Source organism: Kribbella sp. WER1 (assembly GCF_054189145.1).
In genome coordinates, this window is the sequence record NZ_CM135186.1 from 5,055,647 (window position 1) to 5,111,885 (window position 56,239).

Genomic DNA, 56,239 nt, shown 5'->3' on the forward strand with positions numbered 1-56,239 from the left:
GGTCGAAGATCGCGGCGACGTCGAGGTCTACCGGGTCCTTGTGTACCCACGCGTTGGTGGCCGGGAGCGCGACGTACTCCGCGAACGCGCCCGGTACGTGGACGCCGAGGCCGCGGGTCTTGATGCAGAGGTGCCGGCGGCCGGCCCGGCAGTTCCGGCAGCGGCCGCAGACCAGGTGGCCCTCGCCGCTGACCAGGTCGCCGACCGCGACGTCGCGGACGCCGACGCCGACCTCGACCACCTCGCCGCAGAACTCGTGCCCGGTGACCATCGGCACCGGCACGTTCTTCTGCGCCCACGGGTCCCAGTTCTGGATGTGCAGGTCGGTGCCGCACAACCCGGTCCGGAGGACCTTGATCAGGACCTCGTCGGCCTCGATCTTCGGCTCGGGAACGTCCTGCAACCACAGGCCGGGCTTCGCCTCGGCCTTCACGAGCGCCTTCATGACCACATCGTCGTCCGCGGCAACCATCGGCGTCCATCGACACGTCGTGCACAGGCTTTGCAGCCAAGCTGCATACTTACCCGTGTGCGGGGAGTAATCAGGGGACTCGGAATCGTGTTCCTGCTGGGCGGGCTCGGCCTGCTGGGCTGGATCGGCTGGCAGTACTTCGGGACCGGGATCGCGGCGAACCAGCAGATGGGGCAGGCCGAGGAGACGCTGCGTGAACAGTGGCAGAAGCCGGCCGTGAAGGCGACGCCCGCCGCCGGGCAGCCGTTGGCACTGCTGCGGATCCCGCGGTTCGGGGCGGACTGGGAGAAACCGATCGTCGAGGGGGTGGCCGCGGACGACCTGGCGCGCGGGATCGGGCACTACCCGCAGACCCAGCTGCCCGGTCAGCCGGGGAACTTCGCGATCGCCGGGCACCGGGTCACGCACGGTTCGCCGTTCCGCAAGCTGCTCGAACTGCAGCGCGGCGACCAGGTCGTGGTCGAGACCGCCGCCGCCGTCTACACCTACGAACTGGACGGCTCCCCGCGCGACCTGACCGTGAAGCCGAACGACAGCTGGGTACTGGATCCGGTCCCGGGCCGGCGGACCGCCCCGACCCGCTCGATCATCACCCTGACCACCTGCCAGGACCTCTTCCACTCCCCGAACCGCTCAGTCGCCTTCGGCCACCTGGTCAAGGTCAGCAAGAAGTAGTCGACGCCCGCCTCCCTGACACCGGACCGTCCGCACAACTCGCGGACCGCCATTTGAGTGGACCGCCATTTGAGTGGTTAACCCGTCGACGTGCCCCTTCGCCGCTCGCATGCCAGGGGTGAAGGGGACGTTCGTGGGGTTAACCACTCAAATGGCGGTCGGGGACGGGAGTGACCGGGCGGTCGCTTAAGCTCAAGGCTCATGAGCTACGACCGGGACGGACTGCTGGAGCAGGTCAAGAGCAAGGCGATCGTGCACGGGAAGGTGACGTTGGCCTCCGGCAAGGAAGCCGACTACTACGTCGACCTGCGGCGGATCACGCTCGACGCGGCGGCCGCGCCGCTGATCGGCCCGGCGATGCTCGAGCTCACCAAGGACCTGGAGTACGACGCGGTCGGTGGACTGACGCTCGGTGCGGACCCGGTCGCGATGTCGATGCTGCACGCAGCCGCCCAGCAGGGCCGGACGCTCGACGCGTTCGTGGTCCGGAAGGCCGAGAAGACGCACGGCCTGCAGCGCCGGATCGAGGGCCCGGACGTCAAGGGCCGCCGGGTGCTGGCGGTCGAGGACACGTCGACGACCGGCGGATCGGTGCTGACCGCGGTCGAGGCGCTCCGCGAGGCCGGTGCCGAGGTGGTCGCGGTCGCGGTGATCGTGGACCGCTCGACCGGCGCCCAGGAACGGGTCGAGTCGGAAGGGCTGGAATACCGGACCGTGTTCGGACTCGAGGACCTGGGGCTGAGCTGATGCAGTCGAGCACGATCCTGGTCTTCCTGGTAGCGCTCGTCGTCTGCGGTGGCGTCTTCTACTTCAACTACTACCGGGCGAAGAAGCGGCGCGAGGAGTTCAGCGGGTTCGCGGCTCAGCAGGGTTGGTCGTACCTGCCGTCCAACAACTCGCTGGCGGGCCAGTGGGGCGGTACGCCGTTCAACACCGGTGACCACTGGCAGGTCAAGAACGTGCTGTCCGGGCCGTTCAACGGGCACCAGATGGTTGCCTTCGACTACAGCTACCAGACGCACTCGACCGACTCGCACGGTCGCCGTACGACGACCACGCACAAGTACGGCGTGGTCGTGCTGCAGATGCCGGGGCCGCTGCCGCACCTGGAGGTCACGCACGAGGGCATCTTCGGCGGCGCGGTGGCGAACGCGTTCGGGTTCCGGGACCTGCAGTTCGAGAGCGACCAGTTCAACCGGGCGTTCCGGGTGAAGGCCGACGACGAGCGGTTCGGGCACGCGGTGGTGACGCCGCGGATGATGGAGCTGCTGCTGGCCCGGGGCGAGATCGGCTGGCGGATGGAGGGCAACTCGCTGGTCGGCTGGGACAAGGGCGCCCACGATCCGGCCGAGGTGATGAACCGCCTCTCGCTGCTGGAACAGGTACTCCAGCAGGTCCCGCCGTACGTCTGGCGCGACTACGCGGGCGTCGACCCACGCCAGCAGTATCCCCAGCAGTAGACACCAGTCAGGTGGTGTCTACCGGCCCCACGCCTACTGCGCGGCACTCGGCACCTGCTCGCTGCGGCGTGGGACCGGTAGACACCACCTACCCGTAGAGTCGCTCTCAGCACTGCCAACTCTCGGGAGCTCTTGTCATGCTTTGGGTCATCATCGCGATCGTCGCGGTCGTCGTCATCGTGGCGATCTTGCTGATCACGTCGTACAACCGGTTCGTCAAGCAGCGGAACCTGATCCAGGAGTCGTGGCGGCAGATCGACGTCGAGCTGCACCGCCGGTACGACCTGATCCCGAACCTGGTCGAGACCGTGCGGGCGTACGCCGCGCACGAGCGGCACGTGTTCGAGGAGGTCGCGCGGCTGCGCACCCAGGCGGTGAACACCCAGGGCGCGAACCCGGAGCAGCGGGCCGCCGCGGAGGGTGAGCTGTCCGGCGCGCTGCGTCAGATGATGATCTCGGTCGAGCAGTACCCGCAGCTGCAGTCCAACCAGAACTTCCTCGGTCTGCAGCGCGAGCTGACCGACACCGAGGACCGGATCGCGGCCGGCCGCCGGTTCTACAACGCGAACGTCGGCGACTACAACACCCGGATCGAGGCGTTCCCGTCGAACCTGATCGCGAACGGCTTCAAGTTCGAAAAGGCCGGGTACTTCGAGGTCAAGGACGAGCAGGTCCGCGCGGTGCCGCAGGTCTCGTTCGGCACCATCGGCTCGGTCGCCGGTGAGCAGGCGCCGCCGCAGATGCAGCCGGGCGCCCCGTCGTCGGGTCAGATCCACCCGCAGATGCCGGGTGACCAGGGCAACTACCAGCAGGGCTACCCGCAGCAGCAGATCCCGGGCGGGTACCAGCAGCAGCCGGCCCAGCAGCAGCCGCCGCAGCAGCCGTACCAGGGTCAGCAGGGCGGCGGGTACCCGGCGCCGCCGCAGCAGCAGGGGTACCAGGGAGAGCCACCGGTGGGCGGGCCGCCTGCGGGTTCCCCCGCGCCACAGGACGGTCAGCCGCCATTCACCGGTGGCCAGTAGGCACCGGTTCCCCGTGGTCCAGGTCCCCCGATCCCGGACTCGCTCCCAGTGCCAGGCCCGGTGTGACGGCGGTCAAGTCGCCACCTCCGGGCCTGCCCTCCCCCCGGTACCTGGGACAACCCTGTCGCAGTGAGATACATCCGGCGTACATCGGCCTTCCCGCCGGGCAGTACGGGATGCCACGATGAGGCGCTGGATCACCAGACAGGACCAAGGTCGGTTCCAGAGTGGAGAGGTCGAGCGAGTGGACAGTCTGAGGTACGGGATCCTCGGACCTCTGCGGCTCGTCCACGCGCAGGGGCAGCCGCTGAAGGCCGCGAAACCCCGCCAACTGCTGGCCACGCTGCTGCTGCACCCGAACCGGTTCGTCTCGACCGACCTGATCGCGGACGCGCTCTGGGAGAACACCCCGCCGCGGTCCGCGACCGCCAACATCCGGACGTACGTCCGCGCGCTCCGCGGGGTGCTGCAGGACGCCGGGCTGCCCGCGCCGATCGACACGTCGGCGGCGGGCTACAGCATCGAGGTGGGGGTCGACGAGCTCGACGCCAGCCTGTTCGAGTCGCTGCTGGCCGAGGGCGGGCACCTGCGGGACGCCGGTGACGGCCGTCAGGCGATGCAGGTGCTGTCCCGGGCGTACTCGCTGTGGCGCGGGCGTCCGTTGGAGGACCTGCCGATGCCGGCGGCCTGGGACGGCTCGATCGCCCGCCTGGAGGCGCAGCACCGCGGGTTGGTCGACAGCCTGCTGGACCTCCGGCTCGAGTACGGCGACGCCAGCGGTGCCGCCGTACTGCTGAGTGCACGGCTCACTGAGGACCCGTACGACGAGCAGCTGTGGCGGCGCCTGGTGGACGCCCTGGTGGCCGCGGGCCGGGTCGGCGAGGCGCGCGCGGCGTACGCGAAGGCTGTGCAGACGCTGGCGGACGAGCTGGACATCAAGCCGGGTCCTGAGCTGGAAGCGGCTGGTACCCGCGCCGAGAACGGCCGTTCGGCCAACTGGCCCAACCCTGGTATCCCGGCCGACCGTACGGCGGACCGTCCGAGCCCGGCGGCGCAGCCGGGACCTATGGCCGCTCCTGAGCTCAAAGACCCGGTCAGGCCGCCCAGCCAGCTGCCCCTGGACCTGGCTGACTTCAGCGGACGCGCCGGGCTGCTGGAGCAGCTGCGGGACCTCGTCTGCGGTCGTGATCCGGTGCGGCCGCCCGTTGCTGTCATTTCCGGTGCACCAGGTACCGGGAAGACCTCGCTGGCGGTACGGCTGGGCCATCTGGTCAGGGAATACTTCCCGGACGGCCAGATCTACCTGGACATGCACGGCGCGACCCACCCGCGCGACCCGGCCGGCGCCCTCACCGACCTGCTGCTCAGCCTGAACCTGCCGGACTTCGCGATCCCGACGGATCCGGAACGGCGTTCGGCGATGCTGCGGTCCGAGCTGGCCAGCCGCCGGGTGCTGATCATCCTGGACGACGTGGCGACCGCCGGCCAGGTCACGCCGCTGATGCCCGGTACCGGCGCGTCCGCCGTGGTGGTGACCAGCCGCAATCGGCTGATGGACCTGGCCGGCGCGGACAGTACGCCGCTCGACACGTTCGACGACCGCGAGGCGGCCCGGCTGCTGGCGTCGGTCGCGGGCCCCGGCCGGATCGACCCGTCGTCGCCGGAGGCCGAGGAGATCCTGGCCGCCTGCGCGAACCTGCCGCTGGCGATCCGGATCGTCGGCAGCCGCCTGGCACAGCGGCCCGACCTGAGCGCGCGGGAGCTCGCGCGCCGGCTGCGGGACGAGACGTCCCGGCTGGATGAGCTGAGTATCGGCGAGCTCGCCGTACGGACCAGCGCGGACCTGAGCTACGACGCGTTGAGCCCTGAGGAAGCCCGGTTGTACCGGCTGATCGGGCACTTCGCGGTCGGCGTCTTCTCCGCGCGGGCGCTCGAGGCCGTGGCGTCCCCGGCCGCGGTACGGCGCAGCCTGGACCGGCTGATCGAGGTCAACCTGGTCCGGATCAGCTCGGTCGACCACCGCGGTACGGCGCGGTACCGGGTGCACGACCTGCTCCGGCTGCACGCACTCGCGGTCGGCACGGACGAGCAGCGCGCGCAGGCGGTCCGGGACGTGGAGACGGTCGTCGACGCGATCCTGAACAAGATCCGCCGCGCCAACAACGCCTTGTCCTTCGAGTACTTCGGCGTCCTCGAGCACACCGGCCCGCTGACGGCGCCGGACCCGTCGCCGTTCACCGAGACCGACGCGATCGCGTGGTTCGACAGCGAGCGCAGTACGTTCGTGCCGGCGATCCGGGCCGCGGCGCAGAACGGGCTGCACGAGTACGCCTGGCGGATCGCCGCCGCCTGGGGCCCGTACCTCGACCTGCGGGCCGGCTTCGACGACTGGAACGGCTCGCACCAGCAGGGCCTGCAGAGCGCGATCGCGTGCGGCGACCGGCACGCCGAGGCGATCATGCATCGCAACCTCGGCCAGCTCGCGGTCTACCAGGACGACTGGGACACCGCCCGGCGGCACTTCGACGCGGCCGCGCAGGCGTTCGCGGAGGTCGGCGACCGGCTCGGCGAAGGCGTCGCGGCGGTCGGCCTCGGTACCTGGCTGCGGGAACGCGGCGAGCGGGACGCCGGGCTGGCGCAGTACGAGAAGGCGATCGAGGCGTTCGTCGAGGACGGCAACGCGAACGCCGAGGCGCTGGCGCGGACCGCGGCCGCGAACGTGTACCTGGTCCGCGGCGACCTGGCCACCGCCCGGACGTACCTGGCGCAGGCGTTCCTGATCGCGGTCCGGCGGGCCGACGCGCACCGGGAGGCCAAGGTACGACGGCGGATCGCGGCGCTCCGGGTGCACCAGGGGCGGCACGACGAGGCGGTACGGCAACTGCGCAAGGCGTTGGCGATCTTCGACGGGATGGGCGACGACCACTGCGCGGCGTACACCCGGGCGTTGCTCGGGCGGGCGTTGATGGAGCGCGGCGAGGTGGCGTCGTCCCGGAAGACGCTGCTGGACGCGATCGACGTCGGCCACCGGCTGGGGGATCGCAGCGTCGAAGGCCAGGCGGCGCAGTACCTCGGCGAGCTCTACCTGTCGACGGGCAACCTCGACAACGCCCGCCGTACGCTCGAACGCGCCGCGCGGGTCTGGCACCAGGCCGGCAACGACTCCGCGGCCGCCGACTGCCGCCGGTTGCTTTTGGGTTCCGAGGCGGGCGTCGCGGCGGGCTAGCAATGTACGACGGCTGTATGGCGACCGGGCAGGATTTCAGCATGCCACGGCACGACCGGCCGAGGACGGGGGATCGGGGAGGATACCTATGGCCTGGGGGGAGGTTGCCGTGGAGCGCCGGAACGTCCCGCGGGTCGCGAACCCGCGGGACACCGAGGCGGCGCTGAACTGGCAGCTCGAACGTGTCGGTTCGGCGGCGTGGCTGGACTGGACGCTGAAGTTCCAGCGGATGGCCTTCGGCTACGCGCACGACAGCGGCTGGCACGACGCGGCCGATGCGGTGAGTTGGCTCGACCACCACGCCCTGCTCCGTGAAGGGGCGGCGCCACGGGGGGCGCTGGTCTGGTACCAGGCGGCAGACCGGATCCGGGTGGCCTGTTCACTCGGCTCCGGTCAGGTGGTCGGCCCGCTGCCGACCGGGCCGGTGGACATCGTCGACCTACGGCAGCTCAGCACCGACTGGGTCTGGTCCGAGCCGCACTTCCCGTTCGGACACTAGGCCTCGGCGCGGTGCTTCGGCGCGTCGCCGGTGCTGTCGGAGTTCTTGCGGTTGCGGCGCCGGGCGAGGAAGTACTCGACGAACATCGGGATCAGCGAGATCAGCACCAGCAGGACCAGCGCGGCCTCGAGGTTCTTGTGGATGAACTCGACGTTGCCGAGCGCGTGCCCGAGCAGCGTGATGCCCGGCGCCCAGATGACCGCGCCGACCCCGGTCCACAGGAAGAACTTCTTCGGGTCCATCCGCCCGGCGCCGGCCACGATCGTGATGAACGTCCGGACGATCGGCACGAACCGGGCCAGCACCAGCGCCCGCGGGCCGTACCGGTCGAAGAACTCGTGCGTCTGCTCGATGTACTTCGGTTTCAGGAACTTGGCGTCCGGGTTCTTGAACAGTGACGTCCCGAGGAACCGGCCGATGTAGTAGCCGGACACGTTGCCCAGGAACGCGGCCACCGTGAGCAGCACGCAGGCCAGCCAGAGCGGCACGTGGATCGTGCCCTGCGCGATGAACAGGCCGACCGCGAACAGCAGCGAGTCACCGGGCAGGATCGGGAACAGCACCCCGCACTCGATGAACACCACGACCAGGGTGCCCCAGAGGGCCCAGTCACCCAGCCAGTTCAGCAGGTACTCCGGGTTCATCCAGGAGGGCATCAGCATCGCGACAAGAGGAAGCACGCGGACAGGGTAGCGTCCCCACCTGTGCACGAGCTGAGCAGTGACGTACGCGGAGCGGACATGGTGGGGCCGAACGAGGTCGGGGTCGGCCCCTGGACGGGCGACCTGCCGGACGACCCGCGGCTCGATCCCGAGCTGCTCGCACACGGTGACCGGCGGAACGTGGTGGACAAGTACCGCTACTGGACGCTGGAGGCGATCGTCGCGGACCTGGACCGGCAGCGGAACCCGTTCCACGTCGCGATCGAGAACTGGCAGCACGACCTGAACATCGGCTCGGTGGTCCGGACCGCGAACGCCTTCCTGGCCGCCGAGGTCCACATCGTCGGCAACCGGAAGTGGAACCGGCGTGGCGCCATGGTCACCGACCGCTACCAGCACGTCCGCCACCACCCAACGCTGCCGGACCTGGCCGCGTACGCCGCCGAACACGCCTTGCCGGTCATCGGCATCGACAACCTGCCAGGCTCGGTCCCCCTGGAGACCTACGACCTGCCGCGAGCCTGTGTGCTGCTCTTCGGGCAGGAGGGTCCCGGTCTGACCGAGGAGGCCCACCAGATCTGCACGGCCGTCCTGTCGATCGCCCAGTTCGGCTCAACCCGCTCGATCAACGCCAGCGCCGCGGCCGCGATCGCCATGCACGCGTGGATCCGACACCACACGTTCGGTCAGTAACAGCCGCGCCGATCGGCTGTCTGCTCGCGATCGTCCCTACGCTGATGCTGAGGAGGCGCAATGTGGCCTGACCACGCGATCTGGTGGCACCTGTATCCGCTCGGTTTCACCGGAGCTGAGCCCACCGCGGTGCCGGCTGTCGTGCACCGGCTGCCGCAGGTGGAGAACTGGCTGGAATACGCGGTCGACCTCGGCTGCTCGGGGCTGCTCCTCGGTCCGGTCTTCGCCGCGGAGACCCACGGGTACGACACCGTCGACCACTTCCGCATCGACCCGCGACTCGGCGACGACGCCGACTTCGACCGGCTGATCGCCGCCGCACACGCCCGCGGTCTCCGGGTCGCGCTCGACGGCGTGTTCAACCACGTCGCGCGCTCGTTCGTGCATCCGGAGTGGTTCCGCGGCGACGACACATTCGAGGGACACGAACACCTGGTCGCGCTGGACCACAGCAACCCGGCGGTCGCGCAGTACGTCGGCGACGTGCTCCGACACTGGAACGACCGCGGCGTCGACGCCTGGCGCCTGGACGCCGCGTACGCCGTACCGCCCGAGTTCTGGCGCTCCGTGCTGCCGCGGGAGCGGGACGTCTGGTACTTCGGCGAGGTCATCCACGGCGACTACGCCGCGTACGTCGACAAGAGCGGGCTTGACTCGGTCACGCAGTACGAGCTGTGGAAGGCGATCTGGAGTTCGCTCAACGACCGCAACTTCTTCGAGTTGTCGTATGCGCTCGGGCGGCACAACGCGCTGCTGGACACGTTCGTCCCGCAGACGTTCGTCGGCAACCACGACGTGACCCGGCTGGCCTCACGCCTCTCGGACGAGCGGCATCTCGGGCATGCGCTGGCGATCCTGTTCGCGGTCGCCGGCGTACCGAGCGTGTACGCCGGCGACGAGCAGGCGTTCCGTGGACTGAAGGAGGAGCGTGCCGGCGGGGACGACGCGATCCGGCCGGCGTTCCCGAGTGGTCCCGACGAGCTCGCGCCGTACGGGTGGCCGGCGTACCGCCTGCACCAGGAGCTGATCGGCGTACGGCGGCGGCATCCGTGGCTCGTGCGCGCCCGGGCGGCCGTGGAGCATCTGACGAACGAGACGATCGCGCTGCGCAGTACGCACGGTGACGAGTGGGTGCTGTTGCTGCTCAACGTCTCGGATCAGGATCAGGTGTTTCCGCTCGCTGACACGCCGGTCGTTCCGGCGAACGGATGGAAATTCTTGACGAGTTCGTAACCTTCGGCCGCGCGCCTCCGTTGTTCCTGATGACAGAAGTGAGGCCTTCCCGTCGTCCTGCGTTGGTGACGGGGAACATGGGGGTTTTGTCGATGAACGCACTGTGGGACGAACTGATACATGAACTGGGCACCGTCCGCGCGCTGAGCGCGGCGGCCCTGGAAGCACGCTCCGAGACGTCACGGGTCGCGCTGATCACGCTCCTGGACGCCGAGACCGCGGAGATCTCGGCCATCCTGGACAAGATCCTGCACTCGGACGCCTCGTCGGCGGCCTAGCGCCCTCCAGCGCCTACTAGCGCCTGCTAGCGCTCAGGCGCGAGGACCAGGTCGTAGTCGACGGTGTAGAACGTCTTGCCGTCTTCGTGATGCTCGACGAAATCGGCGACCAGTGACTGTTTGACGCCGAACACCGCGTCGGTCGCCAGGTAGGGGTCGCCGTTCGCGAACACATGCGTGATCAGCCGCCTGTACCCAGGCGCGGTCACCATGAAGTGGATGTGTGCCGGCCGCATCGGCCCACGCCCGGCCGCCCGTAACAGCTCACCGACCGGCCCGTCGTCAGGGATCGGATACGCCACCGGCTTCACCGCCCAGAACCGGTAGTTGCCGTCAGCATCGGTCCTCAGATGCGCCCTGTTCTGCGGCCGATCAAGGTCCTTCTGTACGTCGTAGAACCCGTCCTCGTCGGCCTGCCACGTCTCGATCAACGCCCCTGGGATCGGCTCGCCGTCGGTGTCCAGCACCCTGCCACGGACCAGACACGGCTGCCCCGGCGCACCGTTCGAGATGTCGTCGCCAAGCTGCACCTCCGGCGACCCCTCGACAAAGAACGGTCCGAAGACGGTCGACTCCGTGGCCGCCGGCGGTTTCCGGTTCCCGAGCCCGACCGTCAACATCGACAACCCCAGCACGTCCGCCAGCAGTACGAACTCCTGCCGTGTCTCCGTGGAAGCCTGCCCAGTCCTGGTCAGGAAGTCGATCGCCGCAAAGTACTCGTCCTCGGTCAGCTCCACCTCACACGCAAACGCATGCAGATGGCGAACGAGCGCGCTCATCACTTCCCGGTAGCGCGCGCTCCCGCTCCCGGTGAAACTCCCCACCACCGCTTCCGTCAGTTCATCGCCCCGCAGATCCGTCAAGGCCGCACACCCACCCAGTGAGTAGTTCCTCTTTCAATAAGCCAAGCTAATCGAGCCCAACCGGCCCGTCCACAGCCTCGAACCCAGGCACCGATCTGGTCTAGCGTCGGGCGCATGGACCACACGTTCGTCGGCGCCATCATTGAGTGGCGCGGTCCGGCGCCGTACTACTTCGTCGCCGTCCCGGACGAAATCGGTGCCGCGTTGCGAACCGCGGCTGCCGAGTTCGGCTCGTCGTGGGGAACTGTTCCGGTGCGGGCTTCGCTGAACAGCACCGAGTGGACTACCTCGCTCTGGTCGCGGGACGGCGCCTATCTCCTTCCGTTGAAGGACGCGGTACGGAAACCTGCCGGCCTGGATGCCGGTGAGGCTGTGGAGCTTCACGTCAGCTTCGAACCACGTAAACCGCGGCAGGGTACGCCGAAGACCGCACCGCGGCGGGCGGTCCGGGCCGTGGGCTCGCGCGAACCTGTGCGGTCCGAGGAGCTCACGATCGTCCCGGCCAATCAGGCGAAATGGTTCGACGTGCAGGCGATCTTCGGGGATGCGGGGGATGCCTCCCGGTGCTGGTGTCAGCGGTTTCGGATGCTTCCCAAGGAGTCGTGGGCTTCGGAAGGTCCCGAGGAACTGGCTGCTCGTCTCCGAGATCAGACCGCCTGCGACAAGCCGGACGCCACGACAACTACCGGCTTGATCGCCTACCTTGCTGAAGATGCCGTGGGGTGGTGTGCGGTGGCTCCTCGGGTGGGGCATGCGCGGTTGTTGCGGGACTACCGGGTTCCTTGGATGGAGCGGGACGAGGACAAGGCTGATGGGTCGGTGTGGACGGTGACGTGCTTCGTCACTCGGCTCGGGTATCGGCGGCGGGGGATCAGCCGGATGCTGGCGAAGGCCGCGGTGGGGTTCGCCCGGGAGCGCGGGGCTCGCGCCATCGAGGGGTATCCGGATCTGGTGGACGGTGGGTCGGTCGGAACCCTTGCGACGTTTGCTGATGCCGGGTTCGTCGAGGTGAGCCGGCCGGGGAATCGACGGCTGGTCATGCGGATCGACTTCTGAGGTTATCGATGACCTCGGCGTAGTGCGGGTTGGTCATGATGCCGAGGAGGTTGCCGAACGGGTCGACGACCGACGCGGTGCGGAAGCCCGTGTTGTTGCCTCGGTCAACGATGTTCTCGTGGACGGTCGCGCCCAGCTCGAGCAGCCGGGCGAGCGTGCCTTCGAGATCGTCGACGTGCCAGTACATGATCGCGCCGCCGGCCGCGCCGACCTGGTGGGTGGCGTACTTGGCGTCGATGATCCCCAGTTCCGCCTGCAGATCCCCGAGCCGGAACTCCACATACGCCGGATCCTCGGCGCTCGGCACCGCGTAGTACGCCTCGACGCCCAGCAGCTTCTCGTACCAGTCCCGGGCCGCCTTCACGTCGGTGGCGTAGAAGCTGACGGTCGCAAATCCTCGCAACATCGTGGTGGTCCTCTCGCAGGTCTTCCTGGTTGACGACCACCACGATTCCAGTCAAAGTGCTCACCGAGTGAGCACTTTGTTCAGTCGGTCTGGGTGACCTTGCGGAGGCCGCGGGGCGCGTCGGGATCGAGGCCGAGCTTGCGGGCCAGGAGCTCGATGGCGCGCTGGGCGGGGATGACCAGGGCGAGCGGCGCGAGCGTCTCGGGCAGCTCCGGTCCGGCCAGGTTCACGTCGCAGCGGGACGCGAACGTCGGGTCGCCGCCGATGCCGAGGATCTTGCTGCCCTTCTCGCGGACCAGGCCGGCCAGCTCGGTCATGCCGGGCAGCGCGGGGCCTTCGCCGGCCGAGACCAGGATCGTCACCAGGTCGGAGTCGACGACCGCGATCGGGCCGTGCTTGAGGTCGGCGTACGAGAGTCCGCGGACCGGCTGCAGGCAGGTCTCCTCGAGCTTCAGTGCCACCTCGAGCGTCGTGCCGAAGGTCAGCCCCCGGCCGCTCGCGAGGACGTCGTGCGCGCCGGCCAGCAGGTCCGCCGCCGCCTCGACCGAACCCGACAGCATCTTGGTGGCCGCGTCCGGAACCCGGGCGATGTCCGCGTCCAGCGTCCCCGGCCGCGGCGCGAGCGCGTCGACGGCGACGGTGATCGCGGCCAGCTGCGTCGTGTACGTCTTGGTGGCCGGTACGGCGAGCTCCTTGCCGGCCTGCGTGATCAGCGCGACGTCGGCCGTCGACGCCAGCGGGCTGTTGCCGTCGTTCGTGATGCCGACGATCGCGGCGCCGTTGCGCTTGGCCCACTCGGCCGTGTCGACGATTTCCTGGGTGGCCCCCGACTGACTGACCGCGACGACCAGCGAGTTCGAGAGGTCGAGGTTCGCGCCGTACAGCGTGGCTACCGACGGCGCCGCCAGCGACGCCTGCCGGCCGGCGTGGATCTCGGTCAGGTAGCGGCCGTACACGCCTGCGTTGTCCGAGGAGCCGCGGGCCACGAAGATCACGTTCCGGCGCCCGGCGGCCAGCCGGGTGATGTCGTGCCGCAGCGGCAGCACATGCTCGAACGTCGCCGCGAGCGCGGCCGGCTGCTCGGCAATCTCGGCCGCCATCTGAGTTTCCCGAGCGGGGACAGACACCACTGCGATCACTGGTCCTATCTGGTCTTAACAGGTATGCTGCGCACGATAGCAGTGAGCGGCGCCCCGGGGCACCCCCGAGGCCCGCCCAGGTCTGGAGGATCGAGATTCCATGGTGGCGACGAAGCGGGCCCAGGTCCGATCGGTGCTGGAACGGCTGATCGACGTCGAGCTGCACCCCGGGGACCCGATCCCCTCCGAGCGCGCCCTGGTGGACAAGCTGAACGTCTCCCGGGTGACCGTCCGGCAGGCGATCAGCGACCTCGTCGAGTCCGGCGCGCTGGAACGGGTGCACGGCAAGGGGACCTTCGTCACCGGCCCTCAGGTCGACTCCCAGCTGCACCTCACCTCGTTCTCCCGGGAGATGCGGGCCCGCGGGCTCGAGCCCGGGACCGTGGTGCTGTCGGCGAGCGAGATCGAGGCCTCCGACGAGACCGCGAAGGGCCTGCGGGTCGCCAAGGGCACGAAGGTGATCCGGGTCGAGCGGCTCCGCACCGCCGACGCGTCGCCGATGGCCTACGAGGTCGGCTACTACCCGTCCGCGCTCTTCCCCGGCCTGCTCGGCCGCGAGCTCGGCACCCTGTACGACGTCTTCGCGAGCGAGTACGACGTCGTCGTCACCTCCGGCGAGCAGACCGTCCGGGCGGACAACGCCGACGGTCATGTCGCCCGGGTGCTCGGCGTGGCCCGGCGGGCACCCCTGCTGGTCCTCGAGCGCACCACGTTCGCCGGCCGCAAGGTCGTCGAGCTGTCCTGGTCGGCGTACCGTGCCGACCGCTACCGGCTGCACATGGCCCTGACTCCGCGTGGCCCGCGAACCGGGTCCGCCTGACCGAGCCCGGACCGTCCTCCGCTCCCGGAGGACATCCGGACGCCACGAACTGGATCGATCCTGTTCACCAACTGGTCTGCATCCCTGACGATCGCTCCCCGGCCACCGGGCCGGTTCGCCAGGTGGGCCGCCGGATCCGACGAAGTGCCCGGCGGCAATACTGGAGCCGAACCCACAAGAACTGTGTTGTGAGGAGTACCGCGAGACATGCCTATTGCAACCCCTGAGGTCTATGCCGAGATGCTGGACAAGGCCAAGCAGAACCGCTTCGCCTACCCGGCCATCAATGTCAGCTCCTCGCAGACGCTGAACGCCGCGATCCGCGGTTTCGCCGAGGCGGGCTCGGACGGCATCATCCAGGTCTCCACCGGTGGTGCGGACTACCTGTCCGGCCCGACCGTGAAGAACATGGTGTCCGGCTCCGTGGCGCTGGCCGCCTACGCGCACGAGGTCGCCAAGAACTACCCGGTGAACATCGCGCTGCACACCGACCACTGCCCGAAGGACAAGCTGGACGGCTTCGTCCGGCCGCTGCTGGAGATCTCCGCCGAGCGCGTCGCCCGCGGTGAGAACCCGCTGTTCCAGTCGCACATGTGGGACGGCTCCGCGGTGCCGCTGACCGAGAACCTGGAGATCGCCAAGGAGCTGCTGGCCAAGGCCGCCGCGGCGAAGATCGTCCTGGAGATCGAGGTCGGCGTGGTCGGTGGCGAGGAGGACGGTGTCGCCAACGAGATCAACGAGAAGCTCTACACCACGGTCGAGGACGGTCTGGCCACGGTGGAGGCGCTCGGCACCGGCGAGAACGGCCGCTACCTGACCGCGCTCACCTTCGGCAACGTGCACGGCGTCTACAAGCCGGGCGCGGTCAAGCTGCGCCCGGAGATCCTGGCCGAGATCCAGGACCAGGTCGGCGCCAAGGTCGGCAAGGAGCGCCCGTTCGACCTGGTGTTCCACGGCGGCTCCGGCTCGACGCTCGAGGAGATCCGGGCCGCGGTCGACAACGGCGTCATCAAGATGAACGTCGACACCGACACGCAGTACGCGTTCACCCGGCCGGCCGCGGCGCACATGTTCCTGAACTACGACGGTGTGCTGAAGGTCGACGGCGAGGTCGGCAACAAGAAGGCCTACGACCCGCGGGCGTGGGGCAAGGCGGCCGAAGAGGGCATGGCGAACCGCGTCGGCGAGGCGTGCGAGAGCCTGCGCTCGACCGGTACGTCGCTGAACGCCTGACGTTCCGAGAGCTGTTCCGAGCGGGCCCGTCCAGGGGAGTTTCCCCGGGCGGGCCTGTTGCACGTTCCGGGCCTGTGCGTAGTAAAAGTTAGGGCAGCCTATCCTTAGGTGCATGCGCACATCCTTTGTCGTGGTCCTCGTCTGCCTGTTGCTCGCTGCTTGTGGCTCCCAGCCCGAGTCGCCGGAGTCGGAGGCATCCGCCAAGGTGGTCACGAAGTTCGGCGAGGTGACGGTGCCGGCGGAGCCGAAGCGGGTGGTCGCACTCGGCTGGGGCGATGCCGAAACCGCGCTCGCGCTCGGGGTGCAGCCGATCGGGGCCAGTGACTGGCTTGCCTTCGGCGGCGACGGTGTCGGGCCCTGGGCGAAGGGCCGGTACCAGCAAGCGCCGCAGTTGATCAACACGCTCGAACCGCAGTACGAGAAGATCGCCGCACTCCGGCCGGATCTGATCCTGGACGTGAAGTCGAGCGGCAAGCAGGACCGGTACGACACGCTGAAGGCGATCGCGCCGACGATCGGCGTACCGGCCGGGGGCGACGCGTACAAGACGAACTGGAAGCAGCAGACCGAGATGATCGCCGCGGCGCTCGGCCGGGTGGACCAGGGACGGAAGCTGATCGCGGACACCGAGGGCAAGTTCGCCCAGGCGAAGGCGGAGCATCCGGACTTCGCCGGGAAGACGATCACGCTCGGGGCCAGGACGAGCGAGGGATACGGCGCGTACGTCTCGGGGACCGGGCGGGTCGACTTCGTCGAACGGCTCGGCTTCCGGAACAACCCGGCAGTGCAGGCGAAGGCGACCGGCGACTTCTCGGTCCCGGTCTCCCGGGAGAACCTCGGCATGCTGGACGCGGATCTCACCGTGATGACGCCGATCGGGATCCCGGCGAGCCAGATCACCGGGGATCCGTTGTACCGCGCCGTGGCGTCGGTGAAGGCCGGGCGGGCGGTCGTCTTCGACGACAAGACCATCAGCTCTGCGTTTGCCACCGACACGGTCCTCTCGGTCGGGTATGCGTTGGACAAGGTCGTTCCACTGTTTGCCACTGCGTTGAAGAGCAAGGGGTGACTCCTCTCGTCATCGCACCCGGGCCAGGTCGAAATGCCGGATGCCGGTACGGCGGGCTGCTCGGGTGAACGTGGTTCGGATGCGGTCGGCCACGGTCGCGGGGTCGTCGAGATCGGTCCAGGAGATCCAGCAGTGTTCGACGGGTTGCGGCCCGTCGGTGCTCGAGGGGTCGGGGAGCGGGTCGTCGGTGGCGGCCTCGGAATCCTCGGTGGAGAAGGGAAAACGCGGCTCGAACTCGACCACCGTGCGTTCGTCGGGGAACCACAGACCTTCGACGGCCGGGTCGTCGGGGTCCGGCTCCTCGGCGTCGGGAGGCGGCTGCGGGCTCGGGTCCGGGAGGCCCGCGGCGGCGAGGAGATGACGGAGCCGGGACTCGGCGATCGAGGCCGCGCCGGTGAGCTGGCTCAGCACCTTGAGGGCGCGCTTGTTGCCGTGGTCAAGGAACGTGGTCGCCTGGTGCAGCTTGCGGCGGTCGACCATGCCGGTGTGCAGCGCGGCGTCCGCGAGCACCACCGCGGGGCCGGTGGGCGCGGTTGCCGCGACCTCGACGACGGCGCGAGCGGGCGACACCAGCCGCAGGGTGTTCCAGACCTGGAGGCCTGGGCCGACCGGATCGCGGATGTGGCGGTGGACGCCGCGGAACCGTCCGGAGCGGCCGTCGGGAGCTGTGATGTGCACGCGGGAGAGGTCGAGACCCCAGACAGGTAAGGCATGCAGGGCCGCGGCTGACTGGTGACTGGCGAAGGTGTCCGGGCCGCCGGCGCGTAGTACGCGATAGGTGCGGCGCAGGTGCAGGATCTCTTCGGTGACGAGCATGAGGGACCGTCTGGCGGCATAGGTGCCGCGGCGGATCCGCCGCCACTGACCGGATCTCAGCAGGGCGTCGATGTCATGGTCGGCATATCCGCAAGCGCGGGCGTCGGCCCGGGTGAAGACACCACCGCGAATCGACGCCATCACAGCGAGTTGAGGATTCATGCCCTAGAACTTGCCGCGATTCGGCCCCTCGCCGACCGCCGACTTTCAACCTGTGGAGAACTCGTGCCGGACCCAGACGTTCGGCTCGACGTAGACCGCGCGGTCGGCGGTCACGTCGCACTCCACCGGCACCAGAGCGCCGTCGACCACAACCGGTCCGGTGGTGTCGAACGGCAGGCCGGTCCAGTCGCGCCAGTCGGTCGGCGAGCCGGCGATCACCCACGATGCGGGCGCGATGGCGGTGATCCGCCCGCCGGCGCGGACGTGGGTGCGAAGCCAAGGGTCGGCGGGTAGGCCGTCGGCTCGGGTGCGGGCGGCGTACTCCTGCATGGGGAGCGTTGGTTCGAGGTGCTTGCGGGTCGGGCGGACGGGGGCGTCGAGGGCACGGAGGCCGAGCTCGGCGGCCGCGGAGCGGAGGGCGTCGAGGAGGAGCGCGGCGACGCCTTCGCCCTGGAAGTCGTGCGCGACGCTGATGTTCAGCGCGCAGGCGACATCCGGGCGGACGTTGTTGCGCGCATCGGCGAAGGCCCGGACGACGGCCTGTTCCCAACCGCCCGAGGGAAAGGGATCACGACCGGCGCTGGAGAGCTGGACGGCGTGGGCGTCGCCGACCGGACGGCCGTCGGACGTCGCGATCAGACAGGTGGAGGCGAACGTGGTGACGGTCTGCGGGAAGTACGCCTCGGAGACGTGGTTGTGGCGCATGAAGGCAGGCCACGGGCCGGCCGCGATCGGGGCGTGGGACAGGTGGGGGCGGGCGGCGAGGGTGGTGATCTCGAGCGGGCGGCCCGACGGGAGGGAAATGGGCATAAAAAAGGCCCGTCATGTGTCTATGACGAGCTCCGCGCGGGTTGGTACCCAGGGTTGCCAGAGGAGGGGCATGCCGGCCTCGGACGGTGTCCGGTTGCCCTTGCGCTCGTTACAGGAGGCATGGGCCGCGACGGCGTTCAGCCACTCGGTGCGGCCGCCGCGGGACCTGGGTTGGACATGGTCCATGGTGTCGGCGTTCTCCAGACCGCAGTACGCGCAACGGAACTTGTCCCGCCGCAGGACGCCGTGCTTGCTGTACTTCATCCGGCCGGCTGCGTAGCGCCAATGCGTCACCACGTAGCGGACCAGCCGGAGGACGCGAGGGACTGGAAAAGGGCCGATAGTTCGCTCTCCGTGCGCCTCTTCGACCACTGCGACCTCACGAACCAGCATCCGGATGGCGTGCTGGATCGATACGGTGTGCAGCGGTTCGTACGACGCGTTCAGGACTATGACGCTCATCCGGTGCCTCCTTCCGGCCGTAGCTGGGAACCACGGCGGTTTGAGCGAGGGTCTCAAGCATCCGTGGCCGCCGGGTGAACGGTCAACGGATTTCGTCAGACGGTCACGTGCCGGTACGGCTGCGTGATCGGCGAAGATGTGCTTATGGAATTGAACAATCTGCTCTCCGGTCCACCCGAGACACTACTACCGGTCGACCCGGCCGCGGCGGAACTCGCCGACGGGGCCGCTCCGGCGGACGTCGCCGCCAAGCACCCGACGTCCTCGCTGGCCTGGGCGGTGCTCGCCGAGGGCGCGCTCGCGGACGGCCGGACCATCGAGGGGTACGCGTACGCGCGGACCGGCTACCATCGGGCGCTCGACCTGCTCCGGCGGAACGGCTGGAAGGGGCACGGCCCGGTCCCGTGGGAGCACGAACCGAACCGCGGATTCCTCCGCGCGCTGGCCGCGCTGGGCAAGGCGGCGACGCTGATCGACGAGAAGGACGAGGCCGAGCGCTGCGTCACGTTCCTGCGCGACTCGTCGCCGACGGCGGCCGACGAACTGAGCTGAAACCTGCTTGTGGGGCTGGTTTCCCGGCGGGATGATCTGCCGGGTGACCAGCCCTTACGCACAGGACGGATTCGGTGCCGGGTTCGACTGGGGACCGGTCGGCGCGGAGGTCGTTGCCGGAGACATCGTCGCGGTCGTCGACGTGCTGTCGTTCACGACGGCGGTGACGGTCGCGGTCGACCGTGGCATCGACGTGTACCCGTACCGATGGCGCGACGAGAGCGTTGTGACGTACGCCGAGCAGTACGGCGCGATGCTGGCGGTCGGGCGCTCCGCGGCCGGGCCGGGGGACGTGAGCCTGTCGCCGGTGTCGATCAGGAGCGTGACCGGAATCACCAGGCTGGTGCTGCCGTCGCCGAACGGATCGACGATCGCGCAGCAGCTCGCCGACAGCGGCGCAACCGTCATCGCGGTGTCGTTGCGTAATCGGCGGGCCGCCGCGGAATGGGTGGCCGAGCGGGTCCGAGCCGCCGGCGACGGGCCGAGGCCCAAGGTGGTCGCGATTGCCGCGGGGGAGCGGTGGAAGGACGAGTCGCTGCGGCCGGCGGTCGAGGACCTGTGGGGCGCCGGTGGGTTCCTCAGCGCGCTCCGGCGTGAGGACCTCGGTGCGCTCCGGAGCGAGGACCTGTCGCCGGAGGCACGTGCGGCGGTGGCGGCGTACGAGGCGGTGAAGGATGAGTTGTCCGGGCAGTTGCGCGAGTGCGCGGGCGGTCGGGAGTTGGCGCAGTACGGCTTCGCGGAGGATGTCGAGGTGGCGGCCGAGGTCGACGAGAGCGGTGTCGTGCCGGTGCTCGTGGACGGTAGACTGTTCCGGTCAACCTGAACCACTCGAGGTTTCTGCCCGTTGACAGTGCCGGCAAGCGGCGAGCGTCCCCGCTTCTTGCCGAACATGGACGGTTCTAGGCGGACGGACAGACCGGCGAAGCTGGACGCCCACGGTCGGGTCCCCGCCCCATCGGGCAGCGGAAGGTCACACCGTGCCGGCTCTCACCGGACGGATCGGCGCGCCCACTTACGCGGAGGTACTGCGGACTCCGGGCGCCTGGAAGTTCTATTTCGCGGCGGCCCCGGCAAGGATCGGGATCGCGATGACGGGTCTCGGCATCGTCTGGCTGGTGCACGGATCGACCGGCTCGTACGCCGCGGCCGGCAGCGTCACCGGTGGCTTCGCCGTCGCCGAGGCGGTCGCCGGACCGCAGGTCGCGCGGCTGATCGACCGTTTCGGTCAGACCCGGATGTTGCCGTTCACCCTGCTCGCGCACGCGACGATGATGGCGTTGCTCATCAGCCTCACGATCACCGGCGCACCGCTGTGGCCGCTGATCCTGACAGGTGTCCTCGCCGGCGGATCGCTGCCGCAGGTGAGTGCGCAGACAGGCGCCCGCTGGGCGTATGCGCTGCGCGAGACACCGTTGCTGTCGTCGGCGTTCGCTCTGGAAGCGCTGAGCGTCGGTGTCGCGTTCATGGTCGGTCCTGGGCTGGTCGGCGTGATCAGCTCGTCGACAACGCCGGCAGCCGGGTCGATGCTCGCCACGGGCCTCCTGCTGGCCGGTGGCTTCCTGCTGGCGATGCAACGGGGTACTGCGCCGCCGCCGACCGCACCGGGCGAGCACGGGAGTGCGAAGCGCCTGCTGCACAAGCGGTTCGTTGGGCTGGTCGGTACGAACCTCGGCATCGGCCTCTTCTTCGGCAGCATGCAGGTTTCCGTTACAGCCTTCGCAGTGTCACGAGGTGTGCCGGGCCTGGCCGGGCCGCTCTACAGCGTCACGAGCCTGGTGAGCCTGTTCGCTGGATTCGCCTACGGTGCAAAGCGTTGGCGCACGGCGCCGGAGACACAGTTCGTCGCGGCGTTCGTGTGGCTTGCCGTGAGCTGCTTGCCGTTGCTGATGGTGCACACACCCCTGGCGGCCGCGTTGGCGTTGGCCCTGCCAGGATTGGCGATCGCGCCGTTCCAGACGCTGTCGGCAGTGCTGACCGAGTCTGCGGTCGAGCCCGCGATCCTGACGCAGGCCTTCACCTGGATCAACTCGGGTGGCGCGGCAGGGATCGCGCTCGGGTCCGCGTTCGCCGGCTGGGTCGTCGACGGGCACAGTGCGCAGTACGGCTTCGTGGTCGCGCTGGCCGCGGCAACGTGCGCGTTGGCGATGGCGGTAACGGTGAAGGTCAGCGGTAGGTGACCTGACGCTCGGCGGCGGCCCGGGCGGCGTACTCGGCCGGCGTGAGGCCGATCTGCTGCTTGAACTCCTTCGAGAAGTGCGCCTGGTCGAAGTAGCCGAGCGACGCGGACAGTTCCGCGAGCTCGGCGACCTCGCCGTTGGCCAGCAGCTCCGCGCCGTCGTGCAGCCGGTACCGGCGGAGCACCCACTTCGGGCCGACGCCGACGTACCGCCGGAACAACCGCTGCAGGGTCCGGATCGGCACGTCGAACCGTTCGGTGATCTCGTCCACGCGGGCCACCGAACGGTCCGCCGCCATCGTCGACACGATGTCCCGGACCAGTTCGTACGACGGATCCGGCGGAGCCAGGTGGTCCCGCAGGAACGCCTCGAACACCGCGCGCCGCCGTACGTCGGACTCTGCCTCGAACATCAGGTCCGCCAGCCGGTCGCCGTCCGCGAAGACCGCCGCCAACGGCAGCACCTCGTCCCGGAACGAACCCACGTCCAGCCCGGTGATCGCCCCGAACCCGCCGGCCCAGAACTTCACCCCGAACGCCCGCCCGCGCCCGGACAGCTGACGCTCGAACTTCCGCGTGCAGACGCCGTTCACGAACGCGCCGCCCGGCTGCTCGAACGTCACGTTGACGGACGGGAACGGCAGCACCTCCGCGGTGTACGGCTCGTCCAGATCCCACTCGACGATCCAGTACCACTCCACGAACCGCCCGGCGTCCGGACCCGGCGTGAGCCGGTTGAGCGAACGGTGCCGGGCCTGCTCGCGGGGATGCAGGATCCCCTTCTCGCTGTCGGATGGCTGGGTCAAAGCTCCCTGTCGCTTTCTTACAAGACCGGCACGGCGCCTGGCACGTTGACTGGCCGCATGACGAACACGGTAAACCCCATCCCCGACGGTTATCACTCGCTGACCCCGTACCTCGCCGTCGCGGACGGACCGAAGGCGATCGAGTTCTACCAGTCGGTGTTCGGGGCAGAGGTGATCAGCCGGCAGGACATGCCGGACGGGCGGCTCGGGCAGGCCGAGCTGAGGTTCGGCAACTCGATGCTGCAGCTCAGCGACCAGATGCCGCAGATCGGGCTGCGGGCTCCGAATGGCGAGTGGGTGCACTCGTCGCTGGTGCACTACGTGCCGGACGTGGACGCGACGTACGCGAAGGCGGTCGAGGCCGGAGCCAAGCCGGTCGAGCAGGTGCAGACGTTCATGACCGGGGACCGGTTCGGGACGGTGATCGACCCGTTCGGGCACCGCTGGGCGATCCTCACCAAGGTCGAGGACGTCAGCCCGGAAGAGGCCGACCGGCGGGTGAAGGAGTGGCTGGCCGGCAACCCCGAAGAGCTCAACTCATGAGGAAGCGGCCCGCCGGAACCGTCCCCTGCGGCAGTTTCGGCGGGCCGCTGACTAAGAGTGTGCACGTGATCACGCTAAATGGCAACCCGTCAGTTGAGTGAACAGTGACTTCGGAGGTTGTGGACAGGCCCGAAACGCAGGCCCGGTGGTCCGGTAGGCTTTGGTCGCAAGAGCCTGGATGCGTTGCCGGATGAATGTCCGGTGAACGTCTCCGGGCTTCACCGTTTCCAGCACCGGCCGCCACGGGGTGTGAGGTTGGTGCGTGAAGAGGAGGGCTGAGATGCCCGCAATCGTGCTCGTCGGCGCCCAGTGGGGCGATGAGGGCAAAGGCAAGGCGACCGATCTGCTCGGCAACACGGGCGAGGTCATCGACTACGTGGTGAAGTTCAACGGCGGCAACAACGCCGGCCACACGGTCGTGATCGGATCCGAGAAGTACGCGCTGCACCTGCTCCCGAGCGGCATCCTCACACCGGGTGTCACCCCGGTGATCGGCAACGGGGTCGTGGTCGACCTCAGCGTGCTGTTCGAGGAGCTCGACGCGCTGCAGGGGCGCGGACTGGACACGTCCCGGCTGGTGGTCAGTGCGAGCGCGCACGTGATCCCGCCGTACAACCGGACCCTCGACAAGGTCACCGAGCGGTTCCTCGGCAGCCGCCGGATCGGTACGACGGGGCGCGGGATCGGCCCGACGTACGCCGACAAGATGAACCGGATCGGGATTCGGATCCAGGACCTCTACGACGAGAAGATCCTCGAGCAGAAGGTCACCGGTGCGCTGGAGCAGAAGAACCAGCTGCTGGTGAAGGTGTACAACCGGCGCGCCGTCGAGATCCGCGAGGTCCTCGACGAGCTGCTCGGGTACGCGGACCGCCTGCGGCCGATGGTCGCCGACACCGGCCTGCTGCTGAACAAGGCCCTCGACGAGGGCAAGACCGTGCTGATGGAGGCCGGTCAGGCGACCCTGCTGGACGTCGACCACGGCACGTACCCGTTCGTCACCTCGTCGAACGCGATCTCCGCCGGCGCCTGCACCGGGACCGGCATCCCGCCGACCCGGATCGACCGCGTGATGGCGGTCGTGAAGGCGTACACCACGCGCGTCGGCGAGGGCCCGTTCCCGACCGAGCTGCTGGACGCGGACGGCGAGTGGCTGCGTACCCAGGGCGCCGAGTTCGGCGTCACCACGGGCCGCCCGCGGCGCTGCGGCTGGTACGACTCGGTGATCGCCCGGTACGCCGCCCGCGTGAACGGTGTCTCGGACTTCGTGCTGACCAAGCTCGACACACTCACCGGCCGCGAGCGGATCCCGGTCTGCGTCGCGTACGACGTGCACGGCGTCCGGCACGACGAGATGCCGATGACCCAGACCGAGTTCCACCACGCGGTCCCGGTGTACGAGGAGTTCGACGGCTGGTCGGACGACATCACCGGTTGCCGTTCCTTCGACGACCTGCCGAAGGAGGCGCAGACGTACGTGCGCGCGGTCGAGTCGCTGAGCGGGGCCCGGATCTCGGCGATCGGCGTCGGCCCGGAGCGCAGCCAGATCGTCCAGCTGTAAGGCCGCCGGCCCTCCCCGTCGTCAGTTGCCGATGACGGGGAGGTTGCGGATGAACGGTGCGTTGCGGAGGTCGCCGAGCGTCGGGCGGTGGATGTTCGGGGTCTCGATCGGCTTCCGCGCCCACGCGGCGCCGTTGCCCTGCGTGGCCTGGTAGAACGTGAACGCGCCGATGGCCAGCAGTACGACGGCCATCAGCCCGGAGACCCAATGCGCCCGGAACGTGTTGCGGGCGGTGATGTGTGCACCGCGACGCAACGAGCTGCCGCCTGGGCCCCACCAGGAGCAGAACAGCGCGGTCAGGGCCGCCGTACCGAAGCCGACCGCGGACAAGGGCTTCCAGTCCAGGCCGTACGACGAGGCGGCGATGCCGGTGACGATGCCGCCGACCACGACCGCCGTGAGCAGCGGCAGGATCAGACACGGCAGCGTGACCAGTGCGGCAGTCGCGAACTGCAGCGGGCTGGCCGCGGCCGCGATGACGCCGTCCGACTTGCCGGAGCGGCCGCGGACCTGACGGCGCCGCATCAGCGCAGTGCTCGAGCGGTCGACGGTGCGGGCCAGCACCAGCAGGATGATCGCGATGGCCGCGCCGAAGCCGGGGGTGAACGCGATCAGCCCGGTCAGCGCGATCATGAAGCCGATGACGACCGCCGTACGGCGACCTGTCGGCGGGGACTTGATCGGCTTCTCGGGCTGCGCCTGCGCGGGCTGTACCGGCGACGGCTGCGCGGGCTGGACGGGCATCGGTTGGGACGGCTGCTGGTACGGGACCGGCGGGCCGGCCTGGTACGGCGCCGGAGCGTACGGGCCGGGCGCGTACGGGCCGCCGGCGTAGGGCTCCGGGGCGTACGGCGCTGCCGCGTACGGCACGGGCTCGGCGACCGGGGGCTTGGTCTCGCGGAACTTGTCCCGGAGCGGGGCGAACGCCGAGAGCGGCGGGATCACCGACGGCACCAGCTCGGCCACCTGTGTCGGCGTCGGCTCGTCCGGCGGCGCCTCCGTGGGCATCTGCGTCGTCACCAGCCGCGTGGGGGATGCAGCGGCCACTGTCGGATCCGCGTTGCTCTCCGTACGAGCCGGGAGCGCGTCACGGCCCTCGGCGTACCGGCTGAGACCGGTCATGATCTCGTCCTGCGTCGGCCGGTCCGCCTTGTCCGGGGAGAGCGCGGCAGCGAGCAAGGACTTCAGTCGCGGGTCGAGCCCGTCCAGGTCGGCCTGGCCGGAGTGCACTCGCGCCAGCACGGCCTCGAACGGGCCCTTGCCGAACGGACGACGTCCAGTCGCAGCAAATGCCACAGTGGCGGCCCATCCCCACCAGTCGGCGGACTGGGACACCATCTCGCCTTCGATGAGCTCGGGCGCCAGGTAGCCCGGCGTACCGATCACCAGGCCGGTCTGGGTGAGCCGTAGGTCGTCAGCGGCCTGCGCGATGCCGAAGTCGATCATCACCGGCTTGCCGTTGCACATCATCACGTTGCCGGGCTTGAGGTCGCGGTGGATCACCCCGGCCGCGTGGATCGCCTCCAGCGACTCGGCGAGGCAACCGGCGAGTGGGAGCCACTTACGCGGCGTCAGCGGGCCACGGTCGTCCACCTGCTCGTCCAACGGACGCCCTGGCACGAAACGCGTGACCAGGTAGGGCTGTTCGCCTTCTAGGTCGTGGTCGAGGATGCCGGCCACGCCAGGGTGGTTGACCTTCTGCAGTGTGGTCGCTTCACGCTGCAACCGGGCCCGTGCGATCGGGTCGTGCGCCACGTGCGGCCGTAGCACCTTCAGCGCGACCTCCTGGCGCTCCGGGCCTTCGGCCAGGAACACAACGCCCATCCCGCCCTGTCCGAGCCGCCGGATCAGCCGATACGGCCCGACCCGCTCCTCCACCTCCTCTTCACGGGTGGAAGGCGGTCCCCCTGAGACTGACATGGCATCTACGGTACGTCCCCGGCAGACCAGATCGTTCTGATGACGTCAGAGGTAATCGTGCAGATTCAGTCCGTATCCGAAGCTGAGGCCATGGGACAGAATCCGAAGGCCTACGCGATCGCCTACCTGCGCAATGTGCGGATGGGCGATGCGATCGTCGAGTACCTGGAGCGGATCGACGAGACGCTCGCGCCCTACGACGGGCACTTCATCGTGCATGGCGCTACTCCCGAGCCGATCGAGGGCACCTGCGAGGGTGCCCCGATCGTGATCGAGTTCCCCGACTACGAGCACCTCAGAGACTGGTACGAGTCGCCTGACTACCGGGAGATCCTGCCGTTGCGGACCGAGAACTCCGAGGGTGTCGTGATCTTCGTCGAGGGCGTCGACCGGACGCACCGTGCTACCGACGTGCTAGCGAAGTGAACCAGGTGAGGATGTGTGGCCAGATCTTGGTGAATGAGGGCTTTCTGGCCACTGGTTCGGGTGGGGTGGGCCGCGGTTGGGTGGGGGGATGCGGATCGAGATGCTGGTGTTCGACGGCGTGGACGAGATGGACGTGATGGGGCCGTTCGAGGTCTGGAGTCATGCGGCGCGGCGGCCTGGGTTCGAGTTGGCGTTGGTCGGGTTGGACGGGCCTGCGGAGGTGACGGGGCTGCACGGACTGCAGTTCAAGGCGCCGGAAGGGCTGGGGTGGCCGGACGCGCTGTTCGTGCCCGGTGGTGGGTGGATGAACCGTGCCGAGCACGGGAGCTGGGCGGAGGCGCGGCGTGGGGTGATGCCGGCGCGGATCGCCGCGCTGGCGCCGTCGCTGCGGTGGATCGGATCGGTGTGTACCGGGGCGATGCTGCTCGCCGAGGCCGGGCTCGTGAAGGGGCGGCCGGCCACGACGAACCGTGGGGCGTGGGCGGAGCTGGAGGAGTTCGGTGCAGAGCTGAAGACGAACCGCGTCGTCGACGACGGCACGCTGATCACCGCGGGCGGCGTCACGTCCGGGATCGACCTGGCGCTGCACGTCGTGGAGCGCGAACTCGGTGCCGAGGTCGCGGACGGGATCGCGGGCGCGATGGAGTATGCCCGCGATCGGGACGTCTACGTCTCAGCGCGCTAGTTCGGGATAGACCGCGGTCAGATCAAGGGCCGTGGCCGCCTTGGCCTGACGGGCGGTGTCGTCGGCGAGGACTTCGTGGGCGCCGGTCTCGATGCCGTCCAGCGCGGCCTTGGCGATGTCCTCGGGGCGGGACTTCGGGGACGTGACCGCGGTCGCCATGTCGGTGTCGACGTACCCCATGTGCAGGCCGGTGACGCCGATGCCGCGGTTCAGCAGTTCGAGGCGGACGGCGTTGGTCTGCAGCCAGAGCGCGGCCTTGGTGGCGGAGTACGCGCCGTGGCGGGCGATCCAGGACAGGGCCGAGTGGGCGTTCAGGATGTGGCCGCCGCCGTTGCGTTCGATGATCGGGACGAACGCCTGGGTGAGCCGGAGCGGGCCGAAGAAGTTCGCCTCGAAGACCGCGCGGATGTCGTCGACCGAGCTGTCCAGGTAGGTGTCCGGCGCGCCGGTACCGGCGTTGTTGATCAGCACCGTGACGTCCGGCGCGGCTGCCGCGAGTGCGTCGACGGAGGCCTGGTCGGTGACCTCGAGCGGCAGCGGGACGACGCGCGGGTCGCTGCTCGGTTTCGGGTCGCGGGCGGTCGCGTACACCTTGGCGACGCCGCGGGTCAGCAGGTCGTCGACGATCGCGCGGCCGATCCCGCGCTGCCCGCCGGTGACGAGGACGACGGCGCCTTCGAGTGTGGTCATCGGAACTCCTTGGGAGAAACTGGTCTGTTTCCATGACCGTAAACCGATCAGTTTCTGATTTCAAATCCAGCCGGTACCCTCGAAGGCATGAGCACCTCCGCTACTCCCCGTGAACGGCTGCTGGATGCCGCGGGCGAACTCTTCTACCGCGACGGCGTCAACATCGGAGTGGATGCGCTCTGCAAGGCCGCGGGGGTGTCGAAGAAGTCGATGTACCAGCTGTTCCGGTCGAAGGACGAGCTGATCGCGGAGAGCCTGGCGAGCCGCGGTCCGGGGTACCAGACGCTGCTCCGTCCGGGCTCCGAGGACGACCGGTCGCCGCGGGAGCGGATCCTCACGGTCTTCGAGCGCCAGGACGCGATGGTGGCCGACGGCAACTACCTCGGCTGCCCGTACGTGAGTACGGCGGTGGAGCTGAAGAACCCGGAGCACCCGGGGTCCGTGGTGGCGCGGTACTTCAAGCAGCAGCTGACCGACTTCTTCCACCGCGAGCTGGCGAACGCGGGCGCCGAGGACCCGGCCACGCTGGCGATCCAGCTGACGATGATCTTCGACGGCGCCAGCGCGCGGGCGGTCGTCCGCGCCCAGCCCCTCGGTGGCATCGGCGCCGCCACAGCGTCGGCGCTGCTGGACGCGGCCGGCGTCCGCGCCGCGGAACTCGCCCTGCACTGAGCCGTGGGACGGGAGCGCCTTTGTTCCACGGCTGATGGGGCGGAAAGGCGTTCTGTTCCAGGGAGTTCCGGTACCGGCGGGGTCTTGACCGGGGTTGGCGGGCGTCGTGACACTGCGGTGGAAACCGCTGTCCTTCCGCCCCCACAGACAGGACACCGCCCATGCGAAAGCTCCCCCTTGCCCTGGCCGCCGTGTTGCTGGCCGGGACCCTCAGCAGTCCGTCCGCACAGGCCGTGGATACGTTCACCCACCCCGGTGTGGGCGTGAGCCAGGCACAGCTCGACTTCGTCCGCGCCAAGGTGCAGGCCGGTGCGCAACCGTGGACCAACGCCTTCAACCAGGCCAAGAGCAGCTCGTTCGCCTCCCTCTCGCGTACGCCGAAACCGCGCGCGGTCGTGGAATGCGGTCCGTACTCCAACCCGAACTACGGCTGCACCGACGAACGTGAGGACGCGATCGCGGCGTACACCGACGCCCTGCTCTGGTACCTCACCCGTGACGACCGCTACGCGCAGAAGTCCATCGAGCTGATGGACGCGTGGTCCGCGACGATCAAGGACCACACGAACAGCAACGCCCCGCTCCAGACCGCCTGGGCCGCGTCCTCCTGGCCTAAGGCCGCGGAGATCATCAAGTACGAGTACGGCAACTGGCCGAACGCCGGGCGGTTCGCCACCATGCTCCGCAACGTCTACGTCCCCAAGATCATCAACGGCTCGAACTCCAACGGGAACTGGGAGCTGAGCATGACCGAGGCCCTGCAGGGCATTGGCGTGTTCCTGGAGGACAGGGCGATCTACGACAAGGCGATCGCGCTCTACCGGGTGCGCGTGCCGGCGTACGTGTACCTGGCGTCGGACGGTGCGCTGCCCAAGACCGTACCGAGTCAGAACCTCAACACCCGCGACAAGATCGTCAGCTACTGGCAGGGGCAGGGCACGTTCGTCACGGGCCTCACGCAGGAGACGTGTCGCGACTTCACCCACACCGGCTACGGCATCTCGTCGATCTCACACGTGCTGGAGACGGCCCGTATCCAGGGCGTCGACATGTACTCGGAGTTCGGTGAGCGCTTGCGGCAGGCGCTCGGCTTCCAGTCCAAGTGGGAGCGGAATCTGGAGCCCGTACCGTCCTGGCTCTGCAACGGCACGCTGAACCGAGGCCTGGGTCCGATTACCGAAGTGGGTTACAACGCATTGCATACCCGCCTGGGCATAGCGATGACGAACACGCAGGCCCTGACCGAATCACGCCGTCCTGCTGGTTCCAACAACCTGTTCGTTGCCTGGGAGACGCTGACCCACGCGGAGAACCCGTCGTAGCTAGGGCGTGTCTCCTAATCCCCCGCCTACTGCGGGGCACCCGGCGCGGCACCTCCTCGCTACGGCGCGGGATTAGGAGACACGCCCTAGCAGTGCGCCTCGCCGCGCTTCCAGTAGCCCTGGAACGAGATGGCCGACTTCGGCATCCCCACGGCGTTCACGAGGTGACGGCGTACCTCTTTGATCATGGACGACTCACCGGCGACCCACGCATAGTCAGGGTCGAACGGCAGCGCTGCTGACTTCACCGCGTCCAGAAGGGATCCTTCTGTGACCCACGTGACGTCAGCAGCACCTGCCAACGGCCGTACGTCGGCAGCGTCGGGTACGGCGACGAAAACCGTCGCATGTACGCCGGTCGGCAACTCTTCGAGGATTCCGGCGAGTGCCGGGAGTGCGGTCTCGTCCGCTACGAGCACCCGGCGGACACTGGTCACCGGTGGGACGTAGTCGACGCCGGAGTGCAGCAGGCCCTTCGGGCTGGTCGTGTCGACCGCGAACGGCAGCAGCAACCCCACCTGGTCCCCCGGCTCCGCGGAGCTCACCCAGGCCGAGGCAGGGCCGTTCACACCGTGCAGGACGAACTCCACGTCCAGCTCGGCCACCTCGGGCCGCAGCGCGCGCACGGTGTACGTCCGCATGATGAAACGCTCGTCGACCGGCTGCGCGCACCAGTCGGCGTACCACTCGGGTCCGGCGGGCAAGCGGATCGCGCCGCCGTTCGGCGGGGCGAGCAGGACCTTGATCCGTTGGTCCGGGCCGGCCGTCACCGCCTCCGCGATCCGCGGTGCGACGAACGTCACGCGGCGCAGGTGCGGACTCAGGTCGTCGACCGCCGCCACGGTGGCCAGGAGCGAATCGAACACGATCGGTCGCTCGAGCACAGTCGTCATGCTGAGGTTTCTCCATAAACTTCGCAGGGGGAGGAACGTGCGGACCCGAGGGCGGCCGGGTTATGGTGAGTCGTCTAGAGGTTAGCCTTACCTAAGAGGATCCCGAAAGTCCAATGCCCCCGCCCACTGCCACGGCCGAATCCGGCCCGGAGACCGCTGCCCCGTCGCGCCCGCGGCGGACCCGGCGGACCACGCTGGTCGCCGGCCTGCTCGGCTGCGCGGTCCTGCTGGTGCTGGTCTGCCTGCTCAGCATCGCGATCGGCTCCAAGCAGATCCCGCTGTCCACGGTGCTCGACGCCCTGCGGCACTACAACGAGTCGAACACCGATCACGTGATCGTCCGGTCGCTGCGCGTACCGCGGACCCTGATCGGTCTGCTGGTCGGCGCCGCGCTCGGGCTGTCCGGCGCGCTGATGCAGGGCGTGACCCGGAACCCGCTCGCCGATCCGGGCATCCTCGGCGTGAACGGCGGTGCCGCGCTGTTCGTTGTCGGCGGCATCTACTGGTTCGGGATGTCGTCGCTGACGTCGTACGTCTGGCTCGCGTTCCTCGGGGCGGCCGCGGCGTCGGTCGCGGTGTACCTGCTCGGCTCGATGGGCCGGGAGGGCGCGACGCCGGTCAAGCTCGCGCTCGCCGGTGCGGCGCTGACCGCGATGCTCGGGTCGCTGACGACGGCGTTGCTGATCGGCGACGTGGACACGTTCGACCAGTTCCGGTTCTGGTCGGTGGGGTCGTTCGCCGGCCGTGGTCCGGACATCGCGAAGCAGGTGGCGCCGTTCATCCTGGTCGGGATCGTGCTCGCGCTGTTCTGCGGGCGGGTCCTGAACGCGTTGTCGCTGGGCGACGAGGTGGCGAAGTCCCTCGGTCAGCGCGTCGGGCTGGCCCGCGCGTTCGTCGCGATCGTCGTCGTACTGCTGGCCGGCGCGGCGACCGCGGCGGCCGGGCCGATCGGGTTCGTCGGGCTGACCATCCCACATGTGGCGCGGCTGGTGACCGGCCCGGACTACCGGTGGATCCTGCCGTACTCCGCGGTGCTGGCACCGATCCTGCTGCTCGGGTCGGACGTGATCGGCCGCGTCGTCGCGCTGCCCGGTGAGCTGCAGGTCGGCATCGTGACCGCGGTCCTGGGCGCGCCGTTCTTCATCGCCCTGGTCCGCCGCCGGAAGCTGGCCGACCTGTGACTCTACTGATGCCGCGACTCCGCCGCGGCGGGTCATGGGGCCCGACCTCCCGGTCTTCCCTCGTCGCTCTGGTCGCTTCGCTCCCGCCGCTCCTCAGTCCAGACCGGGAGGCCCCATGACGACCGAGGCGGTACAACTCGTTGCGCGGGCGCGGGTCGCGCGGCAGACCCGGTCGCTGGTTGTCATCGTCGTACTCGCGGTCCTGGTGTTCGCGGTGTTTTGCGTCTCGCTGTCGCTCGGGGACTTCAAGATCCCGGTGATCGACGTGGTGAAGACGCTGTTCGGCGGCGGCGACCACGCGACCGAGTTCATCGTGAACAAGCTGCGGTTGCCGAGGGCACTGACCGGCCTGCTGGTCGGCGCGGCGCTCGGGCTGTCCGGGGCGATCTTCCAGAACATTGCCCGCAACCCGTTGGCCAGCCCGGACATCATCGGCGTCACGTACGGCGCCAGCGCGTTCGCCGTGTTCGCGATCGTCACCCTCGGGCTCACCGGGGTCGCGGTGTCCGCGCTGGCGATCCTCGGCGCGGTGCTGACCGCGTTCCTGATGTACGTGCTCGCCTGGCGGCACGGGGTGTCGAGCTACCGGCTGATCCTGATCGGGATCGGCATCGGCGCGATCGCGACCAGCATCACGTCGTACCTGCTGACCAAGGCCCGGGTGGAGATCGCGCAGCAGGCGCTGGTCTGGCTGACCGGGAGCCTGAACGGGCGCGACTGGTCGAACGTGCGGTCGCTCGCGATCACCTTCGTCGTACTGGTGCCGTGCATGGTGTTCCTGGTGCAGCAGCTGCGGATCCTGCAGCTCGGCGACGAGACGGCGTACGGGCTGGGGCTGCGGGTGGAGGCGTCGCGGCTCGGGCTGATCGTGATCGCCGTCCTGCTCGCCGCGGTCGCGACGGCGGCGGCCGGGCCGATCGGGTTCGTAGCGTTCGTGGCGCCGCCGATCGCGCGCCGGCTGACCCGGTCGCCGGGGCCGGCGATGATCACGTCCGGCCTGCTCGGCGCGCTGGTCGTGTCGGTGTCGGACCTGGTCGCGCAGCATGCGTTCGGTGACACGCAGCTGCCGGTCGGGGTGGTGACGGGTGTGGTCGGTGCGCCGTACCTGATGTTCTTGCTGGCCCGGGCGAACCGAGTCGGGAGTGGTGGCTGAGAGATGGAGAAGACTGTGGAACACAGCCTGGCAGCCGACGGTCTTGCGGTCGGCTACGACCAGCGGGAGATCATCCACGACCTGTCGGTGCGGATCCCGACCGGGAAGATCACCGTCATCGTCGGTGCGAACGCGTGCGGCAAGTCGACGCTGCTGAAGACGCTGGCGCGGTTGCTGAAGCCGTCGCGCGGCTCGGTGCTGCTGGACGGGAAGAGCATCCAGCAGATCCCGACCCGCGAGGTGGCGACCAAGCTCGGTCTGCTGCCGCAGTCGCCGACCGCGCCGGAGGGGATCACGGTCGCGGACCTGGTCGGCCGCGGGCGGTACCCGCGGACCCGGTGGATCCGGCAGTGGTCGCGCGCCGACGACGAGGCGGTCGCCGCGGCGATGACCGCGACCGACGTACTGTCGATCGCGGACCGGCCGATCGACGAGTTGTCCGGCGGCCAGCGGCAGCGGGTGTGGATCGCGATGGCGCTCGCCCAGGAGACCGACATCCTGCTGCTGGACGAGCCGACGACCTTCCTGGACCTGACCCATCAGTTCGACGTGCTGGACCTGCTGGTCGACCTGAACAAGTCCGACGACCGGACGATCGTGCTGGTGCTGCACGACCTCAACCAGGCGTGCCGGTTCGGCGACCACCTGATCGCGATGAAGGACGGCGCGATCGTTGCCGAGGGCAACCCGTCGGACGTGATCACCGAGGACGTCGTCCAGGACGTGTTCGGGCTCGCCGTGAAGGTCGTCCCGGACCCGGTCGCCGGTACGCCGATGGTGGTCCCGATCGGCCGCCACACGACCCGCCAGGACACCCCGGCCTCAGCCGGGACCGCCGCAGCCGGCGCCACCGGAGCCGGGACCGCCGCGGCCGGGACCACCGCTGCCAGCACGGCCGCTGCCAGCACGGCCGCGCAGGCGCTGGCCGCGTCCGCCGCCGCGAACGGCGTCTGCCGGCCCACCGACCGATGACCGCGCCGGGAGCTGCCGTGAAGGCCGTGGCGTGTCTGATCATCGCGGGCGGCCTACTGGCCGGGTGTTCGTCGGCCGGGAGCGGCGGGACGCGCAACACCGTGCAGGGCTCCGACAAGGGCCCGACCGCGGCGCCAAGCGTGCTGGCCGACGGTATGGGGGCCAACGTCGCGCAGGACGCGGCGTTCCCGCGGACCGTCAAGCACTTCAAGGACAGTACGACGATCAAGTCCGCGCCGACCAGGATCGCCGCGCTGAGCACCGGGCAACTGGACGACCTGTTGTCGCTCGGTATCGTCCCGATCGCGACGACCCGGGCGGTCAACGCCGGACTCACCCCGACGTACCTGACCACCGCGTTCCCGCAGTACAAGGCGAAGCTCGGCGCGATGACCGATGCCGGCACGCGGCAGGCGCCGAATCTTGAGACGCTGGCCACCGCCAAGCCCGACCTGATCCTGGTCAACGACTCGCTCGGCGACCTCTACCCGAAGCTGTCGAAGATCGCCCCGACCGTGGTCACGGCCGGCAACGGCATCAACTGGAAGCGCGACCTGCTGCTCGTCGGCGCGGCCGTCGGCAAGGGCCAGGCGGCGCAACGGCTGGTCGACGGGATCGCCGCCGACGCCGCGACCCGCGGCAAGAGCCTGAGCGGTACTACGGTGTCGATGGTGCGGTTCACGCCTGACCGGACCCGGATGTTCGGCGTCTCGTCGTTCACCGGGTCGATCGCGGTCGACATGGGGCTCGGACGGCCGGAGTCGCAGCAGTTCCGGGCGATCTCGGAGGATGTCGGGTCGGAGAGCATCGACGTCGCGGACGGCGACTGGATCTTCTACTCGGTGCAGGGCGACCCGGCGAAGACGGAAGCGGCCAGCGTTCTGGCGGGTCCGTTGTGGCAGTCGTTGAAGGCGGTGAAGGCGGGTCACGCGATCAAGGTCGACGACGACCCGTGGTACCTCAACGCCGGCCCGGCCGCGGCACGTCTCGTCGTACAGCAGCTCTCTGAGCACCTCGGCGCGTGAGGACTCGTGTCTGGCTGTTTGTAGCGCTTGCGTTGGTTGTTGCGGTTGCGATGCTCAGCCTCGTTGTTGGGACCAGGGCGGTGTCGCTGCCCGCTGTAGTCGACGCAGTGCTGCACGGTGGGGACAGCCGGGATGCGTTGGTCGTCAGGACGTTGCGGCTGCCGCGGACTGAGGTTGGGTTGATTGCCGGCGCCGCGTTGGGCCTGGCTGGTGCCGTACTGCAGGCGGTGACGCGGAACCCGCTCGCTGACCCCGGCATTCTCGGGCTGAGCCAGGGCGCGGCGGCCGGCGTGGTGTTCGCGATTGCGTTCGGGCTGGCGAGTGGATTCAGCGGTTACGTGTGGTTCGCGTTCGTGGGCGCTGTTGTCGCGGCCTGCCTGGTGTACGCGATCTCTTTGCGAGGCCGTGGCGGCGCTTCGCCGGTGAAGCTGGCTCTTGCCGGTACGGCGTTGTCGGCGATGGCCGCAGGTGCGACGACCGTCGTACTGACGTCCAGCTCGGCGACGCTCGACCAGTTCCGGTTCTGGCAGGTCGGGTCGTTGAGTGGGCGTGATTCCGGGACAGTGCTGCGGATGCTGCCGTTCCTGGCGGTGGGAGCCGTTCTGGTGCTGGTGTGCGCGCCCGGGCTGGACGCGCTCGAGTTGGGCGACGACACCGCGCGGGCGCTCGGTCACCGCGTACAGGTGGTTCGTGGATGTGCTGCGCTCGGCGCGACGTTGCTGACGGCCGCGGCGGTGGCTGCGGCCGGGCCGATCGCTTTTGTCGGTCTAGCCGTACCGCACCTGGCCAGGCGGCTTGTGCCGAGCGGTCATCGGCATGTGCTCCCGTTGTCCGCCTTACTCGGTGCTGCGCTGCTACCGGCGGCCGACGTCGCCGGCCGGGTCGTACGGGCTCCGGCTGAAGTCCCTGCCGGCGTGATGACCGCCCTGGTCGGCGTACCGGTGCTGGTGGTCCTCGTACGCCGGAAGGCGGCCGGGACGTGAGCGGTCTGCCGGGTGGCACCGTCGTACTGCGTCCGCGTCCGCAGCTCTCGTTCCTGCTGCACCGGCGGGCGGTTGTTGTTGCTGGAGTCCTTCTTGTCCTGCTGCTCGTAGTGATGGTTGTTGCGGTCTGTGTCGGTCAGACAGTGCTGACGCCTGGTGACGTGTGGCGGACCATGCGCAGCGGCAGCGGGCAGTACGACCTGGTCGTCAACGAACTCCGGGTCCCGCGGGTGGCTCTTGGCGCGTTGGTCGGCGGTGCGCTCGGTGTTGCCGGTGCTTTGATCCAGACGGTGACGCGCAACCCGCTGGCCAGCCCAGACGTGATCGGCGTCGGTCATGGGGCCGCTGCTGCGACGGTGCTGGCGCTTGCGGCCGGGGTGACGTCGTCTGCGAGTGCGTTGCCGTTGGTTTCGGTCGCGGGCGGTCTACTGGCGGCGACTATCGTCTACCTGCTCGCCTGGCGGCGCGGGATGCACGCCAACCGCTTCGTACTGATCGGCGTAGGCATTGGTGTCGCTTTGTCGGCTGTGGTGCAGCTCTACCTTGCTGACAGCCAGCTGGAAGCTGCTGAGCAGCTCAAGCTCTGGCTGACCGGAAGCCTCAACGGCCGCGGCTGGGAGCAGGCCGCACCGCTGGCAGGCGTGCTGGTGTTGTGTCTACCCGGCCTAGTCTGGGCAGGCCGTGCTGTACGGCCACTAGGACTCGACGACCACACGGCAGCGGGGCTAGGCGTCCGTGTGCAGCGCAACCGGCTCGCCCTGACCGTCCTTGGCGTCGTACTCGCGGCGACGGCGACAGGTGCCGCCGGGCCGATCGGGTTCGTCGCCCTGACTGCTCCCCAGCTCGCCCGCCGCATCACCCGTACGCCGCAGCTCCCGCTGCTCGGGTCCGCGCTGACCGGTGCCGTCGTCCTCGTAGCCGCGGACCTCGTCGCCCGGACGGTGCTGCCTCCGGTGGAGATCCCGGTGGGCGCGCTGACCGCGCTTGTCGGGGCGCCGTACTTGCTGTGGTTGCTGGGGCGCTCCAACGAGCGTCGCTGAATGGTCGGCGGCGCCGGTTATGGTGGCGGGCATGTTGTCAGCGCTCGCGTATCACCGGTCCGTCCTGGCGGTTGTCCGCCGGGTCGACGAGCGTGCCTGGACGGCGTTGCACGGTGGCCCGGAGGAGTCGCTCGACGACGTGCTGCTGCGGAACGCGTACCGGTTGGAGGCCGACGTACATCCGGACGTCTTCCGGGCCGGCGAGCGGGCTGCGCGGGCGTTGGGACTGGAGGGCGGCGTCGAGTACTACCAGGTGAGCGGCGAGCCGAACGCGTCGTACCTGCATCAGGCGGGCAAGGCGGTGATCCTGTTCCAGGGCGCGTTGCTCGACCGGCTGGACGAGGACGAGTTGACCGCGGTGATCGGGCACGAGCTGGCGCACCGGTTGTTGTGGCGGGCCGACGACGGGGCGTACCTCGCGGTCGACCGGCTGCTCGACGCGGCGGCCGGTGACGCGCGGACGCCGTCGCAGTACCTGGAGACGCATCGGCGGTGGTCGCTCGCGACCGAGTTGTTCGCGGATCGCGGCGCGTTGACGGCGTGCGGTGACCTGCGGACGGCGATTCGTGCGTTGCTGAAGCTGGAGACGGGGTTGAGTACGGCGGACCCGGACGCGTATCTGCGCCAGGCGGCGTCGCTGGACCTGCGCTCGGGCAGTCGCGGTACGTCGCATCCGGAGGCCGTCGGCCGCGCGTGGGCGTTGCAGAACTGGCAGGATGGGGAGGACGTCGAGGCGCTGGTGACCGGGCCGCTCGACGTGGATGCGCCGGACCTGCTGGATGCCGCGTTGCTGCGCGACCTGAGCCGGGACTTCGCCGCGACGATCGCGCAGACCGAGGGCTTGCGGACGGACGCGATCGCGACAGCAGCCGCCGGTTTCACGGACACGCCCGGCGCGCCGGGAGAAGTGCTCCGGTTCGACGAGCCGTTGGCGGTGCGTCCGGTGGACGGGGCGCCGACGCCGCGGCCGCGACCGTTGGCGGCGGCAACGATCCGCTATCTGTCGTACCTGCTCCTGGACCTCGCGACGGCTGATCCGGACGCCGGTGACGCCGGCCTGGTCGCCTCGCTGGTCGTCGCCCGGCGTTCGGGCCTCAGCGGGTACGTCGACCTCGCCGACGACGAGCTGGGCTGGAGCGACAGGCAGCGAGCGCGACTCGTCCAGGCGGCCGCGGAGGTGGTCGGATGAGCGCGGAGGATCTCGTCGCGCTGGCCGTCTCCCAAGGCGGCCTCGGGAACGACGCGCTGCTGGCGGCGGTGCTGCCGTTGTTCCACCAGACCGCGGCCGTGCACGAACGCGGGCTGGTGGCGCCGTTGCGCGGGCTCGACCGGATCACGGTCGACGAGCAGAGCCGGCTCGGGTTCGCGCCCGAGGACGCGCGGCGCCCGATGCTCGCGACGGCGCAGATCGACGTGGTGCAAGGGAAACGCCCGACGGCCGTCGAGGTGGTCGCGCACCGGCAGGCCGCTCTCGACCTCGGCGAAAGCGGTGGCCGCGAGCGGACCGTCGTACCCGACGAGATCACCGCGCCGACGCTGGTGGCCGGGTGGCAGAGCTGGGAGCACGTGGTCGGTCACCACGATCAGCTCACCGACATCCTCAGCCTCGGGCAGCTGCTGCTCGCCCTCGGCTGCGGCCTCGACCTGTCCAGGACCGCGGACGTCACCACCCTGATCGATGCCCGGGGCAACCTGTATCGGCTGGACCCGGATCTGCATCCGGTGATCGTCTCGGTGGCGGCGCAGATGGCGGAGCCCGACCGGTACCGGCGGGCGCAGGACCTGCGTTCGCTGATCGAGCAGCTCGAGAACTACCGCGACCAGCCGCTGGACTTCGACGTCGAGGCGGTCGTGCGCGGCGTCGCGGACCGGCGTACGGCGGTGCTCGGCGCGCTCCGGGACCGGCTGTTCGACCTGTCCCGGCGGAACCGGCTGATCAACTTCCGGCCGACCGCGCAGACGCTGAACCTGACAGAGGTGTCGGTGCCGCTGATGCTCGATGTGCGGAACATCCGCCCGGAGCAGCTCTTCACCTGGCGCGACGACGTTGCCGGGCAGCTGCTCGGGAAGGCGCAACCGCTCGGCAGGTGGATCCGGTACGACGAGGCGCCGTACGCGGCGAACACCTTGGACAAGCTGATCTCGACCGCGCGCCGGGACAAGGCCGACTACGGGCTGGACCAGCTGCGGCTGGTGCCGGCGTTCCTGCGCTGGCACGACCTGAAGAACGACCGCGACACTCGGCTCGCGTCCCCGCTCGTGCTCGCGAAGGTCGAGCTGACCAAGAAGCGCGGTGTCCGGGACTCGTACACGCTGCGAGTCACGGATCCGATCGCCGAGGTGAACCCGACGCTGCGGCACAGCCTGCGACAGCTGTACGGGATCTCGCTGCCGGAGACCGTGGACCTGTCGGCGCCGGGCGCGCTGCGCGAGCTGCACGAGCGGTTGGCGAAGGAGATCCAGGCGACCGAGCCCGGGCTGCAGCTGCACCTGCGGGAGAAGCCGCGGATCGACCTGGTGCGGCAGCGTGCGGTGACCCGGCTGCGCACGTACAACCGGCGCCGGCACGGGAACCTGGCGACCGGATTCGGCGGGAGGCAGTACCCGTACTCGTACCGGCGGACCGACTACCAACCGCTCGGAATACAGATCTACCGGACGCAGATCGCGGAGCAGACGCTGCCGTTGGGGATCGCGCTCGGCGAGGAGCCGCGGCGACCGACGGCGATCGAGACCGACACGTACTCGCTCGACACCGACGGCGGGCCGTACTCGTGGGACGTCGACCTGTGCGCGGTCTCGCTGGCGAACTTCAACTACCGCACGCTCGGGCTGGTCCGTGATTACGACGAGCTGCTGACGGGCGCGGAGTCGGCGGCGTCGTTCGACCAGCTGTTCTCGGACCGGCCGCGGCCGGTGGGGAGCGAGCCGCCGGAGCTGCCGCCGGGCGAGCGGTATCTGGTGGTGCCGGCGGACGGTTCGCAGGTGGCGGCGATCGCGCGGGCGCGACGTGGCGAGAGCTTCGTGATCCAGGGTCCGCCCGGGACGGGGAAGTCGCAGACCATCACGAACCTGATCGCGGACTTCGTTGCGCGGGGCAAGCGGGTGCTGTTCGTCTGCCAGAAGCGGGCGGCGCTGGACGTCGTCCATGCCCGGCTGGCGAGTCGGCGGCTGGACGGGTTGTGCGCGCTCATCCACGACTCGCAGGGGGACAAGAAGGCGTTCGTCCACGGGCTGCGGGAGACGTACGACGCGTGGCTGCCGGCGAAGGACGACCTCGACGCGCTGACGGAACGGCGTACGGCGCTGGTCGCTCGCGTGGACCGTCTGCTGGCGACGGTGGACGAGTTCGAGAAGCAGCTGGCTGATGGCGCGCCGGGGCTCCGCGAGGTGGTCAACCGTCTGGCCGAGCTGCACGAACACGCCTGGACGGGTCCTGAGGTTCTCCCTGGCGTGGGGGAGTGGTGGGCGGCGCGTGACGTGGTGCGGGAGGTTGCGCAGGCGTTGGCCGCGGCTGAGCCGGCTACCGGTGGGGTGCTGGCGCGGTGTTCGCTGGCCTTCCTGAGGCGGTGGGACGAAGCGGATGTCGTGGCGGCGGCCCGGCGGCTTCGGGAGAAGTGGTCAGCGGTCGAGCTCGAGGACGTTCCTGTGCGGGACGCGCGGGAGCTGGCGCGGCTCGGGCGGTGGCTGGAGCCGCTGGCGGGATTGGGGAAGGCGGAGGCGATCGTTCCGCGGTCGGCGGTGGCGCGGGAGCTCGCGGAGGCGGCGGCCGAGCGGAAGCAGCTGGCCAAGGTCGAGAAGGCCGCCTGGAAGGAGGCCGCCGGCTGGCGGGAGCCGCTGGCACCGGCCGACGCCCGCTCCGCGTTGAAGGTTGCCCAGAGCAAGGAAGGCGGCGCGTTCTCCTTCCTCAGCGGCGATTGGCGGCGGGTGAAGCACCTGGTCCGCGACCGCTTCGACGCGACGACGCGCACCGTCCAGCCGTCCGTCACCGAGATCCTCACTGATCTGGTCGCCGCCCACACCGCGTCGGCCGCCGTCGCCGATCACGCCGAGCAGACCAGGCACGACTGGTCGACCGACGACCCGCGCGACCTGATCGACCAGCTCGCCGCCGCCCGGAAGGCCGTCCCCGAGTGGCGGACCGCTGTCGACGACACAGCGGCCCTCGCCCGACTGGCCGACGTACTCGACGAGGCCTCCGCGGTGGCCGACGACCTGCTGGCCGAGCACTGGGACACGCTGACCGTCGACGAGCTGCGCGACCTCGCCGATCGCCTCGCCGCGGAAGGCCCGGCGCTCCGCGCAATCGGCCCGAAGCTCCGCGACCTGGCGACCGCGCCCGCGTCCGTCGTCACCGCCGTACGCCGGCTCGACGCGACTCCGGACCAGCTCGAGTACGCCGTCTGCGCCGCGGACTGGGAGCACGCCCGCTCCGCCGCCCCGCTGCAGCTGTCGTCGGAGCGCGTCGACGCGATCGTCGGCGAGCTGAGCATGGTCTACGAGGACCTCACCGAGCTGAATGCCCAGGTCGTGGTCGCGCAGGTACGGCGCCAGTTCCTCGCCGAGGTCGCGCACTCCGAGCAGAGCGTGACCGGGATGTCGGTCGAGGACCGGGAACGCAAGAAGACGTTCGCGACCGGCCGCCGCGAGCTGGAGCACGAGTTCGGCAAGGTGATGCGGTACCGGTCGATCCGTGACCTCGCCTCCGGCGCGCCCGGCGAGGTGGTCGCGAAGCTCCGGCCGGTGTGGCTGATGAGCCCGTCGTCGGTGTCCGACACGTTGCCGTTGACAACTTCCTTCGACGTCGTGGTGTACGACGAGGCCAGCCAGATCCCTGTGGAGGAGGCGATCCCGGCGCTGCACCGGGCGCCGCAGCTGATCGTCGTCGGCGACCAGATGCAGCTGCCGCCGACGCAGTACTTCCGGGTGCAGAACGACGAGGCGGACGACGAGCAGCTGGGCGTCGCGCTGACCGAGGACAGCTTCCTCTCGATCAGCGCGCTCCGGCTGGCGTCGACGATGCTGACCTGGCACTACCGAAGCCGCTCGGAGGCGTTGATCTCGTTCAGCAACGCGGCGTTCTACCAGGGCAAGCTGGCGACGGTGCCGGACCGGTTGCCGCCACACACCGCCCCGCCATGGACGCTGCACTCGGACTCACCAGCGTCCGACGTCTGCGACAGCGTCTTGGCCGGCAGCATCACCGCCGTACGGCTCGTCGACGGCGTGTACGTACGGCGTACCAACCCGTTCGAGGCGCGCTGGATCGCGTCGCTCGTGCGGGAGCTGGTCGGCCGCGAGACCGGGAAGAGCATCGGGATCGTGGCGTTCTCGGAGGCGCAGCAGGGGGAGATCGAGCGGGCGCTGGACGAGCTGGCCGAGAGCGACGCGGAGTTCGCCGCGCTGTACGAGGCGGAGCAGGTGCGGACGCACGGCGAGCAGGACGCCGGGCTGTTCGTGAAGAACCTGGAGAACGTGCAGGGCGACGAGCGGGACATCATCCTGATGAGCGTCTGCTACGCGGCCGGTCCGGACGGGCGGATGCTGATGAACTTCGGCCCGGTCAACACCAACGGCGGCGAGAAGCGGCTGAACGTGATCTTCAGCCGGGCCCGCGAGCACATGGTGATCGTGAGCAGCATCGAGCCCGACGCGATCACCAACACCTACAACGACGGCGCGAACACGCTGCGCCGGTTCCTCGGGTACGCCGCCGCCGTATCGCGCGGCGATCAGCAGGCCGCGAAATCCGCGCTGGTGTCGTACAACCTCCGGACCACGCGCACCGTGCAGCCGACGACGCCGGTGGTCGAGCAGCTCGCGGCGGCGTTGACGGCGCGTGGCGTGGAGGTCGACGTCGCGGTGGGGGAGTCGGTGTTCCGCTGCGACCTCGCGCTGAAGCTGCCGGACGACGACGGCTACCGGCTCGCGGTCCTCGTGGACACCCCGGAGCGGGTCGCATCCGACACGCTCCTCGAACGCCTCACCACGCACCCGAGCGCGCTCGCGACGACCGGCTGGCGGGTCCACCACGTGCTCACCACGGACTGGACCCGCTCGCCGGACGCCGTCGTCTCACAGCTACTGGACGCGCTTCGCCGCCCCGTCGATTAGCAGCTTGGCGGCCACTGTCGCGCCGTCGGTCTTGATCAGCCCGCTCACCTCACGAGCGGGCTCGGCGGCCGCGAACGCCGTACCGAGCGCGCTCGACAGCGAGTCGACGGTCGGCACCTTGTCCGCGGCCCCGATACCCAGCGCGGTCACGCGGGACGCCCAGTACGGCTGGTCGGCGATCAGCGGCACGATGACCTGCGGTACGCCGGCCCGCGCGGCCGTGGTCGTCGTACCGGCGCCGCCGTGGTGGACGACCGCCGCCACCTTCGGGAACAGCGCCTGCTGGTTGACCTCGCCGACGACGAAGCAGTCGTCCGCGTCGAGCTCGGACCAGCCCCGACTGAGCAGGACCCGGCGGCCGTGAGCCCGGGAGGCCTCGACGGCTGTCCGGGCGATGTCCTTCGGCGCGTACGACGCCATGCTGCCGAAGCCGACGTACACCGGTGGGTCGCCGGCGTCGAGGAACGCCTGCAGGTCGTCCGGGAGCGGACGGTGGTCGGGGAGGATCCAGGCGCCGGTCTGGACGACGTCGAGGTCGGTCATGCCCGCGGACGGGCACAGGGTCGGGTCGGCGGCGAGCCAGGGGTGTTCGGTGAACACGTAGTCGCGGACGTTCCCGATCGGCGGTAGCCCGATCGCGACACGCTGCTCGTTGAGGGCCGGGCCGTACAGCTCGTTGACGCGGAGGGCGTCGTACTCCCACTGTTCACGGCGGTCCGTGACGTCGTCCGGGGTCGGCGTACCTGGACGGGCTCCGGGCGCGGAGTGCTGCGACGGGATCCCGCCCAGGTGGAAGCCCGCGAGTACGTAGCCGATGCCGAGCTTGTCGGCGACGTCCCGCGCACCGGCGGGCATCAGCCCGGTGGCAACGATCGCGTCCGCGCCGGGCGCGACCCGGCCGAGCGTCTCGAACCGCGCGGCGACGAGCCGCGCCGCCAGCTCGAAGGCCGGATGAACTCCTGTTGTCGATTTAGGTGCCGTGACCACCGAGCGCACCGATGGGCCGAGCGGCTCCATCGGGACACCGGCGCGCGCCAGCAGCTCCTCGAAGTCGCCCTCCGGCGGTGCACAAACTGTTGCCTCTGCCCCCAATTCCTGAAGCGCCACCGCGAGCCCCGCCAGCGGCTCGATGTCGCCGCGCGATCCCCAACTGGCCAACACAAAACGCACGCGTTCATCCTCTCGTAGACGCACAATTCTGCGAGAACAACGGGGGCTTGCGGCAAGTCCCCCCATCCGCTATACGTTGGAAGTGGAGGGACATGAGCAGCCCGGCGAGTAGTGCGCCGAGCGTGCCGAGGGTGAGGTCGCCGAGGGTGTCGGTGTAGGCGGTCTGCAATTCGGGGGACGTGCGGACGAACGCGACGTACTCGCCCAGCTCCCAGACGACCGCGGCGGTGGCGCCGAAGCCGAGCGCCACGAAGACCGTGACCGCGCGCGAGAGGTCGCGTCGTGCGAACGCGAGCAGTACGCCGGCCGTCAGGAACGCCCAGAGGACGAAGTGCATCGCGTCGTCCCACCAGCCGACGGTGTCGAACAGGTTCAGTCGGTTGCCGAGCAGGTCGATTGCCCATGGCAACGTCATCAGCAGGTCCGCGGCCCACGGGAACGGCCGCCCGCGCCGCACCCACCAGTACAGCGGCAGCACCATCCCGCCGATCGGGTAGACGATCAGCCGTGCGGTCGACGCCTTTCCCTTGATGCCGCTGAGATCCGGCCAGATCAGTGCTGCGAGCAACAATGCGAACAGCAACACCTTCACGGCCACCGCAGCCTTCTTCGTCATGTCCCAGAGTCAAGCGGTCCAGCGGACGCGGCGGATGAGTACAACTACCGAACTCTCACAGCCAGCCGCGACGGGCGGCTTCGTGGCCGAGCTGGAAGCGGGTGACGACCTGAGCGCGGTCCATCAGGTTGCTGACGCGACGTTGGACGGTCCGCAGCGACAGCCCGAGCTGGCCGCCGATCGCCTGGTCGGTGAGGCCGGCCAGCAGGAGCGTGAGGATCCGGGTGTCGAGGTCGTCGAGGCGGTCGGCGGACAGCTCGGTGGTGCCGTTCTCGGCCGGCAGTACTTCGTTCGCGCCCGCCCAGATCAAGTCGAACAGGTGCAGCAACGCGTCCAGTAACCCGGACGGATGCACGAGCAACGCCCCGCCCGCGGAGTCCGCCGCAGTAGGGGCCAACGGCAACAAAGCGAGCGAGCGGTCGGCGACGATCAGCCGCAGCGGCAGGTCGCCGGTGACCCGGATCTGCTCGCCGGCCTTGACCGACTCGGCCACCAGATCGACGAAGCCCGGCTTCGCGAACGCCGCCCGCTCCACCACCACCCGATAGGTCACGCCGCGGGCCAGCGCCGCGTCCTCGTCCACGTTCTCGTCGGCCGACACCACCGCGACCGACGCCTTCACCAGCGCCAGCACCTCGTCGGACGCGCCGCGCTGCATCTGCCCGAACCGCTGCGCCACCGCCTGCGCGCCGCGGACCACCTCGATCACGTCGGTGTCCGAGCGGTCCGCCATCACGCCCCGGTACTGCTCGGCGAGCCGGCCGAGCTCGAGCTGCGCCCGCCGGATGTCCTCCTGGCGCTGCACGATCAGCGACCCGAGCGCGAGCGCCGGCGGGGACGCGACGAAGTGCCCCGGCGTCGCGGTGGAGCGGGCGACCAGCCCCTTCTCCTCGAGGCCGTCGAGCGCCGCGGCCAGGTCGCTCGTCTCGACTCGGAGCGCCGCCGCCAACTCCTCGACGGACTCCGACGGCAGCGTGATCAGCCGCCGGTAGGCACTCTCCTCGATCGCTTCCAGTCCCAGCACGTCGAGCATCGTGCGCTCCTTCGGGGGCCGCCGGACGGAGACGGGCGTGGCGGACACGTGTCATGCCGCAATCCCGCCATGGACCACTGTACGGCGGCACGGCATATTCATGCCATCCGTTCCGCAGGTCTCCCCCAGGAAGGGTCCGCCCATGTCCCGATCCGCCCGCGCAGTCGCCGGTGGGCTCGCCGTCCTCGTGGCCCTGGCCACCGCGACGACGACGCCTTCGCAAGCCGGCGACGCCCCTGCAGCCTCCCCACCGACCCAAGCCGCCACCGGCGCCACCCACCGCGTCACGCTCGTGACCGGCGACGTGGTCACGCTCACCGATACCACCGGCGGCCCGCCGACCGCGTCGGTCGAGCCCGCGCCTGGTAGCCGCGGCGGCGTCCAGATCCAGCAGGTCGGCAAGGACCTGCACGTCGTACCGGACGCCGCCCTCCCGTACCTCGCCAGCGGCCGCCTCGACCCCGAACTGTTCAACGTGTCCGCCCTCGTCGACCAGGGGTACGACGACGCATCCGTGAAATCGATCCCGCTGATCGTGCAGTACCGGCCGGGCCTGCGCGCCGCGGCCGCGACCCCGCAGTACGCCGATCGTGGTGCAACGCTGGAGAGCATCAGCGGGCTGGGGCTGTCCGCGCACAAGGCCGAGGCCGCCAAGTTCTGGTCCGGCCTCACCGCGAGCACCACCCGCTCGGCCGTGCCCGGGCAGTTCGGCGGCGGCATCCAGAAGGTGTTCCTCGACGAGAAGGTCGAGGCCAGCCTCGCCGAGAGCGTCAACCAGATCGGCGCGCCGACCGCCTGGGCGCAGGGCCTCGACGGCTCCGGTACGACGGTCGCCGTCCTCGACACCGGCATCGACCAGACGCATCCCGACCTGGCCGGGCAGATCGCCGAGACGAAGAGCTTCGTCCCGGGCGAGACGACCGAGGACGTGAACGGCCACGGTACCCACGTCGCCTCCACGGTCGCCGGCACCGGAGCCGCGTCCGCCGGCGTCGAGAAGGGCGTCGCGCCGGCCGCACACCTGGCGATCGGCAAGGTGCTCAGCGACAGCGGCTCCGGGGCCGCGTCCTGGATCATCGACGGGATGGAGTGGGCCGCGCACCGCGCCAAGGTGGTCAGCATGAGCCTCGGCAGCACCGAGGCCAGCGACGGCACCGACCCGATGGCACTCGCCGTCGACCAGCTCAGCGCCGAGACCGGCGCGCTGTTCGTGATTGCCGCAGGCAACTACGGACGGGTGAGCGGGATCGGCTCGCCGGGCGCGGCCGCGGCCGCGCTCACCGTCGGTGCGGTGGACAAGAACGACGACCGCGCGTACTTCCAGGACATGGGCCCGCGGCTCGGCGACGCGACCGTGAAGCCGGAGATCGTGGCACCGGGCGTCGACGTACTCGCGGCGCGCGCGGCGAAGTCGTCGGGTACCGGGTACTACAAGTCGCTCAGCGGTACGTCGATGGCGACGCCGCATGTCGCCGGTGCCGCGGCGCTGCTGGTGCAGGAGCACCCGGACTGGACGGGCGAGCAGCTCAAGGCGGCGCTGGTCAGTACGGCGAAACCGTTGGCCGGCGAGACGGCGTACCAGGTCGGCGGCGGGCGTCTCGACGTACCGGCTGCGGCGTTCGGGAAGATCAACGCGACCGCGACGCGCGACTTCGGGTTCCACGCGTGGCCGCACGGTGACGACGTACCGGTCTCGCGGACCGTCACTTACACGAACCTCGGCGACGCTCCGGCCATCCTGGACCTGTCGACCGACGTGACCAGCGACGGTACGACGCCTGCGCCGGCAGGGCTGCTGACGCTCGCGTCGAGCCAGGTCACCGTGCCGGCCAAGGGCACTGCCTCGGTCACCGTGACGGCTACGCCGAACCAGGCAACGCCGGGGCTGTCGTACTCGGGGACCGTGATCGCCAAGCAGGACGGCAAGCAGGTGGCGCAGACCGCCGTCGGGCTGGTGATGGAGGGCGAGCGGTACAACCTCAACGTGCACGCGACCGGTCGGGACGGGAAGCCTGCTGGTGGGTACGTGACGTTGTACAAGTACGGCAACCAGTTCGTCGACACGCTTGAGATCGACCCTGCCACGGGCAACGTGTCTACGCAGCGCCTGGAGCCCGGCGTTTATGCGGCGTACTCCTGGCTGCCGGTCGACGGTGAGCAGGGCGTCGCGTTGGTTGGCAACCCGCACCTCGTGATCGGTAAGAACACCGACCTGGTGCTGGACGCGCGTACGGCGAAACCGATCACGCTCAGCACGCCGTTGCCGGGCGAGGACGTCTACCGGCGGTCCGGGTGGTACCACGACTCGGGCATTGGTGGGCAGTACGCGAGCTTCCTGGCGCAGTATGTGCCGACGCCGGTCGTGACGAACGTGTACGCGGCCCCAACGGGTGCGGTGGCTGGTGGCGTGTTCGACTTCTCGTCGCGCTGGCGCCGTACTACGCCGTTGTTGTCGATGACTGTGGGCAACAAGGCGTTGCACCCGCTCTTGCAGGGCGGTTCGAAGCGCTGGGATGGTAAGGCGACGCTTAGCGCTGTGTACGCGGGCAATGGCTCGGATTACACGGGCAAGGAAGTCCGTGGGAAGGCTGTGTTCGTAACAGCCGACCCTGCGATCACGCCGAGCGCCAGGGCGTCAGCTGCACGCGCTGCTGGTGCGGCTGTGCTGATTGTGGTCGGTGAGGGTCGGTACTACGACTACGCGGGCGGGACTGACCTGCCGGTGTACTCGTTGACGGCGGCCGAGGGTGCTCCGTTGATCGCGCGGATGGCGAGTGTTCGGCTGCGGATGATGGGCACGGAGGCTCCGCCGTACCTGTATGACGTGGTGAAGGCGTACAGCGGTGCGATCCCGGCGGAACTGCGGTACACGCCGCGGGCCGGGGAGTTGGCGACGGTCGTCAACCGGTTCGTCGGGCCGACGGGTGAGCTCGCGTTCGAGAGCCGCGCGGACTGCCGGATCGGGTTCTGGCCGCCGTGCCTGCAGGTGACCGAGCCGATCCACCTCGGGACCCAGCGGGTCGACTACGTGTCCACGCAGGCGGGAACCGACTGGTACGAGCAGACGAACCACCCGCAGGGCTGGGAACAGCGCGGCGAGCGGCACACGTACCAGCCGCGCTCGGTGCAGACGAACTCCTGGTTCGCACCGGTCGCCCGTCCGCGGGTCGGGTCCGGGTACTGGAATCCGCGGCGCAGCGGCGACTTCTTCGCGGTGAACGTACCGACGACGAGCAGCGGCGACCAGGGTGTGACCGGGTCGATGGACGACGACTCGACGGTCGCGACCCGGCTGTTCCAGAACGGGAAGCTGGTGCGGACGAGTACGTTCCAGGCGATCCAGACGGGCGTGCCGGCGACGACCGGGTGGGCGAACTACCGGTTCGAGATGGACACCACCCGGCCCGCGACGTGGGAGCTGGGGACGAAGACGTCGAGTGCGTGGGACTTCCGGGCGCAGACGACCGACTCCAGCGACTGGGCGTACCTGCCGTTGATCCAGCTCGACTACCACCTGGCGACGAACCTGAACGGTGCGTTGACCGGTAGCCCGCGGCAACGGATCGGGCTGTCGGCGTTCCAGTTCGACGGGGTCGAGGGTGCGGGCAAGATCAAGGGTGCGACGCTGGAGGTGTCGTACGACGACGGTGCCAGCTGGCAGGCAGCTCCGCTGTCGCGGGCCGGGGCCGGTTGGTCAGCCGACGTACGGCTGCCGAAGGGGGCGTCGTACCTGTCGCTGCGCGCGACGGCGACCGACGACGCGGGGAACGCGGTCCGGCAGGAGGTGATCCGGGCGGCGTCGATCCACTGACAAACGAGTCGGCCGGCGGTGACCCTTCGAGGGTCGCCGCCGGCCGACTTTTTGTGGTTCAGCTGACGCTGATCAGGTCCACGACGAAGATCAGGGTCTCGCCGGGCTTGATCGCGTTGCCCGCGCCGCGGTCGCCGTAGCCCAGGTGCGGCGGGATGACCAGCTTGCGGCGGCCGCCGACCTTCATGCCCTGCACGCCGGTGTCCCAGCCCTGGATGACCTGGCCGACGCCGAGCTGGAACGCCAGCGGGGCGCCGCGGTTGTACGACGCGTCGAACTCCTCGCCGGTGGAGTGCGCGACGCCGACGTAGTGCACGTTCACCCGGGAACCGGCCTTGGCCTCGGCGCCGTCACCCTTGGTGATGTCGGTGATCTCGAGATCCGCCGGCGGCGGCCCGTCCGGAAAGTCGATCTCTGGCTTCTCAGTCATGCCTCCAGCTAAGCAGAAAGTGCCGGGAAAGTTCCGATCGGGTTCCTGTTGGGGGTGATCACGAGCGTCTAGGCTCTCGATCACGAGGTCGACCAATGGGGGTGGGCCGAAGCTACGAGGAGTACGGCGATGGCGGAGCCCGTGACCCACACACTCGACGTACCGGGAGCGACGCTGACGTACGACGTCCGCGGCGACCTGGCGACCCGCCCGGTGCTGCTGATCATCGGCTCACCGATGGGCGCCAGCGGATTCCCGACGCTGGCCTCACACTTCGAGGACCGGGCCGTCGTCACGTACGACCCGCGCGGCGTCGAGCGCAGCGTCCGCAGCGGCGAGCCGACCGAGCTCTCACCCGACGACCACGCCGCCGACCTGGCCGCCCTCATCGAGCACCTGGACGTCGGCCCGGTCGACCTGTTCGCGAGCAGCGGCGGCGCCGTGAACGCCCTCGCCCTCACAGCCGCGCGCCCCGACCTCATCCACCGGGTCGTCCCGCACGAGCCGCCGCTCGCCGGTATCCTCCCGGACCACGAGGCCGCGACGGCCGCGATCGACGACATCTACGCGACGTACCAGCGCGACGGCATGGGTCCCGGGATGGCGAAGTTCATCGCGATCGTCGGCCACGACGGCGAGATCCCCGCCGACTACACCCAGCAGCCCACGCCGGACCCCGCGATGTTCGGCCTGCCGACCGAGGACGACGGCAAGCGCGACGACGCCCTGCTCGGGCAGAACCTGCGCCGCTGCACGTCGTACCAGCCCGACTTCGACGCGCTCGCGAAGGCGAAGGACCGGATCGTCGTCGGCATCGGCGAGGAGTCCGGCAACCAACTCGCCGCCCGCGGCGGCAAGGCCGTCGCCGAACGCCTCGGCCTGACCCCGGTCGTGTTCCCCAGCGGCCACGGCGGCTTCCTCGGCAACGAGTACGGCCAGCCCGGCAAGCCCACCGAGTTCGCCGCCAAGCTCCGCGAGGTCCTTGGGTAACCTAGCTCTCCGTGATCAAAGCACTGGTTATGGTGATCGGCCTGCTCACGTCTCCCACGCCCGAAACCTATGCGCAGTACTCCCTGATGTTCGAGAAGTCCGCCGGCCAGTACTTCGCCGGCACCACCGCGGCCGGCCAATGGGCCTGGACCCCCCTGTCGACCACCGAGTCCGACATCTCCTGGGGCGACCCCAAGCCCTGGCCACCCGCCTCCGCCGAACACTTCATCCACGACGGCGACTGGGTCCTCCTGGACGGCTACAACGACGGCGCCGGCCGCCCCCTCACCCAAATCCAACGTGTAACCACCGAAACCATCGCCGACGCCAACTGCAACAACCCCCAACCCCTCCCATCCGCCGCCGCCCGCCAGCACTACGTCAAATGGACCATCCCGTCCACGGGCTACTGCCTAGACGCCACCGGCACCATCAAGCCCCCCAACAACTCAACCACCGTCCACTTCCGCCACCTCCAAAAATGGCTCCCACCCCATCCCTGCTCCAACCCCTACTTCACGAACCAAACCTGCATCACCCAATACGAACAATGGTGGGACGACAACCAACACCCCTACGCCCTCCAACTAACCCGCACCGTAGAACTGGCCAAAGGCCTAGGCATGTCCTTCACCAACCACACCACCGTCCCCTTGGAATGGAACGCCAACGGCCGCCACTACTGGCACTACTGATTGCGAACTGGCTCGGAAGCAGAGTCTGCAGCTGGTGTGCCGACCCAGCGTTCCCACTCGGGCAGCTCGCTCAAAGTAGGCCGTGCCCGTCGCAGTTGGTCGACCTGTTGTCGGCCTATCACCGACAGGTAGACCTGGTCGTTCTCGCAAGCAGCGTTCAGCAGATCTGCAAGGTCCGTGTCGTTGAGCTTGGCAGACAGCCCGTTTAGCCAGCGCAAGGCCGATGCGCCCATTGTGTATGAGTCCGCGGTGCGGAGGATGTCGATCAGCGGTGCTACCAGGTTGGCTTCCGGTCGCTCCATGGAAACATCAGCTCGGAGGTCGCCGGTGAATCTCACGGCATCAGGAAGGCGCTCAAGTACGTGACTGCGCAGAGGATCGGGCGGCAGCGGATCAAACAGCTCTTCTGCCAGTAGGCGTTCGACGGGGCTGACTGCAACGGCCTGCTCGAGGCGGCGACGGACCCCATCGTGGAGGCAGACCCACGTGGCAGGCAGGTAGCAAAGCCCGCTGGCCAACCGCCAGAGGCCTTCATCGTCAAAGGTGTCCTGTTGACGTTCAAGGATTGCGGCGACTTCGCTCTCGACCAGACCTGGGCTGATTGCGTGCAGCTCACGGACTGCACGAGTGAACTGCCACCGATCGTTGAGTCCACTCAGGGCGTTCAGCGTGCCCTTGCAGGCGACCCGTACCAGGTTCTTACGCAGCGCCGGAGTCCCGCGTCGCCAATAGGTGGCTTCGAGATACTCCCGGAGAGCCGTCTGGCCACGGGGAAAGGATGGTGCCAGGACCTCGCGCCCGAATCGCTCGATAGCTTTCTGGCCGCTGACCGCACCATGCGCGAGGAGGCCGTCGATGGCTGCGGTCAGATGCGCACGGACCAGTTCAGCCGTCGGAGCGAACAGTTCTTCGTCGCCGGTGGCAAAGGCCGGATGCGCGCACAGATTCCGATCCTCGCGGAGCCGGCGAAGCTCGACGAACTCGCGCTGTCCTATGAGGTGAAGCTTGTCCTTCGCCGCTTCGAGAATCCCGCGCTCGAAACTCTGCAGGTCGGCCGGTGAGCCCTTTGCGGCTGCCTTCAGGCTGTCGTCCAGTTTCGCCACCAGGTTGTCGGCCGCAGGAACGTCTCCGCCTGACAACGTTCGGGTCTTCTCGATCAGGTCGGCGACGACCGCAATCCAGAGTGCAATGATCGCCGAGCGCAAGGCTCCGGCCGAATAGGCCGCGATCGCCTCATCGACGTAGCGACGCGAGTTGACTGAGCGCACTCTGGTTCGAAGATCTTCCAACGCCTGCACTCTGCCCCCAGCCAGATTGCCATCGCCGGAACCGGCGGTGTCGATAGGCGCGAAATTAATGGAGAGCCTTGGGCCTCGCCATGTCACTCGGCGTGTCGAGAGCATTGCTAGGCCGCATAAGGCATTGCGGTCGAGCTAGCGCCGGGTGTGGATGTTGCTTCCGCGAGGCGTATGCCGCAGGTCGTCTGGATCCGCGCCTGGGAGGACCGATCCAACCGGGGCGTGCTGGTAGCCGGCGCGTGGCCGGTGCCATCGGGTGAGATGAGCCCGGTGCCAGCACGCGTGACCACGCTGGGCTTTCGGAGGGCGCTGACGTGCGCCTTCGTACGCGAGCGGTAGCGAGCAGATCGTCGGCGGTAGCCGACAACTTCCGGGCGGCAGCCCGGGGGTGGGTGGGAGCGCGCGTAGCTGGCCGGAGGAGGAGCGGAGCGACGAACGTAGGCCTGCGTAGCACGCGGGGGACTATCACCTCACCCCCGCTCACCCTCGACCGCAGCCCTCGCGCTCAATCACCTCGCTCCTTGGTTACAGCGCCTCAGCTCTTATCCACACCCGCGTACTACCTGCAGGGCTGACGGTCTGGGGTTGGTGGGGAGCACGCTAGGGTTGGCGTCCGTGAAGGTTTTGGTTGTCGGGTCTGGTGGGCGCGAGCATGCTCTGGCCTGGGCTTTGGCTCAGGATGCTGAGGTTGAGCTGGTGGTGGCGGCTCCGGGGAATCCGGGGATTGCTGCGTTGCGGCCGGTGTACGACGGGCAGACCGTCGGGTGCCGGGACGTGGACGTCGAGGACCACGACGCGGTGGTTGCGCTGGCGCGGGAGCTGGACGCGGATCTGGTGGTTGTCGGGCCGGAGGCGCCGTTGGTGGCGGGGCTGGCGGATCCGCTGCGGGAGGCCGGGATCGCGGTGTTCGGGCCGTCCCGGGAGGCCGCGCAGATCGAGGGGTCGAAGGCGTTCGCGAAGGACGTGATGGCGTGCGCGAGCGTGCCGACGGGCCGCGCGTACGTGTGCACGACGCCCGAGGAGGCGGCGACGGCGATCGACGCGTTCGGGCCGCCGTACGTGGTGAAGGACGACGGGCTCGCCGCCGGCAAGGGCGTGGTCGTGACGTCGGACCGCGAGGAGGCGCTGCAGCATGCGGCGGAATGCGACCAGGTGCTGATCGAGGAGTTCCTCGACGGTCCCGAGGTGTCGCTGTTCGCGATCACCGACGGCACGACGGTGCTGCCGATGCAGCCGGCGCAGGACTTCAAGCGGCTCGGCGACAACGACGAAGGCCCGAACACCGGCGGTATGGGCGCATACACGCCGTTGCCGTGGGCACCGGACGACCTGGTCGCGGAGATCACCGAGAAGGTCCTGCAGCCGACGATCGACGAGCTGCGGCATCGCGGTACGCCGTTCAGCGGCCTGCTGTACGCCGGTCTCGCGCTGACGTCGCGCGGTGTCCGGGTGATCGAGTTCAACTGCCGCTTCGGGGACCCGGAGACGCAGGCGCTGCTGCCGATGCTGAAGACTCCGCTGGGGGGCCTGCTGTACGCCGCCGCGACCGGCAAGCTCGCCGACCAGGGAGACCTGAGCTGGCGGAACGCGTCCTCGGTGACCGTGGTGGTGGCGGCGAAGAAGTACCCGGCCAGCCCGCGCAAGGGTGACCCGATCGCCGGGATCGAGCAGGCGGAGAACGACGACGTCCGGGTCTTCCACGCCGGTACGGCGATGGAGGACGACGAGCTGGTGACGTCCGGCGGCCGGGTGCTCGCGGTGAGCGCGGTCGGCAAGGACCTCGCCGAGGCCCGGCAGCGCGCGTACGCGGCGGTCGGTCAGATCCGGATCAAGGGCTCCCAGCACCGTACCGACATCGCTCTGAAGGCCGAACGCGGCGAGATCACCGTCTAGAAGCTCCCGGCCCCGGACGTCGGCCCGATCGACCCGTCGATCGTGTTGTCCTTGATCGGGTTGAACGGGTCGATCTTCGGCATCTCCGGCAGCGGGTTCGCGAGCATCTCCCGCAGCCGGTCGTCCTCGACCCACGGTACGCCGAGCACCGCCACCCGGCGCGCCCCGGTCCCGGGACGCGCTAGCAGTTCGCGGTACGTCGAACTGAACCACCGCAGCGCCCGGAGCTGTCCCTTCGCCCGCAAGGCCGTGCCGAGATCCGCGACCGCCGGCGTGGCCGCGACCCGTGCGACGAACTCGGGCACCGTGAGACCGCTCTCCGGGACCAGTTCGAGCGCCGCTGCCTCGACCGGGTACGTCGACTCGGTCCCGACGGCCTTGACCCGCTGCCGCTTGTACGCGACCTCCAGCCGCCCGTCGCCGGCCAGCGTGACCAACACCACTACGGCCGCCCGCTCCGCGCCGCCCACCAGCCAGGCGACCTCATACGGCGTCAGTCTCTCCATACAGTCATGGTGGCGACGGACCGGGTC

Annotated in this window: 52 protein-coding genes (1 of these 52 only partly in view); 34 read left to right on the top strand and 18 right to left on the bottom strand. The window is 69.4% G+C overall.

The features are described from left to right. Positions 1–445: the beginning of an L-threonine 3-dehydrogenase gene (tdh, locus tag ACXJJ3_RS24490; RefSeq protein ID WP_458164178.1), read on the bottom strand. The gene continues 605 nt to the left of window position 1, outside the view; only the first 445 of its 1,050 coding nucleotides appear in the window; its start codon is at positions 443–445; the stop codon falls past the left edge of the window. An 84-nt stretch (positions 446–529) separates the two neighbouring features. Between tdh and ACXJJ3_RS24495 the strand changes: the two genes are divergently transcribed. The 6 genes from ACXJJ3_RS24495 (at position 530) to ACXJJ3_RS24520 (ending at position 7,354) form a co-directional block, all read left to right on the top strand. Then, positions 530–1,147: a class E sortase gene (locus ACXJJ3_RS24495; protein ID WP_458164179.1), complete on the top strand. Its 618-nt coding sequence runs from the start codon at positions 530–532 to the stop codon at positions 1,145–1,147. 201 nt (positions 1,148–1,348) lie between these two features. Continuing rightward, complete coding sequence (gene pyrE / locus ACXJJ3_RS24500) at positions 1,349–1,894, top strand: orotate phosphoribosyltransferase (protein WP_458164180.1); 546 nt, start codon at positions 1,349–1,351, stop codon at positions 1,892–1,894. After that, on the top strand, positions 1,894–2,607 hold the full coding sequence (locus ACXJJ3_RS24505; protein ID WP_458164181.1) for a hypothetical protein: 714 nt from the start codon (positions 1,894–1,896) through the stop codon (positions 2,605–2,607). The genes pyrE and ACXJJ3_RS24505 overlap by 1 nt, the downstream gene beginning before the upstream one ends. Before the next feature lie 137 nt (positions 2,608–2,744). After that, on the top strand, positions 2,745–3,629 hold the full coding sequence (locus ACXJJ3_RS24510; RefSeq protein ID WP_458164182.1) for a LemA family protein: 885 nt from the start codon (positions 2,745–2,747) through the stop codon (positions 3,627–3,629). A gap of 244 nt (positions 3,630–3,873) precedes the next feature. Next, positions 3,874–6,855, top strand: coding sequence for a BTAD domain-containing putative transcriptional regulator (locus tag ACXJJ3_RS24515; protein WP_458164183.1), 2,982 nt, complete (start codon positions 3,874–3,876; stop codon positions 6,853–6,855). An 88-nt stretch (positions 6,856–6,943) separates the two neighbouring features. Next, the gene (locus tag ACXJJ3_RS24520) at positions 6,944–7,354 is read left to right on the top strand and encodes a hypothetical protein (RefSeq protein WP_458164184.1); all 411 of its coding nucleotides are present in this window, start codon (positions 6,944–6,946) and stop codon (positions 7,352–7,354) included. On the opposite strand, the gene ACXJJ3_RS24525 is transcribed toward ACXJJ3_RS24520, so the two are convergent. Beyond that, a complete protein-coding gene (locus ACXJJ3_RS24525; protein ID WP_458164185.1) occupies positions 7,351–8,034 on the bottom strand; it encodes a DedA family protein in 684 nt (227 codons plus the stop codon). The two genes, ACXJJ3_RS24520 and ACXJJ3_RS24525, sit on opposite strands and share 4 nt — an antisense overlap. Positions 8,035–8,094: 60 nt before the next feature. Here ACXJJ3_RS24525 and ACXJJ3_RS24530 point away from each other — a divergent pair, with 60 nt between their 5' ends. The 3 genes from ACXJJ3_RS24530 (at position 8,095) to ACXJJ3_RS24540 (ending at position 10,220) form a co-directional block, all read left to right on the top strand. Continuing rightward, complete coding sequence (locus ACXJJ3_RS24530; protein WP_458171939.1) at positions 8,095–8,709, top strand: TrmH family RNA methyltransferase; 615 nt, start codon at positions 8,095–8,097, stop codon at positions 8,707–8,709. A gap of 60 nt (positions 8,710–8,769) precedes the next feature. Then, entirely contained in the window at positions 8,770–9,942 is a 1,173-nt protein-coding gene (locus ACXJJ3_RS24535) for an alpha-amylase family protein (RefSeq protein ID WP_458164186.1), read from the top strand. A 92-nt stretch (positions 9,943–10,034) separates the two neighbouring features. Next, complete coding sequence (locus tag ACXJJ3_RS24540) at positions 10,035–10,220, top strand: hypothetical protein (RefSeq protein WP_458164187.1); 186 nt, start codon at positions 10,035–10,037, stop codon at positions 10,218–10,220. Positions 10,221–10,246: 26 nt separating this feature from the next. Here the strand turns inward: ACXJJ3_RS24540 and ACXJJ3_RS24545 are convergent, their stop codons facing one another. Beyond that, a complete protein-coding gene (locus tag ACXJJ3_RS24545) occupies positions 10,247–11,047 on the bottom strand; it encodes a dioxygenase family protein (RefSeq protein ID WP_458171940.1) in 801 nt (266 codons plus the stop codon). Positions 11,048–11,197: 150 nt separating this feature from the next. Between ACXJJ3_RS24545 and ACXJJ3_RS24550 the strand changes: the two genes are divergently transcribed. Further along, the gene (locus tag ACXJJ3_RS24550; RefSeq protein ID WP_458164188.1) at positions 11,198–12,139 is read left to right on the top strand and encodes a GNAT family N-acetyltransferase; all 942 of its coding nucleotides are present in this window, start codon (positions 11,198–11,200) and stop codon (positions 12,137–12,139) included. On the opposite strand, the gene ACXJJ3_RS24555 is transcribed toward ACXJJ3_RS24550, so the two are convergent. Both ACXJJ3_RS24555 and ACXJJ3_RS24560 read right to left on the bottom strand, forming a co-directional pair. Further along, positions 12,120–12,545 (bottom strand): VOC family protein, encoded by a 426-nt coding sequence (locus ACXJJ3_RS24555; RefSeq protein WP_458164189.1) that lies wholly within the window; start codon positions 12,543–12,545, stop codon positions 12,120–12,122. The genes ACXJJ3_RS24550 and ACXJJ3_RS24555 overlap by 20 nt on opposite strands. 80 nt (positions 12,546–12,625) lie before the next feature. Continuing rightward, positions 12,626–13,645: an SIS domain-containing protein gene (locus tag ACXJJ3_RS24560; protein WP_458164190.1), complete on the bottom strand. Its 1,020-nt coding sequence runs from the start codon at positions 13,643–13,645 to the stop codon at positions 12,626–12,628. A 139-nt stretch (positions 13,646–13,784) separates the two neighbouring features. On the opposite strand from ACXJJ3_RS24560, the gene ACXJJ3_RS24565 reads away from it, so the two are divergent. The 3 genes from ACXJJ3_RS24565 (at position 13,785) to ACXJJ3_RS24575 (ending at position 16,806) form a co-directional block, all read left to right on the top strand. Further along, the gene (locus tag ACXJJ3_RS24565; protein WP_130388014.1) at positions 13,785–14,504 is read left to right on the top strand and encodes a GntR family transcriptional regulator; all 720 of its coding nucleotides are present in this window, start codon (positions 13,785–13,787) and stop codon (positions 14,502–14,504) included. 207 nt (positions 14,505–14,711) lie between these two features. Beyond that, entirely contained in the window at positions 14,712–15,737 is a 1,026-nt protein-coding gene (fbaA, locus tag ACXJJ3_RS24570; RefSeq protein WP_458164191.1) for a class II fructose-bisphosphate aldolase, read from the top strand. 112 nt (positions 15,738–15,849) lie between these two features. Further along, entirely contained in the window at positions 15,850–16,806 is a 957-nt protein-coding gene (locus ACXJJ3_RS24575; RefSeq protein ID WP_458164192.1) for an iron-siderophore ABC transporter substrate-binding protein, read from the top strand. 9 nt (positions 16,807–16,815) lie between these two features. On the opposite strand, the gene ACXJJ3_RS24580 is transcribed toward ACXJJ3_RS24575, so the two are convergent. From ACXJJ3_RS24580 to ACXJJ3_RS24590, 3 genes are all read right to left on the bottom strand, one after another. Beyond that, complete coding sequence (locus ACXJJ3_RS24580) at positions 16,816–17,763, bottom strand: type IV toxin-antitoxin system AbiEi family antitoxin domain-containing protein (RefSeq protein ID WP_458164193.1); 948 nt, start codon at positions 17,761–17,763, stop codon at positions 16,816–16,818. A gap of 66 nt (positions 17,764–17,829) precedes the next feature. Next, positions 17,830–18,594: a GNAT family N-acetyltransferase gene (locus ACXJJ3_RS24585; protein WP_458164194.1), complete on the bottom strand. Its 765-nt coding sequence runs from the start codon at positions 18,592–18,594 to the stop codon at positions 17,830–17,832. Positions 18,595–18,606: 12 nt separating this feature from the next. Beyond that, positions 18,607–19,056 (bottom strand): HNH endonuclease, encoded by a 450-nt coding sequence (locus ACXJJ3_RS24590; RefSeq protein WP_355695284.1) that lies wholly within the window; start codon positions 19,054–19,056, stop codon positions 18,607–18,609. 144 nt (positions 19,057–19,200) lie between these two features. Between ACXJJ3_RS24590 and ACXJJ3_RS24595 the strand changes: the two genes are divergently transcribed. From ACXJJ3_RS24595 to ACXJJ3_RS24605, 3 genes are all read left to right on the top strand, one after another. Beyond that, a complete protein-coding gene (locus ACXJJ3_RS24595) occupies positions 19,201–19,608 on the top strand; it encodes a DUF3151 domain-containing protein (RefSeq protein WP_458164195.1) in 408 nt (135 codons plus the stop codon). A 43-nt stretch (positions 19,609–19,651) separates the two neighbouring features. Continuing rightward, positions 19,652–20,431 (top strand): 2-phosphosulfolactate phosphatase, encoded by a 780-nt coding sequence (locus tag ACXJJ3_RS24600; protein ID WP_458164196.1) that lies wholly within the window; start codon positions 19,652–19,654, stop codon positions 20,429–20,431. Between the two features lie 154 nt (positions 20,432–20,585). After that, positions 20,586–21,785, top strand: a complete 1,200-nt coding sequence (locus tag ACXJJ3_RS24605; protein WP_458164197.1) for an MFS transporter — start codon at positions 20,586–20,588, stop codon at positions 21,783–21,785. On the opposite strand, the gene ACXJJ3_RS24610 is transcribed toward ACXJJ3_RS24605, so the two are convergent. Next, positions 21,772–22,590 carry a DUF6597 domain-containing transcriptional factor gene (locus ACXJJ3_RS24610; RefSeq protein ID WP_458164198.1) on the bottom strand — a complete coding sequence of 273 codons (819 nt, stop codon included), beginning with the start codon at positions 22,588–22,590 and terminating at the stop codon, positions 21,772–21,774. The two genes, ACXJJ3_RS24605 and ACXJJ3_RS24610, sit on opposite strands and share 14 nt — an antisense overlap. Before the next feature lie 57 nt (positions 22,591–22,647). On the opposite strand from ACXJJ3_RS24610, the gene ACXJJ3_RS24615 reads away from it, so the two are divergent. Together ACXJJ3_RS24615 and ACXJJ3_RS24620 are read left to right on the top strand one after the other, a co-directional pair. Continuing rightward, entirely contained in the window at positions 22,648–23,133 is a 486-nt protein-coding gene (locus ACXJJ3_RS24615; protein ID WP_458164199.1) for a VOC family protein, read from the top strand. 280 nt (positions 23,134–23,413) lie between these two features. Continuing rightward, entirely contained in the window at positions 23,414–24,694 is a 1,281-nt protein-coding gene (locus ACXJJ3_RS24620; RefSeq protein WP_458164200.1) for an adenylosuccinate synthase, read from the top strand. A 21-nt stretch (positions 24,695–24,715) separates the two neighbouring features. Here the strand turns inward: ACXJJ3_RS24620 and ACXJJ3_RS24625 are convergent, their stop codons facing one another. Then, the gene (locus ACXJJ3_RS24625) at positions 24,716–26,614 is read right to left on the bottom strand and encodes a serine/threonine protein kinase (protein ID WP_458164201.1); all 1,899 of its coding nucleotides are present in this window, start codon (positions 26,612–26,614) and stop codon (positions 24,716–24,718) included. A gap of 90 nt (positions 26,615–26,704) precedes the next feature. Between ACXJJ3_RS24625 and ACXJJ3_RS24630 the strand changes: the two genes are divergently transcribed. Both ACXJJ3_RS24630 and ACXJJ3_RS24635 read left to right on the top strand, forming a co-directional pair. After that, positions 26,705–27,040 (top strand): DUF1330 domain-containing protein, encoded by a 336-nt coding sequence (locus ACXJJ3_RS24630; RefSeq protein WP_458164202.1) that lies wholly within the window; start codon positions 26,705–26,707, stop codon positions 27,038–27,040. An 88-nt stretch (positions 27,041–27,128) separates the two neighbouring features. After that, positions 27,129–27,725, top strand: coding sequence for a DJ-1/PfpI family protein (locus tag ACXJJ3_RS24635; protein ID WP_458164203.1), 597 nt, complete (start codon positions 27,129–27,131; stop codon positions 27,723–27,725). On the opposite strand, the gene ACXJJ3_RS24640 is transcribed toward ACXJJ3_RS24635, so the two are convergent. Further along, positions 27,714–28,415, bottom strand: coding sequence for an SDR family oxidoreductase (locus tag ACXJJ3_RS24640; RefSeq protein ID WP_458164204.1), 702 nt, complete (start codon positions 28,413–28,415; stop codon positions 27,714–27,716). The genes ACXJJ3_RS24635 and ACXJJ3_RS24640 overlap by 12 nt on opposite strands. 87 nt (positions 28,416–28,502) lie before the next feature. On the opposite strand from ACXJJ3_RS24640, the gene ACXJJ3_RS24645 reads away from it, so the two are divergent. Together ACXJJ3_RS24645 and ACXJJ3_RS24650 are read left to right on the top strand one after the other, a co-directional pair. Then, complete coding sequence (locus ACXJJ3_RS24645; RefSeq protein ID WP_458164205.1) at positions 28,503–29,087, top strand: TetR/AcrR family transcriptional regulator; 585 nt, start codon at positions 28,503–28,505, stop codon at positions 29,085–29,087. A 161-nt stretch (positions 29,088–29,248) separates the two neighbouring features. Beyond that, positions 29,249–30,409, top strand: coding sequence for an alginate lyase family protein (locus tag ACXJJ3_RS24650; RefSeq protein WP_458164206.1), 1,161 nt, complete (start codon positions 29,249–29,251; stop codon positions 30,407–30,409). Positions 30,410–30,495: 86 nt separating this feature from the next. On the opposite strand, the gene ACXJJ3_RS24655 is transcribed toward ACXJJ3_RS24650, so the two are convergent. Continuing rightward, positions 30,496–31,302, bottom strand: coding sequence for a siderophore-interacting protein (locus ACXJJ3_RS24655; protein ID WP_458164207.1), 807 nt, complete (start codon positions 31,300–31,302; stop codon positions 30,496–30,498). Positions 31,303–31,415: 113 nt separating this feature from the next. Here ACXJJ3_RS24655 and ACXJJ3_RS24660 point away from each other — a divergent pair, with 113 nt between their 5' ends. The 8 genes from ACXJJ3_RS24660 (at position 31,416) to ACXJJ3_RS24695 (ending at position 43,770) form a co-directional block, all read left to right on the top strand. Then, positions 31,416–32,483, top strand: a complete 1,068-nt coding sequence (locus tag ACXJJ3_RS24660; protein WP_458164208.1) for a FecCD family ABC transporter permease — start codon at positions 31,416–31,418, stop codon at positions 32,481–32,483. Between the two features lie 115 nt (positions 32,484–32,598). Further along, positions 32,599–33,636 (top strand): FecCD family ABC transporter permease, encoded by a 1,038-nt coding sequence (locus tag ACXJJ3_RS24665; RefSeq protein WP_458164209.1) that lies wholly within the window; start codon positions 32,599–32,601, stop codon positions 33,634–33,636. A gap of 3 nt (positions 33,637–33,639) precedes the next feature. Beyond that, on the top strand, positions 33,640–34,608 hold the full coding sequence (locus ACXJJ3_RS24670; RefSeq protein WP_458164210.1) for an ABC transporter ATP-binding protein: 969 nt from the start codon (positions 33,640–33,642) through the stop codon (positions 34,606–34,608). A gap of 17 nt (positions 34,609–34,625) precedes the next feature. Beyond that, a complete protein-coding gene (locus ACXJJ3_RS24675; protein WP_458164211.1) occupies positions 34,626–35,633 on the top strand; it encodes an ABC transporter substrate-binding protein in 1,008 nt (335 codons plus the stop codon). Next, a complete protein-coding gene (locus ACXJJ3_RS24680) occupies positions 35,630–36,616 on the top strand; it encodes a FecCD family ABC transporter permease (RefSeq protein ID WP_458164212.1) in 987 nt (328 codons plus the stop codon). Before ACXJJ3_RS24675 ends, ACXJJ3_RS24680 begins: the two co-directional genes overlap by 4 nt. Further along, on the top strand, positions 36,613–37,656 hold the full coding sequence (locus ACXJJ3_RS24685) for a FecCD family ABC transporter permease (RefSeq protein WP_458164213.1): 1,044 nt from the start codon (positions 36,613–36,615) through the stop codon (positions 37,654–37,656). The genes ACXJJ3_RS24680 and ACXJJ3_RS24685 overlap by 4 nt, the downstream gene beginning before the upstream one ends. 31 nt (positions 37,657–37,687) lie before the next feature. Next, complete coding sequence (locus ACXJJ3_RS24690) at positions 37,688–38,845, top strand: M48 family metalloprotease (RefSeq protein WP_458164214.1); 1,158 nt, start codon at positions 37,688–37,690, stop codon at positions 38,843–38,845. Beyond that, on the top strand, positions 38,842–43,770 hold the full coding sequence (locus ACXJJ3_RS24695; RefSeq protein ID WP_458164215.1) for an AAA domain-containing protein: 4,929 nt from the start codon (positions 38,842–38,844) through the stop codon (positions 43,768–43,770). The genes ACXJJ3_RS24690 and ACXJJ3_RS24695 overlap by 4 nt, the downstream gene beginning before the upstream one ends. Here ACXJJ3_RS24695 and ACXJJ3_RS24700 read toward each other — a convergent pair. From ACXJJ3_RS24700 to ACXJJ3_RS24710, 3 genes are read right to left on the bottom strand one after another with little or no spacing between them, the layout of a single operon-like run. After that, positions 43,738–44,940, bottom strand: coding sequence for a glycosyltransferase (locus ACXJJ3_RS24700; RefSeq protein ID WP_458164216.1), 1,203 nt, complete (start codon positions 44,938–44,940; stop codon positions 43,738–43,740). The genes ACXJJ3_RS24695 and ACXJJ3_RS24700 overlap by 33 nt on opposite strands. A 4-nt stretch (positions 44,941–44,944) precedes the next feature. Next, positions 44,945–45,556 carry a hypothetical protein gene (locus ACXJJ3_RS24705; RefSeq protein ID WP_458164217.1) on the bottom strand — a complete coding sequence of 204 codons (612 nt, stop codon included), beginning with the start codon at positions 45,554–45,556 and terminating at the stop codon, positions 44,945–44,947. Between the two features lie 55 nt (positions 45,557–45,611). Next, a complete protein-coding gene (locus ACXJJ3_RS24710; RefSeq protein WP_458164218.1) occupies positions 45,612–46,589 on the bottom strand; it encodes a helix-turn-helix domain-containing protein in 978 nt (325 codons plus the stop codon). A 142-nt stretch (positions 46,590–46,731) separates the two neighbouring features. On the opposite strand from ACXJJ3_RS24710, the gene ACXJJ3_RS24715 reads away from it, so the two are divergent. Next, positions 46,732–50,400: a S8 family serine peptidase gene (locus ACXJJ3_RS24715; RefSeq protein WP_458164219.1), complete on the top strand. Its 3,669-nt coding sequence runs from the start codon at positions 46,732–46,734 to the stop codon at positions 50,398–50,400. A 58-nt stretch (positions 50,401–50,458) separates the two neighbouring features. Here the strand turns inward: ACXJJ3_RS24715 and ACXJJ3_RS24720 are convergent, their stop codons facing one another. Continuing rightward, a complete protein-coding gene (locus ACXJJ3_RS24720; protein WP_458164220.1) occupies positions 50,459–50,830 on the bottom strand; it encodes an FKBP-type peptidyl-prolyl cis-trans isomerase in 372 nt (123 codons plus the stop codon). 129 nt (positions 50,831–50,959) lie between these two features. Here ACXJJ3_RS24720 and ACXJJ3_RS24725 point away from each other — a divergent pair, with 129 nt between their 5' ends. Both ACXJJ3_RS24725 and ACXJJ3_RS24730 read left to right on the top strand, forming a co-directional pair. Next, a complete protein-coding gene (locus ACXJJ3_RS24725) occupies positions 50,960–51,820 on the top strand; it encodes an alpha/beta fold hydrolase (RefSeq protein ID WP_458164221.1) in 861 nt (286 codons plus the stop codon). 11 nt (positions 51,821–51,831) lie between these two features. After that, positions 51,832–52,515 carry a hypothetical protein gene (locus tag ACXJJ3_RS24730; protein ID WP_458164222.1) on the top strand — a complete coding sequence of 228 codons (684 nt, stop codon included), beginning with the start codon at positions 51,832–51,834 and terminating at the stop codon, positions 52,513–52,515. Here ACXJJ3_RS24730 and ACXJJ3_RS24735 read toward each other — a convergent pair. Then, entirely contained in the window at positions 52,509–53,804 is a 1,296-nt protein-coding gene (locus ACXJJ3_RS24735) for a hypothetical protein (RefSeq protein ID WP_458164223.1), read from the bottom strand. The genes ACXJJ3_RS24730 and ACXJJ3_RS24735 overlap by 7 nt on opposite strands. A gap of 624 nt (positions 53,805–54,428) precedes the next feature. Between ACXJJ3_RS24735 and purD the strand changes: the two genes are divergently transcribed. Next, positions 54,429–55,706: a phosphoribosylamine--glycine ligase gene (gene purD / locus ACXJJ3_RS24740; protein WP_458164224.1), complete on the top strand. Its 1,278-nt coding sequence runs from the start codon at positions 54,429–54,431 to the stop codon at positions 55,704–55,706. Here the strand turns inward: purD and ACXJJ3_RS24745 are convergent. Further along, positions 55,703–56,212: a TIGR04222 domain-containing membrane protein gene (locus ACXJJ3_RS24745; RefSeq protein ID WP_458164225.1), complete on the bottom strand. Its 510-nt coding sequence runs from the start codon at positions 56,210–56,212 to the stop codon at positions 55,703–55,705. The two genes, purD and ACXJJ3_RS24745, sit on opposite strands and share 4 nt — an antisense overlap. Positions 56,213–56,239: the final 27 nt, after the last annotated feature.

Coding starts and splice junctions, on each gene's coding strand:
- pyrE (WP_458164180.1), top strand. CDS start 1,349: ATGAGCTACGACCGGGACGGACTGCTGGAGCAGGTCAAGAGCAAGGCG.
- ACXJJ3_RS24505 (WP_458164181.1), top strand. CDS start 1,894: ATGCAGTCGAGCACGATCCTGGTCTTCCTGGTAGCGCTCGTCGTCTGC.
- ACXJJ3_RS24510 (WP_458164182.1), top strand. CDS start 2,745: ATGCTTTGGGTCATCATCGCGATCGTCGCGGTCGTCGTCATCGTGGCG.
- ACXJJ3_RS24520 (WP_458164184.1), top strand. CDS start 6,944: ATGGCCTGGGGGGAGGTTGCCGTGGAGCGCCGGAACGTCCCGCGGGTC.
- ACXJJ3_RS24530 (WP_458171939.1), top strand. CDS start 8,095: ATGGTGGGGCCGAACGAGGTCGGGGTCGGCCCCTGGACGGGCGACCTG.
- ACXJJ3_RS24535 (WP_458164186.1), top strand. CDS start 8,770: ATGTGGCCTGACCACGCGATCTGGTGGCACCTGTATCCGCTCGGTTTC.
- ACXJJ3_RS24540 (WP_458164187.1), top strand. CDS start 10,035: ATGAACGCACTGTGGGACGAACTGATACATGAACTGGGCACCGTCCGC.
- ACXJJ3_RS24550 (WP_458164188.1), top strand. CDS start 11,198: ATGGACCACACGTTCGTCGGCGCCATCATTGAGTGGCGCGGTCCGGCG.
- ACXJJ3_RS24555 (WP_458164189.1), bottom strand. CDS start 12,545: ATGTTGCGAGGATTTGCGACCGTCAGCTTCTACGCCACCGACGTGAAG.
- ACXJJ3_RS24560 (WP_458164190.1), bottom strand. CDS start 13,645: ATGGCGGCCGAGATTGCCGAGCAGCCGGCCGCGCTCGCGGCGACGTTC.
- ACXJJ3_RS24565 (WP_130388014.1), top strand. CDS start 13,785: ATGGTGGCGACGAAGCGGGCCCAGGTCCGATCGGTGCTGGAACGGCTG.
- fbaA (WP_458164191.1), top strand. CDS start 14,712: ATGCCTATTGCAACCCCTGAGGTCTATGCCGAGATGCTGGACAAGGCC.
- ACXJJ3_RS24575 (WP_458164192.1), top strand. CDS start 15,850: ATGCGCACATCCTTTGTCGTGGTCCTCGTCTGCCTGTTGCTCGCTGCT.
- ACXJJ3_RS24580 (WP_458164193.1), bottom strand. CDS start 17,763: ATGGCGTCGATTCGCGGTGGTGTCTTCACCCGGGCCGACGCCCGCGCT.
- ACXJJ3_RS24585 (WP_458164194.1), bottom strand. CDS start 18,594: ATGCCCATTTCCCTCCCGTCGGGCCGCCCGCTCGAGATCACCACCCTC.
- ACXJJ3_RS24590 (WP_355695284.1), bottom strand. CDS start 19,056: ATGAGCGTCATAGTCCTGAACGCGTCGTACGAACCGCTGCACACCGTA.
- ACXJJ3_RS24595 (WP_458164195.1), top strand. CDS start 19,201: ATGGAATTGAACAATCTGCTCTCCGGTCCACCCGAGACACTACTACCG.
- ACXJJ3_RS24615 (WP_458164199.1), top strand. CDS start 22,648: ATGACGAACACGGTAAACCCCATCCCCGACGGTTATCACTCGCTGACC.
- ACXJJ3_RS24620 (WP_458164200.1), top strand. CDS start 23,414: ATGCCCGCAATCGTGCTCGTCGGCGCCCAGTGGGGCGATGAGGGCAAA.
- ACXJJ3_RS24625 (WP_458164201.1), bottom strand. CDS start 26,614: ATGTCAGTCTCAGGGGGACCGCCTTCCACCCGTGAAGAGGAGGTGGAG.
- ACXJJ3_RS24630 (WP_458164202.1), top strand. CDS start 26,705: ATGGGACAGAATCCGAAGGCCTACGCGATCGCCTACCTGCGCAATGTG.
- ACXJJ3_RS24635 (WP_458164203.1), top strand. CDS start 27,129: ATGCGGATCGAGATGCTGGTGTTCGACGGCGTGGACGAGATGGACGTG.
- ACXJJ3_RS24640 (WP_458164204.1), bottom strand. CDS start 28,415: ATGACCACACTCGAAGGCGCCGTCGTCCTCGTCACCGGCGGGCAGCGC.
- ACXJJ3_RS24645 (WP_458164205.1), top strand. CDS start 28,503: ATGAGCACCTCCGCTACTCCCCGTGAACGGCTGCTGGATGCCGCGGGC.
- ACXJJ3_RS24650 (WP_458164206.1), top strand. CDS start 29,249: ATGCGAAAGCTCCCCCTTGCCCTGGCCGCCGTGTTGCTGGCCGGGACC.
- ACXJJ3_RS24655 (WP_458164207.1), bottom strand. CDS start 31,302: ATGACGACTGTGCTCGAGCGACCGATCGTGTTCGATTCGCTCCTGGCC.
- ACXJJ3_RS24660 (WP_458164208.1), top strand. CDS start 31,416: ATGCCCCCGCCCACTGCCACGGCCGAATCCGGCCCGGAGACCGCTGCC.
- ACXJJ3_RS24665 (WP_458164209.1), top strand. CDS start 32,599: ATGACGACCGAGGCGGTACAACTCGTTGCGCGGGCGCGGGTCGCGCGG.
- ACXJJ3_RS24670 (WP_458164210.1), top strand. CDS start 33,640: ATGGAGAAGACTGTGGAACACAGCCTGGCAGCCGACGGTCTTGCGGTC.
- ACXJJ3_RS24690 (WP_458164214.1), top strand. CDS start 37,688: ATGTTGTCAGCGCTCGCGTATCACCGGTCCGTCCTGGCGGTTGTCCGC.
- ACXJJ3_RS24695 (WP_458164215.1), top strand. CDS start 38,842: ATGAGCGCGGAGGATCTCGTCGCGCTGGCCGTCTCCCAAGGCGGCCTC.
- ACXJJ3_RS24705 (WP_458164217.1), bottom strand. CDS start 45,556: ATGACGAAGAAGGCTGCGGTGGCCGTGAAGGTGTTGCTGTTCGCATTG.
- ACXJJ3_RS24710 (WP_458164218.1), bottom strand. CDS start 46,589: ATGCTCGACGTGCTGGGACTGGAAGCGATCGAGGAGAGTGCCTACCGG.
- ACXJJ3_RS24715 (WP_458164219.1), top strand. CDS start 46,732: ATGTCCCGATCCGCCCGCGCAGTCGCCGGTGGGCTCGCCGTCCTCGTG.
- ACXJJ3_RS24720 (WP_458164220.1), bottom strand. CDS start 50,830: ATGACTGAGAAGCCAGAGATCGACTTTCCGGACGGGCCGCCGCCGGCG.
- ACXJJ3_RS24725 (WP_458164221.1), top strand. CDS start 50,960: ATGGCGGAGCCCGTGACCCACACACTCGACGTACCGGGAGCGACGCTG.
- ACXJJ3_RS24745 (WP_458164225.1), bottom strand. CDS start 56,212: ATGGAGAGACTGACGCCGTATGAGGTCGCCTGGCTGGTGGGCGGCGCG.